Below are 43,314 nucleotides of genomic sequence, written 5' to 3' on the forward strand. Positions count from 1 at the left end.
CCGGACGGTGGTGAGGGTGGTGAGGTAGGGAGTAGGGAGTAGGGAGTAGGGAGTAGGGAGTAGGGAGTAGGGAGTAGGGAGTAGGGAGTAGGGAGTAGGATGGTGTCGGCGTCGTTTCAATCCTTCACTACTCACTACTCACTACTCACTACTCTCCATTGCCTAACGCCTTCTCGGCTTCTGCCACCCAGTGTCCAGCAATCCAAGCCTGCCGAGTTCCCGGTCCACGGCCCGCGTCACGTCCTTGCGCTGCGCCCCGACGTCGCGCAACTGGCGATCCGACAGATCCTCCACGTCCTGGCGCGGCAGGTTGATGGCGACTTTCGCCTGGCGGAGCCAGTCCGTTACGGCATGCAACCAGTTCGAGCGAGCTGCTGGCGAGTTCAAAACGAAGATGGACATGATGCGCTCCGTGTTCCGCCGGATATCAAATCCGGCTTGATGGTGTTTCGATGGATGCATCATGCCGCATTGAAATCCATGCGAGAAACGAGTAGTTCTTTTCGGATCGTCAAGTTTTATTTGAGGATACGGTGATGTCCCGTCTGTTGCCCGGAACGCGCGCGCTGAGGACTCTGGAAGCCGCCGCCCGCCACCTCAATTTCACCCGCGCTGCCGACGAGCTCGGGCTGACGCCGGCGGCGGTCAGCCACCAGATCAAGGAAATCGAGGATCAGCTCGGGCTGGTGCTGTTCACGCGAACCAGTCGTACCATCCGGTTGACCGAGGCAGGTACGGTGCTGTTCGAGGCCTCGATCGATGCGCTCGACCTGCTCAACCGGGCGGTGTCGCGGGCGCGCAAGCTGACGCGCGGCACGGCATTGCTGAAGGTAACGCTCGACGCGCAGTTCGCGTCAAAATGGCTGATGCGGCGCGTCGACGATTTTCGCAAACTTCAGCCCAGTATCGAACTGAGGTTCGACATCGGCTACGAAGTGCGCGATTTCGAACTCGACGACGTCGATGTCGGCATCCGGTTCGGGGTCGGCAAGTATCCGGGGCTTCGCGCCCATCGCCTGTTCGACAACATCCTCATTCCGGTGTGCAGCCCGAGCCTGCTGACCTCCGGCCCGCCGCTGCGCGAACCGCGCGACCTCTTCAACCACACGCTTGCCCATATCGAATGGTCGCGCCAAGGCGTGACATGGCCGAACTGGCGCATGTGGATGGCCGCGGCCGGCATCAACGATTTCGACGACAGCCGGACTATCGTGTTTGGAACCTCTACCGATGCCGTGCAGGCGGCGCTCGACGGCAATGCCGTGGCGCTCGCCGAGTTCGCCATGGTGGCAAACGACCTTTCCCAGGGAAGGCTGGTGCAGCCCTTTGAACTCGGTCTGCGCGTGGGGCCGGAGTTCGGCTACTTCCTGGTCTATCCCGAGAGCACTGCCAACGATCCGCGCATCATCGCTTTCCGTGAATGGATCCTCGACGAAGTCGCCAGGACGCAGACCTGACGACTTCTGCAGGCCTCAGCCGGCGACCGGCGTCCCGAACCAGCCGATCACCGCGCCGATGATCAACAGCACGCCGAGCCAGTGGCCGCCGTCGATGAGGGTCAGGTCCCAGCCGAAATTATCATAGCGATGGTTGGCCGTCAGCGTCGTGGCGACGAAACCCAGCCAGAGGACGAAGCCGAAGACCAGCCCTGCGACAAGGACCGGCTCGCCGCCGGTCATCGCGCCGACGACCAAGGCTAAGACCAGCGCCATGATCAGCTCGGCGATGAAGGAGATGATGAAGGGCAATATCGATTTCTTTGACGTTGACGGATCGATCCTGGCCGCCCTCATCCAAGGCTTGCTGAGGGCCGTGTACCAGACGGCGCCAAACAGCCACGCCGCGACGGCCGCGACAACCACCGCCAGCCAGTTCACCACTGAAAAATCCATAAAGTCCTCCCCTCAAGCATGCAGCCCAAAGCCTGGCGGTTCTGGGACAACGACATGCGTATTCTTCAAATCAATGCGCGATGGAACGCCTGTTCGGCAATGCCGTCAAGCGAAGCGCCACACAGTGGTGCGCTTGACCAAGGCGTCCTCCAGCGCCCGCGTCACCGCCACTTCGTAGACTGCGAGCGGCTCCAGTCCCGCCTTCGGCATGTAGGAGCGGCCCGGATCGCCGACGAGGATGTCAGCGCCGCGCGCCTTCAGTGTCGAAAACCACGGCATCAGCGTGTCGGCGAAGGATTTGTCGTAGAAGACGTCGCCGGCCAGCACCACGTCCCAGCCGGCGTCGGTGCCGATGCAGTCCGTGCCGCAAAAGTCGATGGCAACGCCATTGGCCTCTGCGTTGAGGCGGATCGCCGTTTCGCAGAACGGGTCGATGTCGGCGGCGATCACGTGCGCCGCACCCGCCTTGGCGGCGGCGATGGCGACAAGGCCGGAGCCGGAGGCGAAGTCGAGCACGCGTTTGCCCCGCACATCCGACGGATTGTCCAGCACGTAACGGGCAAGGCCCTGACCGCCGGCCCAGGCAAAGGCCCAGAACGGCGGCGGCAGGCCGATTTCAATCAGCTCGTTCTCCGTGCGCTGCCAGAGGTCATGCGCTTCGTCGGCAAGATTGAGGACAATCTCCGGCACATGCGGCGGCGACATAAGCGCCGTGTTGTCGAGAATGAACTTTTTCGCGCTGTTCGGCGTGAGGACCGTCACGGAGCCGGCGTCAGGCCGCCCATGCGGCAGACTTCCTTCCATTCGGCCGGCGTCACCGGCTGTACGGAAAGCCGTCCAAGCCGCACCAGCGCCATCTCGGCAAGCTTCGGATTGGCCTTGACCTGCTCCAGCGTCGGCGGGTTCGGCACGTCCTTGAAGGCGCGGATGTCGACGCATTCCCAGCGCGGATCGTCGGTGGTGGTATCCTGATGGGCAAGCGCGCAGACCTCGGCAATGCCGACGACGTTCAGCCCCTCATTGGAGTGATAGAAGAAGCCGAGATCGCCGATCTGCATCGCCTTCATGTTGTTGCGCGCTGCATAGTTGCGCACGCCGTCCCACTGCGTGCCGGCCTTGCCCTTGGCCTTCAGCGCCTCGAAGGAGAAGACCGAAGGTTCGGATTTGAACAGCCAGTAGTTCATGTCTTTGCTCCAACTACTATTTTTTGCGCAATTCCGGACGGAAAACCGTTACACACTTTTCCTGGGATCGCTCTAGGCGCCGCCGGAACTAACTAGCCGCCGGCTTGTTGAAGGTCCAGTTCCACTGGCGGATTTCGACACTTTCGAACAGCCCGGCCTTGGCATAGGGGTCGGCAGCCGACAGCGCCTGCGCACCGGCGAGATCCGGCGCCTCGACCACGGCGAGGGTGCCGTTCGGCTTGCCGTCGGCATCGAGGAACGGACCGGCAAAGGCCAGTGTCCTGTCGGCGTTCAGGCCCTCGAGAAAGGCGACGTGGGCGGGTCGCGTGTCGACGCGCACCTGCAGGCTGCCGGGCTTGTCCTTGCAAATCAACGCAAACAGCATGCTTTCGAAACTCCGGGTTGGGATTGCGACTAAAGTTCGCCTTGAACTGCCGAAACCGCGTTTTTGCTTTTATGGTGCCTTCGGGTCAATGCCAAATGATCTGTCGCGATGGATCTCCGCCCCGCTCAAGGCCAAGGCATTGAAATGATGGATCCACATGAGTTTGATGAAAGTCACAGACGATATCGCTTCGCCCGAAAGAGCAGACACAGGCAACAGCGCTGCATTGCGAAAAAAGAGCGCCTGGCCTTTGCGATTGCTGCTTATAAAGACGCCACTGGATATTTCGTAAGTCAAAGATAATCAATTTTCGATATGATACGCTCCCAGCGGGTCAGTTGTGGGGATGGGCTGGTTCTTCCAGAACGCCTGAATAGAGGACGCAATGGAGAGCATCGCGGGGGACACGACAGTCAGGATCGACGACGCCACGCCTGCTTTCACGGTCAGCATGGAGACCGAGCGCGTTCTCGTCTCTGCAATTATTCCTTGCCTGAACGAAGAATTGACGATTGGCATTTGCATTCGCAAAGCCTTCGATGCCTTCTTGAGGCGCGGCGTCAAGGGGGAAGTCGTCGTCGGCGATAATGGCTCCACGGACAGGTCGGTGGAGATTGCGCAACAGTTGGGAGCGCGGGTCGTCCATCAGCCGGTAAAGGGCTATGGCGCGGCAATCAGCGCTGCAGTTGAAGCGGCCGAGGGCAAATATCTCATCATGGCCGATGCCGATGATTCCTACGACTGGAGCCAATTGGGCGATTTCATCGATGCGTTGGAATTGGGTGCGGACTTTGTCATGGGCAATCGGTTCGCCGGCGGTATCGAGCCGGGCGCCATGCCGCTACTGCATCGCTACCTGGGCAATCCCGTCCTGTCCACCATCGCTCGCTGGCTGCACAAATCTCCGATCCGCGACTTCCATTGCGGCATGCGCGGCTTCACTCGAGAGGCATTTCAGAAAATCGGCGCACGCTCGCCGGGAATGGAATTCGCCTCGGAAATGATCATCAATGCGCATCGCGCTGGGCTCACCATTCGTGAAGTGCCGATCAAGCTCTACCCCGACAAGCGAAACCGCGCCCCGCATCTGCGTTCCTTCCGCGACGGTTGGCGCCATTTGCGGCTCATTATTGCTCACGCGCCGGACACCATGTATCTCGTGCCTGGGCTGACCTTGCTGATCACTGGCATTGCCGGCCTTGCAGTTCTCGCTGCCGGACCTGTTCGCATCGGTGGATGGTACTTCGGAATTCACTTCGTCGCGCTCTCGGCTATGGCGACGTTGATTGGCCTTTCAGCGATCCTGTTCGGTATGCTGGCAAAGGTGGCAATCGCCATCTACCATCCGGTCTACAGCGGTCGAATTGTGTCATGGCTGACGCGCGGTCGCCCTTTGGAATGGCTGGTTTTTTCCGGTGGCGTACTCGCGGCAGCTGGCTTCGCGGCGGACGTGGCACTGGCGCTACATTGGATTTTTGTCGGTGGCCCCATGGAGCAATCAGTGCATCTGACCTTTGTGGTCACCACTATCTGCGTGGCCGGCATGTCCATGGTGCTATCTGGCTTCGTGCTCAAGTTGCTGCTTGATACATTGAGCGCCAGACATGAGTTCTAACCCTTCAGCAGCCTCGCGAGCGGAAATTCAAGCCGTAAGCCGCGCAGCCGAAAAGCCTTTTCTGTCGGTCGTCATGCCTGTCCATGACGGGGCGGCATGGATTGGAGCGACACTTGATTCACTTGCTGCGGAGCTGACTGGCGACCTGCAGATAATCATTATCGACAGCAGCCCGACGAACGCCACAGCTGCCATTGTCGAGCGATTCCTCTACCGGCCGGCGTTCCGGCTGCTTCGGCGAAAAGATCTCGGGCCTTGGCAGTCGAAGACCAACCTGGGCGTTGAGCTAGCCGCCGCCGATTATGTCTGCATACTCCACCAAGACGACCTGTGGTTGCCCGGGCGCATTGAGGCCGCTCGACGCTGGCTCGCGGACGCACCCGAAGCAGCGCTTCATTTAGCCCCGACTGCGATCGTTGACCGCCACGGCCGGCGAATGGGATGCTGGAACTGTCCCTTGCCAACCGAAAAGGTGCTCGAATCTGAATTCTTGCTGGAACGGCTTCTCGTACAGAATTTCGTGTCTGTGCCTGCTCCGATTTTTCGTCGGAGTGCTTGGCTGGCATGCGGGGGCATGGATGAGATGCTTTGGTATACGGCGGATTGGGATATGTGGGCGAAGCTCGCTGTTGCCGGATCTGTCGTTTATCACAAAGAGATAACCACAGCCTTCCGGGTTCATGGCGATTCGCTGACCGTAACCGGATCGCGCGATGCGAACGAATTCCGTTCGCAAATGCAGACTGTCCTAGAGCGCCATCTGTACCGGCTTTCGGCGCGCAGCCGACGCCAGATTGAATCTGCTGCTCGGGCATCGATCAGCGTCAATGTGTCGCTGGCGGCTGCGTCGGGCGGCGACTTGAAGGCCTTGGTTCGAGCGGCTCGCACCATGCTGTCGCTCGGGCCGACGGGATTAAGGCGCTACTTGCGCGATTCGCGATTGCTGGAGCGCGTCATGTGCCGGCTTCGCGCGAAACTGACAGGAGCGTTCTGAGGCAATGTTCAGCTCTGCCAGGATCGCCGACGACCAAGTGGACAAGAGCAACCATGCCGGAGCTCACGAAAGACCGCTTTTGGAACGTGGATGGCGGTACACTGTGGTGGGAGCGATATGCGCAATTGCGCACAATGCCATCATGATTGCGGTTGATCAGCTGAGTGGGCATTACCTGCTGGGCATCATGATTTCATTCCTGGCTGTGATGCCTACGGGATACGCTCTGCACAGCTGGTTCACCTTCGGCAAGCCACTTCGCTTGAAAGCGTTTGCGCGTTTTGCGGCAGGTGTGGCTGCGGCCTATCCGATCTCGGTAGCCATGATGGTGCTTCTCTGTTCATGCCTCGGCCTTGGCGTTGCGATTGCGTCTCCGATCGCCACAGTTGCGTTGCTCATCTGGAACGTTGTCGTTGCGCATTTTGCTATCTTGTCACGGTTCAATCTAAAGCCCATCACCTTGCCGGCGACATCCTCTCGCTCAACCACGGGAAACGAGGAATGAGAATGTTGCCGCCAGGACAGATCATGCGCAGGGCTCTTGGCCGTCATTTCAAGCCGGTCGGAGACATCTACCGGCGTGTTTTCGTCAATCTCAATGTAATTGCGGATTTTCTCGATCGCGAATTGCCGAACGGCGCGAGGGTTTTGGATATCGGCGGCGGGGATGGAGCGCTCGTCGACCGGTTGCTTGATCGGCGCCCCGACCTAACGGTTACGATGTGCGATCTCGCACCTTCAATCGGTGCCTTTCTAAGCAACGCAAATCGGGCGAAGGTCGAACTTCTGCCCGCCACGGACCTTTCCAGCGTGCAGGGATCTTTTGATGTTGTGACGATTTCCGACGTCATTCATCATGTGCCGGTCGATGGGCGCGACGCATTCTTCAAATCGCTGGCCGACAGTTGCGAACGCTGGGCCTGCCGGAAGATCATCTTGAAGGACATCGAGCCTGGTGGAATACGCGCCACCTTGTCGCTTCTTGCGGACCGGCACATTACCGGAGACAAGCATGTCGTGCTATTTTCACGCTCGGACTTCACGGCCATGGCAAGACGGCATTTCCCCACAGCAAAAAGAGCATCGGCGTTACCGGACCGGCCGAATTATTGTGAACTGCTCAGCTGGTAGCAGATGGGTAGATCCTGGCGGGTCGCTAGAACGTTTCACCGTTTCACGGAAACGGCGAACCGCTCTATCTCTTTGTTTTTGCGCAATTCCCAAGGGAAAGCGCTACGCGCTTTTCCTGGGAAAACCGATCACACTTTCCTGGAATTGCTCTTGGCAATAAGCGCTGGTCAGCGACACGCTATTTGGTCGCGATGGTGCCGAGCATGCTGGCGATCCGGTGACTCTCCGGGCGATCGACCAGAAATTTGTCGATAAACTTCAACGGGAATGTCAGCGTCAGGATCGCGGCTTTCGCTACCATGTAGCGGGTTCGGTTCTCTCGACCGACAACGACGCCGATGTATTCGGACAGGATGTTGACGATCGCGCTTGTCGGCCCTTGATGCGTCTGGACCTCTACCCTTGCGAACCGCTGGAGAAGCTGCTCGATCCCGTCCTTTGTGAAGTTGCAGTAGTGGGCGGGATAGCCGTGATAGGGGAACAGGAAAGGGTTGATGCAGAGCAGCTTCCCACCCGGCTTCAGGACACGGAACACTTCATCGACGACCGCTACCGGATTGGGAACATGCTCGATCACGCTGTCCAGAATGACGACGTCGACGGAATCGCTCGCAAGCGGCGTGTGCTCGATATTCGCGACCAGATCGACGTTCGGGGTGGGGAACAGGTCAATGTTGAGAACATCGGGGCGGACGCGCCGTGCGCCGGAGCCGAACTCAACGATCATTGAGTCCTGAGGTATCGAGGCAAGAAACGAATTCAGCGTGTCGTGCGGTGAATATTCGCTGGTGATGACCTGCTTGAGCGAATTGTAGAGACGGGCGCGCGTACTGGTACCGGCATACGCCTCTTCATGGAAGCTCGCGTCGAAGCCCTCCCTCACCGGCGACTCGACAAAGAACGGAATGCCTTTGTGCACGGGATAGGGGGCAGGGCAAGATTCGCAGGTCAGGGCAACCGGGCTTGTGCCAAGCCTGGAATAGCAGACTGGGCAGACGAGGCCCGATGCCATCTTGGGTTGTAGCACGCGATGTCCTTTCAAGCCTCCGCATTGTCGCAGAAGGCTGGCTGCCGTGTTTGAACATAACCCTTCTTAACAAGCAAAAGGCTAACAGCGGCTAAAGTCCGCTGCGTATAGACAGGCTGGAGCGGAGCGCTGCAAGAATCCGAAGCGCGACGGCTTCAGTTCCGCACAGTCTCGGAAAATTAACCGCGGTGGAACCATGCTTCGCCAAGCGGAGCTGCCGGCCTCGAAGTTGTTGTCTGAGGATGAAGGGCGTTGCGCCCAGCGAGGCAGCACGCCTGGCGTTGGTCTGCCTGGGCACGATCGAGGGGGTTGTCTTGAATACGCAGGAGCCGGGACCAAACAAGCTGTTCGCTCTCGGGCAGCGCCCAACAACAACTTTTCTGCATATCCTGATCGCACTCAAGATCATCTTGCTGTTCGTTCTGGCTTGGAACATCCGCTTCGTCATGGATGAATTCGTCCAACTCGGATGGGCGAAATATTTCTCCAACGGCCTGTTCGATACGATCTGGCATCCCAAGGCGGTCGGCTATGCGGCTTTTTATGAGATTGCTCATCTGATCGGCTGGAATGCCACGTCGATTCTGCTTGCTGGCCGCATGCAGACTGCGTTGCTGGCCTGCGGGACGATCTCTTTGATCTACCCATGCGCTCGCGCTCTGGGCGAGGATCGCGTGCGCGCTTTGACGATCGTCCTCGTTCTCCTGTGCTTTTCGAATTTCATGGAGCGCATCTTTCGTACCATCGCCGAACCGCCGGCAGTGTTCTTCGCCGTGGCGGCGTTGCTGGTTGTCCTGCGCGCACCTGGGTTGAGGGCAAGGCAGCTTGTTGCCGCCGGCATGCTAAGTGGCCTTGCCTTCGTCATCACTCAGAAATCGGTCTACTTCAACGTTGCGCTCGGCATCGGCCTTGTTGCTGACGCAGCCTTGATGAGACGCTACGCAACAGGGGCGGTTCGCGGAGGGTGGCTCGTGCTTGGATGGGCCGTTCCGATAATGGTCTATTGCTTGATCTTCGGTGGAGGCGCCCCTGTTCTCGCGGCCAAAAACCTTTTACTTGGCCCGGTCGAGATTGCGACGCGTGGAGGCGGTGACTACGGGGGACTGAGGCAGTTCGTGTTACAGACACTGGCGCGGAACGCCCTTCTTTACGGGATCTGTTTCTCCGGTATGGCCCTGTCACTGATGCGGATCATGAAACTCGATGGTCGAAGGCGAATTGCGCTGATCTTTTCACTCGTCATCACGGTGCTGGTATTCACGCACGACCAGCCCTGGCCTTATGTCTTCATCATGGCGTTGCCGTTCGTTGCGCTCTGGTCGTTGGAGCTTCTCGACAGCACCGCAACCCACGCGCGCTACCGGGTTCCTGTCCTCGCGGTGCTGATCACAGCCATCGCAATGAGCTACGCGAGCAATGTCGTTTACCTACGCCTCAACAATCAGGCCCAGCTTGAACTGGTCTCGCGCGCGGAATCTTTGCTCGCACCGGATGAGAAGTTTTTCGACGGCATCGCCATGCTGCCCAATCGACAGGAGCCCTCCACACTCTGGCTCGACCAGCATTATGTCTTGAAAACATTGCAGGAAGGCAGGCAATCGGAAGCCTACAAAGTTCTCTCGGATTCCCCGCCCAAGATGGTCCTCTGGTCATATCGCATGGATTTGATCGATACCGTGATCGCGCCTCTCATCCGCGACAGCTACGTCCAGATCGCTCCCAACATCAGAATGGCTGGTCGTCGCCTCTATTCCGGTCGTCCGGTCGTTTTCAAGGTGCCTGTCGCCGGACGATACAGCCTGTACACGACCAGCGGGGAGCTTGCAGACGGCGAGGTCGAGATAAACGGCACCTCGCATTCTTCGCCCCTATCCTTGGAGGCAGGTACCAGCGACGTTGTCCTGCGCAACGGTCCAGCCGAGGCACTGCTGCTGCCGGAAGGTCACTATGAAAACCGCATCGTGCCTGGCGGGGACAATACCGAGCTGTTCACGGGAGTTTACAATTAAATACCGGTTTCGGTCTTCAGCGGCCGGGTCATCAATGCCGTGACAGCCTGCCGAATGGTGATCGTGCCGTCCAGTATCGCCGACACCGCAGCGATGATCGGCGCGTCGATGTCGCGCTCGGTGGCGATGCGGGCGGCGATCGCCGCCGTCGGCACGCCTTCGGCGAGTGGCAGTCCCGACAAGGGCTTACCTTGCCCCAGCGCCAGCCCATAGGCGAAATTGCGCGACTGGGCCGAAGAGCAGGTGAGCAAAAGGTCGCCGAGGCCGGAAAGCCCCATCAGCGTCTCCGGCTTGGCGCCGAAGGACGCGCCGATGCGGCGCAGTTCGACGAAGCCGCGCGTCACCATGGCGGCCTGCGCGCTGGCGCCGAGCCCGGCGCCGGTGACGGCGCCAGCGGCAATGGCGAAGACATTCTTCAAAGCGCCGCCGATCTCGACGCCGATCAAATCGTCGCTGGAATAGCAGCGCAGATTCTGCGCCGAAAAGCGCGCGGCAAGCTCGGCCGCCAAGGCGTCGTCGCGTGCAGCAACCACGACAGCGGGCGGCAGACCCCTGGCGACGTCGGCGGCAAAGCTGGGACCGGACAAGGCCGAAACCGGAGTTTCGGGCAGAATGTCACCAACGATCGCCGACAGCAGCGCGCCGGTGTCGCGCTCGATGCCCTTGGCGCAGAGAACGAGCGGGATGCCTTTCGGCATATGGGGCTTCGCCGTCGTCAGCATGGCGCGCAGCGCCTGCGCCGGCGCCACGGCCAGCGCGCAATCGGCATCGGTCAGGGCCGTGCCGATATCGCTCGTCGCCGCAATGCCTGTTTCAATGGCGATGCCGGGGAGATAACGCGGGTTCTCGCCGCGGCGGATCGCGGAAACCGTCTCTTCGTCGCGGGCGTAGAGCCGGACATCGTGACCGGCGCGCAGCATCGCCAGCGCCAGCGCCGTGCCCCAGGCGCCGCCGCCAAGCACGGCGACGCGCCAGCCGGTTCTGTCCCTGCCGCTTGTCTTGCTGGCGCTCATGCTTTCGCTCCGCGCCGGCCAGAGCCGACCATCGGGGCCGAAATGCTGTCCAGCGGCCAGCGCGAACGCGGCACGAAATCGAAGCCGTTCTCTTGCGACAGGCCTGCCCGCAACCGCTCGATGCCGGCCCAGGCGATCATCGCCGCATTGTCGGTGCACAGTTTGAGCGGCGGCGCGACAAAGGCGAAGCCGGCCTCGGCGCACTGCTTCTGCAGCGTCGCCTTGATCGCTCTGTTGGCGGCGACTCCACCGGCAACGACCAGCGCCGGCTCGGCCTTGTCCGGAAATTCGTCGCGGAAGCGGGCCAGCGCGCGGGCCACGCGGTCGCCAAGTGAGTCGGCTACCGCCGCCTGGAACGAGGCGCAGATGTCGGCGACATCCTGCTCGCTTAGCGGCTGGATGGCGGTCGCCGCCTGGCGCACCGCGGTCTTGAGGCCGGAGAAGGAGAAATCGGGCTGCGCAGATCCTTTCATCGGCCGTGGAAAGGCAAATCGCGTCGCATCGCCCGAGATTGCCGCCTTTTCGACATTCGGGCCGCCGGGATAGGGCAGGCCGAGCATTTTGGCCGTCTTGTCGAAAGCTTCGCCGAGCGCGTCGTCGATGGTCGTCGCCCAGCGTTGGTAGTCGCCGACGTCGCGCACGGCGACGATCTGGGTGTGGCCGCCGGAGACCAGCAGCAGCAGATAGGGAAAATCGAGCCCGTCGGTCAGCCTTGCGGTCAGTGCGTGGCCTTCGAGATGGTTGATGGCGATCAGCGGCTTGCCGGCGGCCGCTGCAATCGCCTTGGCTGTCATCAGGCCGACGATCAGCCCGCCGACTAGGCCGGGGCCGGCAGTGGCGGCAATGGCGTCGATGTCGGCCAGGGCTACGCCCGAATCCGCAAGAGCGGCCTCGACAATGCCGTCCAGCGCCTCGACATGGGCACGCGCGGCGATCTCCGGCACGACGCCGCCGAAGGCGGCGTGCTCCTCGATCTGGCTGAGCACGATGTTGGACGCAATCACCGGCACGGAATCGCCGTCCAGCGTCACCACGCTGGCGGCGGTCTCGTCGCAACTCGTCTCAATGCCCAGAACGCGGATCAATTCGTCGCTGTCTCCAGAGATTGTGTCGCCGGACTTTCCTAGTTAGTAGAGGCGGGCCTCGCTAGGGAGAGCGCCGGAAACGCAAAGCCAGCCGGGGGTTATCACGGACCGCGCGCCATGCAAACTTTGAAAATAGGAACACGCGGCAGCCCGCTGGCGCTCGCCCAGGCGCATGAGACGCAGGCGCGGCTGATGGAAGCGCATGGCATGCCGGCAGAAGCCTTCGAGGTCGTCGTCATTTCGACCAGCGGCGACCGCATCCAGGACCGGCCGCTGTCGGAAGCCGGCGGCAAGGGGCTGTTCACCAAGGAAATCGAAGACGCGCTGCTGGCCGGCACGATCGATATCGCCGTGCATTCCTCCAAGGACATGCCGACAGTGCTGCCGGTCGGGCTGGAGCTGTCCGCCTTCCTGCCGCGCGAGGATGCGCGGGACGCCTTCATCGGCAAGGCGGTGAAGCGCATTGTTGATTTGCCGCAAGGCGCCAAGGTCGGGTCGTCTTCGCTCAGGCGCCAGGCGCTGATCCGGCGCATGCGGCCGGACCTAGACGTGGTCATGTTCCGCGGCAATGTGCAGACCAGGCTGCGCAAGCTGGAGGAAGGCGTCGCCGAAGGCACGATCCTCGCCTATGCCGGGCTGAAGCGGCTCGGGCTCGGCCATGTCGTCACCGATCTGATGCCGCTCGATGCCTTTCCGCCGGCGCCGGGACAAGGCGCAATCGGCATCGAAACCCGCATCGGCGACAGCGAGGTCGAAAAGATGCTGGTGGCCATCCATGATGTGCCGACAGGCCAGGCGCTGGCCTGTGAGCGCGCCTTCCTGGCGGCGCTCGACGGCTCCTGCCGCACGCCGATCGCCGGTTATGCGACGATCTCGGGCGGCAGGCTGGTTTTCGCCGGGCTGATCATTTCGCCCGATGGCACGCAATCGCATGAGGTCAAAGCCGAAGGCTTGGCGCTGGATGCCGCTGACATCGGCACGGACGCAGCTAGGATGGTGCGGGTCAAAGCGGGCGAAACCTTCTTCGACGGCTGGGTCTGATATGCGTGTCCTGGTGACGCGGCCGCAACCCGGGGCGTCGCGAACCATGCGGCGGCTGCAGGAATTGGGATTTGAGCCGCTCCTTCTGCCGCTGACCGAAACGGTGACACTGCCGGTTGGCGCCGATGCTGCGAGCGACGATGCCGTGGCCGTCGCTGTGACTAGCGCCAATGCCGTGCGGCATGCGCCGAAAGAACTCATTCGTGCGCTCGCCGCCTTGCCTTGCCATGCCGTCGGACGCAGGACGGCTGAAGCGGCACGTTCGGCAGGGTTCTTGTCGGTCAGCGAAGGGGCGGGCGACGCCGAGCGGCTGGCCGAGGCGATTGCTGCCGGCCTTTCCGGCAAGGCGGTCGTCTATCTCACAGGGCGCGTGCGGTTTCCGGCATTCGAGGCGCGGCTGCGAAATGCCGGCGTCGAGGTCCGCACCGTCGAAACCTACGACACGATTTCGCTCGATTATTCCGATGCTGAAATCCGTACACGCCTGTCCGATCAGGCGGTCGACGCGGTGCTGCTCTATTCAGCCAAGGCGGCGGCAGCGTTGCAGGCCTTGGCCAGCCGGGCGGAACTGCGCGATCTCTTTGAAAACATGCAGGCTTTTGCGCTCTCCGAGCGCGTGGCAGCGGCATTTGACAATGCCGCCGGCAAAAAAATACGCATGGCGCGGGAACCGCAGGAGGAGGCGCTGCTTGAGCTGTTGCACCGCGGCGACTGAGCCCCGTGTCATCACGCCGCCCCTTTTCACCTGATGATGATGTGCTAGACCATTTTTCAAACCATCACGCGCCGTCGGGCGCCCAGACGAAGCAGGATTGCGGAGCCCAGGCATGGTCAAGACGCCGAAGATGCGACATTCGAAAAGCCGCCGCGAGCCGGTGACCATCGAACTCGAACCCGGCGCTGTCTCGCGCATTGCCGATGCGGATGCCGCCAAGACGGATGTCGCCAACTCGGATGACGTCGGGGCCCCGGCAGAATCGGTTGCGGCCGAGGATGCGGCTGCCATGGCCAATGCGCAGCCGGAGACGCCTGACGAGCCCGTTCATGCCGATCAAGCCGATCTCGAGCCGTGGGAGCACTCCGACGCCGCGGCGCAGGCCGCTCCCGAAAGCGCCGATGCCAAGGCGTCCACCCAGGCGGAGCAGCCTTACCCCACCGCTTCGGATGCGCCACCGCGCGCCAGAACCTCCGACTACAGTTTCGAGGATGCCTCGCCCAAGCCGGGTGCACCCAAGGAAACCCCAAGGACAGCCGGGAACCAGCCCATGGCCGCGCAACCGAAGCGCACGAGCGGCATTGCCGCCGGCATCATCGGCGGTGTCATCGCGCTGGCTGCCGCCGGCGGGCTGCAGTTTGCCGGCGTGCTTGGCGCTCCGGGCTCAGGGGCGGGCACGGTCTCGCTCGACGGCGTCAATGGCGAGATCGCTTCGCTGAAGCGCGAAATCGCCGACCTCAGGGAAGCCAGCGGCAATGGCGCCGCAACGGCCAAGGTCGACGGGCTGTCTTCGGCGCTGGATCAGGTCAAGGCCGATGTCGCATCGCTGAAATCGGCGGTCGAAAAGGGCGGCGCCGGCGACAATGCCGGGCTTGCCGCGCTTGGCGACAAGGTCAAGCAGATCGAGACCGCGGTCGCCGCCCTTGGCCAGGCCGGTGGTGCAGCGCCCGTCGATCTCGCGCCGCTCAATGAAAGACTGGCGGGCCTCGACGCACTGGTGAAATCGGCCGGCGAGGCAGCCAAGGCGCAGGAAGGCAAGATCGCCGCGCTGGAGCAGTCGGTGATGCAGCTCGCCGGCAAGGTCGATGCGCAGGCCTCGCAGCCAAAGATCGCGATGGCCATCGCCGCTTCGGCCTTGAAGGCGGCGCTTGACCGCGGCGCGCCGTTCGCCGCCGAGTTGGAGACCTTCGCGGCGATCTCGCCCGATGCACCGCAGATTGCAGCGCTGCGCCCCTACGCTGAAAAGGGCGTCCCGACCCGCACCGAGATCGCCGGCGAGGCCGACGCCGCGGCCAATGCGATGGTCGCGGCGGCGACGCCGGTCGATGAAAATGCCGGCTTCTTCCAGAACCTTTTGTCGAGCGCCGAATCGCTGGTCAAGGTCCGGCCGATCGGCGCCGTCGAAGGCGCCGGCGCGCCGGAAACCGTGGCGCGCATCGAAGTGGCGGTCAACCAGGGCGACTACGCCAAGGCGCTCAGCGAATACGCAACGCTGCCGGATGCGGTCAAGGCTGCCGGCGCCGACTTTGCCGGCAAACTGAAGGCGCGCATCGACGTCGAGACGCAGGTCGACGCGCTGATTGCAGGTGCGATGAAGGCATGAGGACGACACGATGATCCGCATTCTCATCTTTCTCGCCGCCGTCTTCGCGCTCGGCCTCGGCTTTGCCTGGCTGGCCGATCGTCCCGGCGAGATGGTCGTCACCTTCAACGGTTACCAATACCAGGTCAGCCTGATGGTGGCGGCGGTGGCGATCGTTGCCGTCGTCGCAGCGGTGATGATCGTCTGGTGGCTGATCAAGTCGCTGTGGAACAGCCCGTACACGATCTCGCGCTATTTCCGCGTGCGCCGCCGCGACCGTGGCTATCAGGCGCTGTCGACCGGCATGATCGCAGCCGGCGCCGGCGATGGCGCGCTGGCCCGCAAGAAGTCCAAGGAAGCCGCCAAACTGATCCGCTCCGACCAGGAGCCGCTGATCCAGCTGCTCGAAGCGCAAGCCTCGCTGCTCGAAGGCGACCATGAGGGCGCGCGCGAAAAATTCGAGGCGATGCTCGACGATCCCGAAATGCGGCTGCTTGGCCTGCGCGGGCTCTATCTCGAAGCCGAGCGGCTCGGCGACCGCAACGCGGCGCGTCACTATGCCGGGCGCGCCGCTTCCGTCGCGCCGCAACTGGCTTGGGCCGCCGAATCGACGCTGGAGGATCTGACCGGGCACGGCGACTGGGACGGCGCGCTGAAGCTGGTGGAGGCGCAGAAGTCGACCAGGCAGATCGAACGCGACGCCGCCAATCGCCGCCGCGCTGTGCTGTTGACCGCCAAGGCGCAGGCGCTGACCGATAGCGACCCCAATGCAGCCAAGACAGCGGCACTCGAGGCCAACAAGCTCGCGCCCGATTTCGCACCGGCCGCGGTTGCAGCCGCCAATCTTCTGTTCAAACAGAACGATGTGCGCAAAGGCTCGAAGATCCTTGAGGCAGCCTGGAAGGCTGAGCCGCATCCCGAGATCGCCGAGCTCTACACCCATGCAAGGCCGGGAGATGCCGTGGTCGATCGTCTCAACCGGGCGAAGAAGCTGCAGGAGCTGAAGCGCAACAATGCCGAATCGTCGATGACGGTGGCGCGCGCCGCGCTCGATGCGCAGGATTTTTCCACCGCCCGCCGCGAGGCGGAAGCCGCGATCCGCATGGATCGCCCGGAAGGCGCTTACCTGCTGCTGGCCGATATCGAGGAGGCAGAGACCGGCGACCAGGGCAAGATCAGGCAATTGCTGTCCAAGGCGGTCAGGGCGCCGCGCGATCCGGCCTGGGTCGCCGACGGCGTCGTCTCCGAACGCTGGGCGCCGGTATCGCCGGTCAGCGGCAAGCTCGACGCTTTCGCCTGGCGCGCACCGATGGAGCGGCTGGGCCAGCTCATCGACAGCCATGAAGACGAAGCCGATGTGCCGGTGCTTGCGGCACCCGCCAAGCCGACAAAGGAAGCCGAAGTGATCGATCATCCCGCCGTTGCCAAGACGATCAGCGAGGCGCCGACCGAGCCGAAGCCCGCTGTGGGCGATGACCAGGTCACGCCGGTCACCGCCGCCGCTTTCGCCGCAATACCAAACGACGCCGAACCCGTCGAACCTGCCGAGGAACTGGCGCGGCTGCCCGACGACCCCGGCGTCGACCCCGATGACGAAGCGGAGAAGTCACCGCGCCGCTTCCGCCTGTTTTGATCCCTGAAGCATGGTCCCAAAAAGTAGATACCGGTTTTTGGAAAAGATCATGCTCCAATAATGTGAAGTGAGCACCATGTTCGAACGCGTCCTGGCCTTTCTGAAAGACCTGCCCTCCGGGGCTGGGGCTCGCGCCAATGCGGACGATCCGCGCGTTGCGGCGTCGGCTTTGCTCTATCATGTGATGAATGCCGACGGCGTGCGCCAGGATGTCGAGTGGGAGCGGTTCAAGCAGGTGCTGGCGCAGAGCTATTCGATCAGCGGCGACGAACTCGATGCGTTGGCTGCCGCCGGCGAGCGCGCCGACAATGAGGCGATCGACCTCTATGCCTTCACCAGCGTCTTGAAGCGCCATCTCGACGCCGAGGCGCGCAAGGCTTTCATCGGCCTGATGTGGGAAATCGTCTATGCCGATGGCGAACTGCACGAGTTGGAGGACAACACCGTCTGGCGCGTCGCCGAACTGATCGGCGTCGAGCGCCACGACCGCGTCGAGGCGCGCCGCAAGGCGGCGGCCGCCGCGCCCGGCGCCAGCGGAACGTCGAGCGACGAATAGGATTCCGCCTTTCCATGCCGCCCAGACCGAGCTCGAAACCAAAAATCCTGATCGTGCTGCATCAGGAGACTTCGAGCCCCGGCCGGGTTGGCCACATGCTGCTCGAGGAAGGTTTCGACCTCGACATCCGCCGGCCGCCTCTCGGCGACAGCCTGCCGGAGACGCTGGAGGGACACGCCGGCGCCGTGGTGTTCGGCGGGCCGATGAGCGCCAATGACGAAGATGAGTTCGTCCGCCGCGAGACTAACTGGCTCAATGTTCCGCTAAAGGAGAACCGGCCCTTCCTCGGCATCTGCCTTGGCGCGCAGATGCTGGCCAATCATCTCGGCGGCAAGGTCGAGGGGCATGGCGAGGGGCTGGTCGAGATCGGCTGGTATCCGCTGAAGCCGACCGAAGCCGGCAAAAAGCTGCTGCCCTGGCCCGACATGGTTTACCAGTTTCACCGCGAAGGCTTTTCGCTGCCCAGGGATGCGACGCTGCTGGCCACGGCGGAAACCTACCCCAACCAGGCTTTTCGCTATGGCGACAATGCTTGGGGCATCCAGTTCCATGGCGAACTGACCCGGTTGATGATGCAGCGCTGGGTGGTGCGCGGCGCACACCGTTTCGAATTGCCCGGCGCGCAGCCCGGCCGCGACCATCTCGGCGGCCGGCTGATCTGGGATATGCACCTCAAGCGCTGGCTGAGCGAGTTTTTGAGCCTGATCTTCGGCAAGCCTACTGAGGGATAGAGCAAATCCAACTACTCTGAACGGCCGAGCTTGCCCAAAGACGACTTACCTCTGGGAGGCGTGTACGATGGATTCGGGACCTTAGCCCGTTCCCGCAGATTTGGATTGCGCCCCAAACACTCCGATGGATCGAAAAACTCCGTGGCGCATTTAAGCTTCGGCTAATAACGGCCCCAGGAGAGAATCAATGAAGAAGACGCTGCTCATTTTGAGCCTACTCATTCCGCTCGCGGCATGCTCCCGCACCGAACAAGGCGCTGCCGTCGGTGGTTTGGGTGGCGCAGCTGTAGGCGCAGCAGTGGCCGGCGACCCGGTAAAAGGGGCGGTTGTTGGCGGTGCGGTCGGAGCGCTGGCCGGGGCGGTCATCGGGCACGCCAGCGAAGCCGGCCAGTGCAGATATCGCGGTCGGAACGGTCGAGTTTACGTTGCTCAGTGCCCGGACGGCTACTGATCTCAAAGGCGCGTGATCTCTTTCGATCACGCGCCTGCTCGGGGTAGGATAACTGAATGGCATATAACAGCAAAAGACTGCTGGCTTTCTGGTTCGTTGTCAGCGCTGTCGCGATAAACGCCGAACTTTCGACCGCGGCCTTGGCCGCACCTGTAGAAGCGAAGACGATTGCCGATCACTTCTCATCGGTAAAGTCCATGTCCGGGGACTTTGTCCAGTCGGGCCCAATAGCGGAAAGGACCAAAGGGAAGTTTTTCCTCCAGCGGCCGGGCAAGATCCGGTTCAACTATGCAGGCCAATCAGGGGTCAGCGTAATTGCAGATGGAAAATCCTTGGTGGTCTATAACAAGAAGCTCAAGACATCGCGGCTTTATGCTCTCTCGAAGACGCCGCTCAAGCTGCTCCTCGACAATCAGGTCAACTTTTCCGGCAATCGCCTCAAAAGTATCAAGGACGATGGCGCCCAGGTGATCATCAGGCTGGCCGACAAGTCGGCTTTCGGCAATTCGAATATCACTATGGTGTTTGACAGAGAATCGCTCGATCTACGCAGATGGACCCTGACTGACGAGAGGGGCCTTACCTCGACAGTTACCATATCCAACGTGAAGCAGGGCGTTCGCGCTCCTGCGGGCACCTTCACTATCGACTATGCTGCAAACCGTGAATTCAACACCAAAACGAAATAGTCGGCAGCGCCACGAACTGCCCGTGTAACACTACTCGGCGGCCGTCTCGGACGGCACCTCTGCCGGTGCCGAAGACTCGGCCTCGGCATGCGGCTTGCGCCGTGAGAACAGCGACCTTAGCGTGACGTAGAACACCGGCGTCAGGAACAGGCCGACGAAAGTGACGCCCAGCATGCCGGAGAACACCGCGGTGCCGAGCGACTGGCGCATTTCCGCGCCCGGGCCCGTCGCGATCATCAGCGGCACGACGCCGAGGATGAACGAGAAGGCGGTCATCAGGATCGGCCGCAGCCTGAGCCGGCAGGCTTCGACGGCAGCCTCGGCCGCCGACAGGCCGCGTTCCTGGGCCTGCCGCGCGAACTCGACGATCAGGATCGCGTTCTTGGCGGCAAGCCCGATCAGCACGATGAGGCCGATCTGCACGAGGATGTTGTTGTCCAGCCCTCGGAACGACACGCCGAGCAACGCCGCCAGCACGCCGAGCGGCACCACCAGCACGATGGCGAACGGCAGCACCCAGCTTTCATATTGCGCCGCCAGCGCCAGGAACACGAACAGCACCGACAGTCCGAAGATATAGACTGCGGCATTGCCGGTGTTACGCTCCTGATAGGCGAGTTCGGTCCATTCATAGGAGGTACCGGCCGGCAACGTCTGTGCCGTGATCGCTTCCATCTTGGCAAGCGCATCGCCGGTGGAAACGCCGGGCGCGGCGTTGCCCTGCAGCGGCACCGAGACGTACATGTTGTAGCGCTGGACCAGCGCCGGGCCGGTGACGTCGCGGATCTCGATCAACGTGCCCAGCGGAACCAGCGCGCCGGTCGCCGAGCGCACCTTCAGTTTCAAGATGTCGGCGCGATCGAGGCGGAACGCCTGGTCGGCCTGCGCGCGCACCTGGTAGACGCGCCCGAAAGCGTTGAAGTCGTTGACGTAGGCGGTGCCCAGATTGATCGACAGCGTCTCGAAGATGTTGGGGATCGGCACGTTCAGGATGCGCGCCTTGTCGCGATCGATCGCCAGGAAGAATTGCGGGCTGGACGCGGAGAAAGTGGTGAACACGCCGGTCAGCCCCGCCGTCTTGTTGGCCTTGCCGGCAATTTCATAGGCAAGCGCCAGAATCTGCCGCATGTCGGCGCTGTTGCGCTCTTGGATCTGCAGCTTGAAGCCGCCGGCATTGCCGACGCCGCGGATCGGCGGCGGCGGCAGTGCGATAATGAAGGCTTCCTTGATGCTTTGCAGGCTGCCGAACAGATTGCCGATGACCTGGGTCGCCGACTGGCCGGCTTCCAGTCGCTCGTCAAACGGCTTGAACCTGGCGAAGATCACGCCCGCGTTGCTGGCATTGGTAAAGGTGGCGCCGGAGAAGCCGGCGAAGGCGACCGCGTAGTCGACGCCCGGCGTTTTCTGGATGATCTGCGACGCCTGCTGGATGACCGCATCGGTCCGCGATAGCGAGGCGCCGTCCGGCAACTGGACGACGACGATCGCATAGCCCTGGTCGAGCGACGGAATGAAACCGCGCGGCACCGTCTGCACCATATAGACCGTGGCGTAGATGAGGGCCGCGAAAACGGCCAGCGTGGCGGCGATCGCTACCCGCGAGCCGACCAGCACGCGCACGATGCTCGAATACCAATGGGCGACCTTGTCGAAGCCGCGATTGAAGCCGTCGGCGAGCGCCCGTCCGAACCGCGCCAGGAAAAAGCGCGGCGGCGCCGCAGCAGTGTGGTGCGGCTTGAACAGCAGCGCGGCCAGCGCCGGCGAGAGCGTCAGCGAATTGAATGCCGAGATCGCCGTCGACACCGCGATGGTGATCGCAAACTGCAGGTAGAACTGTCCGGAAATGCCGGGGATGAAGGCTGTCGGTACGAACACGGCTATCAGCACCAGCGAGATCGCGATGACCGCCGTGCCGACTTCGTCCATGGTCAGATGCGACGCCGGATTGGGCGCCAGCCCCCTGGCGATATTGCGCTCTACGTTCTCGACAACGACGATCGCATCGTCGACGACGATGCCGATGGCCAGAACGAGGCCGAACAGCGTCAGCATGTTGAGCGAGAAGCCGGCGGCGTAAAGCACCGCCAGCGTGCCGATCAGCGACACTGGGATCGCCACGATCGGCACGATCGCCATGCGCCACGATTGCAGGAAGACGATGATGACGATGATAACCAGCACCATCGCCTCGAGGATCGTCTTGTAGACCTCCTGGATCGACTCGGCGACGAACTCGGTCGGATTGTAGACGATGTCGTAGCTCAATCCCTTCGGGAAGTCCTGGGAAAGCTCCTTCATCTTGTCCTGGATCTCCGCGGCTGCGGCGAGCGCATTGGTGCCTGGCCGCTGGAAGATGGCGAGCGCCACCGCCGGTTTGCCGTTGAGATAGGAGTTGGTGACGTAATCCTTGGCGCCGAGCTCGATGCGCGCCACGTCCTGTAGCTGGATCAGGCGGCCGTCTTCGGCCGATTTGACGATCACGTATCGGAAGTCGCGTGCGTCGTTGAAGCGGCCTTGCGTGGTGACCGTGTACTGGAACGCCGTGCCGGTATTGGTCGGCGGCGCGCCGATGGAGCCGCCCGACACCTGGACGTTCTGGTCGCGCAGCGCCTGCACCACATCGCCCGAGGTCATCCCCAGGGCGGACAGTTTTTCCGGATCGAGCCAGATGCGCAGCGAATATTCGCGTTCGCCAAAGATGATGAGGTCGCCAACGCCGTCCAACCTGAGCAATATGTCGCGCACCCGCGAGCGGGCGTAGTTCGAGACGTAGAGCTGGTCGTAGGTATTGTCGGGCGACAGCATGTGCACGACCATCATCAGGTCGGGCGAGCTCTTGATGGTGGTGATGCCGAGGCGGCGGACTTCTTCGGGCAGGCGCGGCTCGGCGACCGAGACGCGGTTCTGTACCAGCACCTGCGCCTGGTCGAGATCGGTGCCCAGCTTGAAGGTGATGGTCAGCGCCATCGCTCCGTCGCCGGACGAATAGGACGACATGTAAAGCATGCCCTCGACGCCGTTGATCTCCTGCTCGATCGGCGTTGCCACCGTCGCTGCGACCGTCTCGGCGTCGGCGCCCGGGTACTGGGCGCGAACGACGATGGTCGGCGGCGCGATCTCGGGATATTGCGCGATCGGCAGCTGGGTATAGGCAATCCCGCCGAGGATCAGCAGGACGATCGAAACCACCGATGCGAAGATCGGACGGTCGACGAAGAAATGGGCGAACCTCATTGCTGCAACCCGGCGGTCTCGACCTTGGGCGGCAACGTCACCATCTCGACCTTCACCTTGGTGCCGGGCCTGGCGTGCATCAGCCCGTTGACGATGATCGTCTCGTCGCCGGTCAGGCCCGCGCGGATCACCCGGTAGCCGTCGAGAAGCGGGCCGGTGCGCACGGGCTTCGCCGACACCATCCCAGCCTCATCCACCAGGTACACGATGCGGCGATCCTGATCGGCGCCGACCGCCTCGTCGGGCACCAGAACGCCGCTATGCGGCAGCGACCCCGGCACGTTGATGCGCCCGAACATGCCTGGCTGGAGAACGCCGTCGGCGTTGGCAAACCTTGCACGCACCCGCATGGTGCCGGTCGCGTTGTCGATCCGGTTCTCGGCAAAATCGAGCTTGCCCTTGAATACCGCCTCCGCGCGGTCGGCGACGCGAACCACCACCTCGAGCCCGCCGGCGCCTTCCTGCATGCTGCCGCCGCGCTCCTTCGCGTCGCGGGCGTAGCTGAAATACAGGCGCTCATCGACGTCGAAATAGAAGTCGATCGGATCGCGCGTGACGATGGTCGTCAGCAAGGTGGAATCCGGCTGCACGAGGTTGCCGACCGACACCAGCCGGCGGTCGATGCGGCCGGACAAGGGCGCCTTGATCTCGGTGAACTCCAGGTTCAGGTTGGCCGTCGTCAGCGCCGCCGTCGCGCCCTGCATCTGCGCCTGCGCCGAAAGGTATTCCCGCCGGCGGTCGTCGACCGTCGCGGCCGAGATATTGCCGGTCTTGGCGAGCTCATCGGCGCGATCCAGCTGCATCTTGGAGAATTCGAGCAGAGACTTGGCGACGTCTACTTGCGACTTGGCGGCATCGTAGGCCGCCTGGTACGGACGCTGGTCGATGGTGAAGAGCAGGTCGCCCTTGTTGACCAGTGCGCCGTCCTGGAAGCTGATCTTGTCCAGATAGCCGCTGACGCGCGAACGGATGGCGACCTCGTCGACGGATTCGAAGCGCCCGACGAACTCGTCGTCTTCGACGATTTCACGCACCACCGGCTTGGCCGCCGTCACCACGGGCAGTTGCTGGTCCTGCGCAAACGCGTTGCTGCTGAAAGCCATACCGAGCAGGAATGCCACTGTGACGGCGGCGCGGGCCAGCCAGCCGGCCGATCGGCTGGGTCGCCCGCTTGCGTCGCGATGCGATTGCCGATTCCCTGAAGTGTCCATTTGCGTCCCCGCTCGCTGGACCCGGAGGTCGGGTGGTTCTCTTCTATATTTAAGGTTTCTCGTCGAGACCAGAGCACTGCAGTATTGTGCATGGCAACATGATCATTTTCCATATGGGTTGAAATGTCCACCCTGTGGCTGCCCCGCCATCTGGCTAGTTCGCCCAGAACCGGCCCATCCGCTTCCGGCCCATCTCAGCCGTCATCGGCGCAAGCTGATTTGGACCGAGCGCCGGATCCTGCGGCTTACTCGATCAGTTGCGGCTGTTGAGATGCCGCACCCTTCGCAGTTGCGGAAACAGCACCGCCCACAGTCCGGCGACGGCAATCGCACCGACGCCGCCGATCACCACCGCCGGCACGGTGCCGATCAGCGCCGCCATGGTGCCGGCGCGGAACTCGCCGACTTCGTTGGAGGCGCCGACGAAGACCTGGTTGACGGCGTTGACGCGGCCGCGAACCTCGTCGGGTGTCCACAGCTGGATCAGCGTCTCCCGGATATAGACGCTGAACATATCGGTGGCGCCGAGGCCGGCAAGGGCCAGGATCGACAGCCAGGTGATGGTCGAGACGCCGAACAGCACGGTGAAGGCGCCGAACCCGGCGACGAAGCCGAGCATGATCTTGCCGGCACTGTCGCGCAGCGGATGCCCGGCAAGCCAGACCGCGACACAGATGGCGCCGATGCCGGGCGCCGAGCGCAGCAGGCCGAGGCCCCACGGGCCGAGTTCCAGAATATCGCGGGCATAGACCGGCAGCAGCGCCGAGGCACCGGACAGAAGCACGGCGAAGAGGTCGAGCGAGATGGCGCCCAGGACGATCTTCTCGCTCCAGATATAGCGGAAGCCGGCAAACAGCGTTTCCATGGTCGGCTTGTCGGTGGCGCTCTGCTGGGCCGGTTTCGGAATGGTGAAGATCAGCAGACCGGCCACCAGCATCAGCACGGAGGCAACGGCGTAAGCGGCTTCGGCCGAGACGCCATAGAGCAGGCCGCCGGCGACCGGGCCGACAATGGTCGCAGTTTGCCAGGCGGACGAGTTCCAGGCGATCGCATTGCCGAAATCTTCCGGCGGAACAAGGTTGGCGAACAGCGACGACGAGGCCGGCCCATAAAAAGCGCGCGCCAGGCCGAACATAGCCAGCACGATGAAGATCGGCAGCGGGCTGACGAGACCGCGCAGCGTGAAGTACAACAGGACAAGCGCACAACCTGCCTCGACTACCGTCGCCAGCGCCATGATCAGGCGGCGGCCGAAACGGTCGGCGACAACGCCGGTGACCAGCACCAGCAGCAGCGACGGCAGGAACTGGACGATGCCGACAATGCCGAGATCGAAGGGATCGCGCGTCAGATCATAGATCTGCCAGCCGACGGCGACGGACACGATCATGGTGGCGAAGGTGGTCAGGAAACGCGCCGCCCAATAGCTCAGGAAGGAGCGATGGCGGAAGGCGGCGTAACGCCGGTCAGGCGGTGTATGGGAATGGGATGTCATGGATACAGGCCCCGTTGCTTGCATTGGCCGGCGGGGCACTTCCCGGAAATGGGCGCTGTTCCGGCCAATGAAACTTATCAAAGTTCGGAGCGCGTATGCGTGAAAATCGGGCCTGGATCAAGCGGTTTTCCAGCCGCTCGCCCGATTGCACGCGGACGTTACTGCCTCAGCGCGGCGGTGATGGCGTCGAGGCCGCCCTGTAATTCCGCCTCTTTCGGCCAGCCGAAACCGACGCGGAAGAAGCGCTTGGGCATATCGAACCAGTGGCCGGGACCGACATAGGTGCCGTGGTTTTCCAAGAGATTGACGTAGAAACGGTCGAGGTCGAAGTCTGGACTGACATTGAGCCTTGGAAATCCGACGACGCCGCCTTGTGGCCGCACCCAGTCGACCAGCGGCTCGCGGTCGATCCAGTCTTGCACGATGTCGCGGCGTTTCGCCATCTCGGGCAGCAGCGCGGCCAAGAAAGTGTCGCGGCGCCCCAGCATGCCGCGCGCAATGCCTTCGTCGATGACGCTGCCGCAAATGCCGATCTGCTCCTTGGCGGCGAGGAAGCGCTCCTGCAGTTCGGCATCGCTGGTGATCAGCCAGCCAATGCGGATGCCGGGAATGCCGAAGGCTTTCGACAGCGACGAGACGCTGATCGCCTTGGGGCTGAGAGAAGCCGCCGCCGGCAGGCGCTGTCCATAGGAGAGGTCGCGATAGGTCTCGTCGACCAGCAGATGGCAGCCGCTCGCTTCGGCCAGCGCAATCAGCGCGTCGAGATCGGCCCGGCCCATCATGGTGCCGGTCGGGTTGTGCGGGCAGGTGACGCTGATCAGCTTGGTGTTCGGTTGCATGCTGGCGGCGACGCGGCCGAAATCGATGGCAAAGCCTGCGTCGAAATCGAGATCGACATAGGAGATGGCGCAGCCGATCGCCTTGGGGGTCTCGATGTTGGTGGCGTAGTTCGGCCGGACGACGACAAGGTGGTCGCGCTCCGACAGAAGCGAGGTCGAGATGATGAAGAGCGCGCCCGCCGCACCGGCGGTCACCAGAACATCGTCAGCGGAGATGCCTTTGTCTTGCGCTGCGATCAGCGCCCGCAACTCCTTGTCGCCGCGATGCTCGCCGTAGAACAGCGTGAGATCCGGCAGCGACAGGCCGACGTCGGAGAGTTTCTGATCGGCGATCGAGCTTTCGGAGAGATTGAAGCGGATGCGATCGTAGCCGTATTCCTCCGGCGCCTCTTTCTCGATCACCATTCTGGCGTAGTTCATCGCTGCTCCCCCAAAGCAATCTCTGTGGTGTACAAAAGCACGAAGCCTGCCAAGGCTCATTCGCTGGCAGGCTTCAGTTCCAGTCGTCCAAACGATTGGCTCAGCGCCGAGGCGCTGAGCCCACTCAGGCCGGGACTTTGGCCTTCCGACCCTTGGCTTTGGCTGGCGGCGCCACTGCGGCCTTGCGGCCGAGGCCGATCGCCTTGGCCAGCTCGGAGCGCGACGCCGCGTAGTTGGGGGCAACCATCGGATAGTCGGCCGGCAGGCCCCATTTGGTACGATAGGCTTCCGGCGTCAGGTTGAAATGGACGCCGAGATGGCGCTTCAGCGATTTGAATTTTTTGCCGTCCTCGAGGCAGATGATGTAGTCCGGCGTCACCGACCGCTTGGGATTGACGGCCGGGATCTGCGGCGCCGCCACTGGGGCCGGCGGCTGGCTGAGCCCGCCGATCGACGCCGCAACGCTGGCGATGAGATCGCTCAGGCCGGCAACGGGCAAGCGGTTCTTCTCGACGTAAGCGGACACGATATGGGCGGTAAGCTCGAGCAGGTCGATGTCCTTGTCAGAGTCGTTGCTGTCGTCGGCCAATTTATCTCTCCGTCGCTAGGGGGGTGGCGGAAACTCCCAGAGTGGTCCCAGCGGAGCCGGAAATCCGCTCTAGTCATTTGTCTTGCCGCATATGTGCGGTTGCGCCAGATGATTCCATCCGGTGCCACCGATCTAATCGCCAAATCTGCGTAACGCAATGACTTCGTATCGCGCCACACGTCATTTTGAACAACTATACTGAATTTTAATACTATCAGACGATGAGCGCCTTGTCGCGCCATAGTCGAAAACCGCCCTCGAAAGCGCGCGTATTGTCGCCGCGCCTGGATGTGGCGGGCAATTCATCCAGTCTGTCGACATTGCCGCCGCCGATGACGACATAATCCGGCTGCAGCGCCGCACGCAGCCGCCCGACGACGTCGAAAACGTATTTGCGCCATTTCTTCTTGCCGTATTTCTCCAGGCCGCGCTCGCCGACATAATCTTCGAAACTGCCGCCCTTGCGGTACGGCAGATGCGCCAGTTCCATCGGCTGGCCGACATTGTTGAGGATCATCGCCGCGCCCAGGCCGGTGCCGAGGCCGAGGAACAGCATGCGCCCGCCATCGTAGCTGCCGATCGCCTGCAGCAGCGCGTCGTTGACGACCTTGACCGGCTTTCCGAAGGCGGCAGCAAAATCGTAGCCGTCCCAGCCCTTGCCGAGATTGGCGGGATCGAGCGAAGGCCTGTTGTGCCTGACCGGGCCGGGATAGCCCATCGAGATCAGGTCATAGGCCAGCCCTTCGGCCAGCGTCTTCACCGTGGCGACCATCTGCTGCGGCGTCAGGTCCGGTCCGGAATCGGCGCGGCGCATCTCGCCGCCTGCGCTGGTGAGGATTTTCACATGCGAGCCGCCGACATCGATCGTCAGCACGATCGGTTCGGCCTTGGCCTTCGCGGGCCTGGCTGCCTTGGCCATGTCGTTTCCTCCGCTCACTTGGCGCATTCCCGCGTTTCAGGGAAACGGGGGAATGCTCCAACTCTTTGTTTTTACCCAATTTCGGACGGAAAGACCGCTCGCACTTTTCCTGGAATTGCTCAACTCGGATTGATCCAGCCGTTGGGCGGCCCGAAGCTGGCCATGGCGTCGGCAGGCCCCCAGGTCTTCGGCTCATACATATGCGGCGGCGTGGTGTCGCCGAGCACCGGGCCGACAATGCGCCAGGCAAGCTCGCTGGCATCCTGGCGGGTGAACAATTGGCCATTGCCGTTCATGGCATCGCCGATCAGCCGCTCATAGGGCGGCATGTCGCCCTTCGAATCGTCCAGCGCGGTGAGCTCGACCTGCTCGCCGACCATGTCGTCGCCGGGTGCCTTGCGTTGCGCGCCGATCGAGATCGCCACCTGCGGGTCGATGCGGAAGCGCACGTAATTGGCGTCGCTGGGCTTGATCGGATCGAAGACGTCCAGCGGCGGCCGCTTCAGCCGCACGATCACTTCGGTCACATGCACCGGCATGTTCTTGCCGGTGCGGATGAAGAAGGGCACGTCCTGCCAGCGCCAGGTGTCGACCATGAAGCGCACCGCGGCAAAGGTTTCGACCGGCGAGTTCGGCTTCACGCCGGGTTCAGCGAGGTAGCCTGTGAACTGGCCGCGCACGACGTCGTCCTTGGTCAGCGTGCGGATGGCGCGCAGCACCTGCACCTTCTCGTCGATCAGATCGTCGGCCGAGCGGCCGACCGGCGGTTCCATGGCGAGCAGCAAAAGGATGTTGAGCAGATGGTTCTCGATCACATCGCGGATAGCGCCGACATCGTCATAGAATTTGCCACGGCCTTCGACGCCGAAGTCCTCGGCCATGGTGATCTGTACGCTTTCGACGAAGTTGCGGTTCCAGATTGGCTCGAGAAAGGAATTGGCAAAGCGGAAATAGAGCAGGTTCTGGATCGCCTCCTTGCCGAGATAGTGGTCGATGCGGAAGATCGACTGCTCTTCGAACACCAGATGCAGCACGCGGTTCAGCCAGCGCGCCGATTGCAGATCGTGGCCGAACGGCTTTTCCACCATCAGCCGCGCGCCATGCGCGGTACCAGATTGCTCCAGCCCCTGGACAACGGTCTCGAACATGGTCGGCGGCACCGCCATATAGTGCAGCGGCCGCTGCGCCGAGCCGAGCGCCGTCTTCAGCTTCTCGAAGGTCGCGCCGTCGCGGTAGTCGCCGCTGACATAGCGCAGCAGACTGGCGAATTTGGCGAAGATCTTTTCGTCGATCTTGCCGACAGCGTTGACGATGCCGTCGCGGGCCCGCGCCTTCAATTGGTTGATGTCCCAGGCATCGAAGGCGACCCCGATCACCGGCTCGGTCAGCGTCCCCTTGGCTACCATCTGGTAGAGGGCCGGAAATATCTTCTTGTGGGCAAGGTCGCCGGTTGCTCCGAAGAGCACCAGCGTGTCGGACCGTTCCGGGCTCATCTTGCGCGTCTCCCCTGCGGCCTTCACTTGCCGGCCTTCGGCTTTTCGACATGGCCGCCAAAGGCATAGCGCATGGCCGACAGCAGCTTGTCGGCGAATTCGGATTCGCCCTGCGAGGAGAAGCGGTCGAACAAAGCCGAGGACAGAACCGGCGCCGGCACGCCGGTGTCGATCGCCGCCTTCAGCGTCCAGCGGCCTTCACCGGAATCGGAGACGCGGCCGCCGAACTGGGCCAATGCCGGGTCGCTCTTCAGAGCGCCGGCGGTGAGGTCGAGCAGCCAGGAGCCGATCACACTGCCATGGCGCCAGACCTCGGCCACCTGCGGCAGGTCGATGTCGAACTGATAGTATTGCGGGTTTTCCAAAGGGCTGGTCTCGGCGTCGGCAGTGCGCTGTCTTTTGCCGGCATTGGCCGATTTCAGGATGTTCATGCCTTCGGCGTAGGCGGCCATGACGCCATATTCGATGCCGTTGTGGATCATCTTGACGAAATGGCCGGCGCCGCTCGGTCCGCAATGCAGGTAGCCAAAGGGTGCGGTCCCGCCCGCCTTGTCGGGCGTGGCGCCAGCATCGGCGCCGGGCGCCAGCGTGGCGAAGATCGGATCGAGGTGTTTGACCGCCGTATCGGGGCCGCCGATCATCAGGCAGTAGCCGCGCTCCAAGCCCCAGACGCCGCCGCTGGTGCCGACATCGACATAGTGCAGGCCCTTGGCCGCGAGTTCGGCCGCCTGGTCGACCGCGTCGTGATAATAGGAATTGCCGCCGTCGATGATGATGTCGCCGGGTTCCATCAGCGCCGCCACCTGGTCGGCGATCTTGCCGGTGATCGCCGCTGGCAGCATCAGCCAGGCGCTGCGCGGCTTGGAAAGCTTGCCGACGAACTCCTCCATCGATGCGGCGCCGATGGCGCCATCGGCAACCAGGCCGGCAACGCTTGCCGGGTTGATGTCGTAGACGACGCATTCATGGCCGTCGCGCATCAGGCGGCGCACCATGTTGGCGCCCATCCTGCCTAGTCCCATCATTCCGATCTGCATGGTCTTGTCCTAGTCGCTTGAGGAAAGAAAATTGCTGGCGAGTTAGTTCTCAATGCCGACGGTGAAGTCGACATTCTCCCAACGGTCGCCGTCGGGCCAGAAAAAAGTGAAGACGATCGTATTACCTCGCGGAATATCGGCCACCGGCAGATCCGCCAGATGGACGCCAAAGACATTCACGGACGTGTTGATTTCATGGCTGGTCTGCCACTGGTCGCCGCTCCAGCGGATCAGTGCCGGCTGCAGCAGTTCAACCCGCAGCGTCTTGCCGGCTTCCATGGTGCGCAGCCTGTTGTTGAAGCGCCATATCCTCAGCGGCGAGCCGGTCTTGTCCCTGACATAGCGCTTGACGCCTTGCGGCGGCATGTCGAAGACGGCGCCGTCGCGGAGCGAGCGCAACAGCTTGATGTGTTCCGAATGCGCCCAGACCAGCGGCATGGCGCTGCCCGACGGCCTGCCCAGCCACAATTCGCGCTCCGGTATGTCGGCGCCGTCCCAGACCTGTTCCGGCAGCAGACCGCCCACCCCAGCCGAAGCCTCGAATGTGTCGAGCAGGCTTGCCGCCTTGTCCTTGCGGCCGGCGGCCAGCTCGTAGTGGGCGCGTTCGCCGGCCAGCAACGGCCAGGGTCGGCCCTGGCCGTTGCCGTCGAAGGGGGCGCCGTCGGCGTGTTCGCCATAACCGTCGCTGGTGTAGCGGTACCATAGAGGCCCTTGCGGCAGGTCGCAGCGCAGTTGCGCGTCGATGATCTTGACCGTGCCGACGATGCGCGGATCGTCCGCGGCCCTGAGGCCGAAGCGGACCAGCGCCAGCGCGTCCGGGCTGACAATCGCTTCGGCCGGCTTGTCGGTATCGCCCGGCGGACGGTTCTTGATCGGTACGAAGCCGTCCTTCGGCGATGCGGCGCCTGAAGCGTCGGCCGGCGCGATGCGGATGTAGTAGCCGTCGACGCCAGCCTCGTGGCACTCCGGTGTGCCGCTGACATAGGTCCAGCGCTCGATCTGGTCGTTCCAGCAATCTGCGACCTCGCGCAAATAGTTAGCCGGCTCGGGTTTGCCGTTGACGTCGAACAGATCGGCGGCGCCAAGCAGTGCCGATATTTCGACGGCGAGCGTGAATGGGCTGTAGCCCGCGTCCTCTTCCCAGCGGTCCTGCCCGGTGACGGGGCCATTGCGCACGATATAGGACGCTGCCTTCTCGACCATCGGCATGAAGGCGGCGAGCTTGGCGCGCGGCAGGTGGCCGGCGCGGTGCAGCGCATCGGCAAGCAGCAGCGGGAAGGCGCATTCGTCCATCTGGATGCCCGGCCAATAGAGCGAGCCGTCGAGCCACACATTTTGTGGCCAGTGGCCGTCCGGCTGCTGGATGGAACGGAGATAGGCGAGGATCTCAAGCGCCTGCGCCGGATCGCCGGCGGCGAGGAAGCCGCCCGCAGTTTCGACGAGGTCGCGCGGCCAGACCAGATGATATCCGCCAAGGTCGTCGTCGCCCTTGCTGAACCCCCAGGGGATCGACAGGCTGGCGACGGCCGCACCGGGCCTCGCCAGCGACAGGTGTGTCGCCAGCACCGCTGTGCTGACGCGGTAGGTGTTGAGGCCGGATGCATCATGGTGGTCGAGCGCCGTCAGGCCTGCCTGCCATTTCCGCCATTTCGCGACATAGACCTTTGCCGCCGGCTCAAACCCGCGTTTCAGGCTGGCGGCGGCGTTTTCGGCCGCTTCATCCGGCGTTGCCCCAAACCCAAGCGCAAGCAAGGCTTTGCTGTTGCGTAAGGAAAAGCCGATCTCGCCGGTCAGCGCGACATTGCCGTCCTCCGCCCTTTGGCAGGCCGGATCGAGCCGGCCGGCGCGGCTGAGTTGCTGCCAGCCGTCGGAAAAGCCTGCATAGCCGGCCGAGCAATCACCCCAGGGCAGCGAGGATGCAAGCGCCAGGCAGGTGCCGCGCCCGGACGCGAACAGCATCGGCCTCCCCTTGTGCTCGTCGGTCCAGGCGGTGTTGCCCATGCCGGCATTGACCAGATGCGGCGCCAGCAGGGCGTAGACGCGGTAGTCCGTGGCCACGCCCTCGAGTGCCGTGAAGCTGGTTTCCTGCAGCAAGGCCGGGCGCGCCGGATCCGCCAGGATGCGCTTTTCGATCTGGTAACGCGCCGTCGCGTTGATCAGCCGGTAGGCGGGCACGCCGTCCTCGAACGGCTCGATGGCATGCGTGGCGTCACGCTTCTCCTCGGAGAACCAGCCGCCGGGACCGGTGACCAGCAGTCCCATGTCGCGCGTGCAGGCGCTGTCGAGGCCGGGATAATAGACCTCGTTGACGATGCCATGGCTGAGCGTGAACCAGACGCGGCTCGCCGGCGAAAGCGCGGCACCTACGCCGCTCTTGGCGCTTGACGTCCAGCGCGCCGGAATTCCGGGGGCGCCCATTCTTTTGGGTGCACTGGGGGGAAGGGTCGGCGGCATCGCTGCCATGCATGGTCTCCTGGACCCTTCCCTAGACCAGCACGCGAAGGCTTTTCAACCGCCGCACCTGAAGTTGATCGTCCAAGCGTGATCGATCGCAGTTGACAAGCGAGCTCATCTGCATTTGTCTGACAATAGATAAAAAACAGGCAGCCAACGCCAAAACCATCAGCAACAGTCGGCGGGGCCGACAATCCATGGGAGGATTATGACATGAAGAAACTGCTCGTACTGAGCGCTCTGGCGGCGATGCTCGCCTCGGGCACGGCGCTTGCCGACACCAGCGGCAAGAAGATCGCCTTCTCCAACAATTACGCCGGCAATTCGTGGCGTCAGGCGATGCTCGACAGCTACGGCATCGTCACGAAGAAGGCGGTGGAGGATAAGATCGTCGGCGCCGCCGACATCTTCACCACCGCCGACAAGGAAGTGCCGACGCAGGCTGCCCAGGTGCAGAACCTGATCCTGCAGGGCTATGACGCCATCGTCATCAACGCCGCCTCGCCGGATGCGCTGAACGGCGCCATCAAGCAGGCCTGCGATGCCGGCATCGTCGTCGTCTCCTTCGACGGGACGGTCACCGAACCTTGCGCCTACCGCGTCGTCGTCGACTTCAAGGACATGGGCAAGCAGGAAGTCGAGCAGATGGCCAAATTCCAGCCCAAGGGCGGCAATTTGCTGGAAATCCGCGGCCTTGCCGGCACCTCGATCGACGATGCCATCCATGCCGGCATCCTCGAAGGCGTCGCCGCCCATCCCGAGTTCAAGATCGTCGGTTCGGTGACCGGCGACTGGGACCAGACGACGGCGCAGAAGGCGGTCGCGACGATCCTGCCTTCGTTGCCCGACATCGTCGGCATCGTCGACCAGGGCGGTGACGGTTATGGCGCGGCACAAGCCTTTGCCGCCGCAGGCAAGCCGCGTCCGACGATCATCATGGGCAACCGCCAGGACGAGCTGAAATGGTGGAAGGAGCAGAAGGACAAGGATGGCTACCAGACCTGGTCAGCCTCGATCGCGCCCGGCGTGTCGTCGCTGGCCTTCTGGGTGGCGCAGCAGGTGCTCGACGGCCGCACGGACATTCCGCATGACCTTTTGGTGCCGTATCTCGCCTTTACCCAGGACAATTTCGAGACCGAGCTGCCGAAAATCAAGGAGGGCGGCGTCGCCACCCACGAATACAGCCAGCAAGACGCAATCGCGGCGATCAAAGCCAATATCAAGTGATGCATTGCATTCATTGCCAGCGGCATGACCGACCGGATATCGTTGAGCATGCCTGAGGCCAATACGGACATCATCAGACTGGGCGGCGCCGAAAAACATTTCGGCGCCGTTCGGGCGCTTAACGGCGTCGATTTTCATGTCGCATCAGGCGAATGCGTCGGGCTGGTCGGCCACAACGGCGCCGGCAAGTCGACGCTGATGCATATGGTGGCCGGTACACTGCAGCCCGATGGCGGTGAGATCGCGGTGCGTGGCAATGCCGAAACCGACTACTCGGTGGCGCGCGCGCTGAAACTCGGCATACGCTGCGTGTTCCAGGAACTGTCGCTCTGCCCTAACCTCAGTATCGCGGAGAATACGCGCATCAACCATCCGGCGCTCACCGGCTTCGGCTGGCGACGCAAGGCGGCTGCTCTCATTGCCGCCAAGCTGGACGAAATCTTTCCGGATCACGGCATCTCGGCGGACGACATTGCCGGCGATCTCTCCATCGGCCGGCGGCAGATGGTCGAGGTGGCGCGCGCCTTCACGGTGACGCGCGATCCGCTCGACCTGGTCATTCTCGACGAGCCGACCTCTTCGCTGGACGCGCATACTGCGGGCCAGCTGCTTGCCTTCGTGCGCCGTTTCGTAGCCACCGGGGGCAGCTGCATCCTGATCTCGCATGTGCTGGGCGAGGTGCTGCAAAATGCCGACCGCATCGTGGTGATGCGCGACGGCAAGGTGGTCGCCACGGACGTTGCAAAAGCGTTCGACCGCGACCGGCTGGTGGCCACCATGGGTGGCTCGGAAGCGCGCGAGAAGATCGCGGCGGAGATCGCCGCCAGGCCGGCGGGTGGCCCGGTCAGGGTGCGGGCGCGGCCCGAGCGGCAGCAGGACGGCAAGGAGCTTGTCGCCCGCGCCGGCGAGATCATCGGGCTTGCCGGGCTTGCCGGCCATGGCCAGACCGACCTGTTGCTGGCGATCTTTGCCGCCGCGACGCGTAGAAGGCTTGATATCGAGGTGACCGCCCCGGTGGCGCTGGTGGCCGGAGACCGCCAATCGGACGGCATTTTCCCGCAATGGTCTATTGCCGAAAACATCGGCATCCGCTCACTGGCGCGGCTGCGCAAAGGGCTGCTGATCTCGCCGCAGCGCGAGGCCGAGCTTGCTGAGTTTTGGAAGCAGAAGATCGGCATCCGCACGCCCGACATGACCAACAACATCTTCTCGTTGTCCGGCGGCAACCAGCAGAAAGCGCTGTTTGCCCGCGCTCTCGGCTCCGATGCGCAGATCGTGCTGATGGACGATCCGATGCGCGGCGTGGACATCGGCACCAAGCTTGAGGTCTACGATCTCGTGCGCGAAGAGGCGGCCAAGGGCCGGACCTTCCTCTGGTACACCACCGAGACCGAAGAGCTCGACAATTGCGACCACATCCATGTCTTCAAGAACGGCCGCATCGTCGCCAATCTCACGCGCGACGAGCTGACGGAGGAAAAGATCATCCAGTCCTCATTCGGCGACGCGGCCTGAGATGACGGCAGTCGCTCCCGGCTCTACGTCCTCGCCGCGCAGCAGCGCGGCCCGCGCGCGCCTGCTGCGCAGCCTGTTGCCGGCGCTGTCGCTGGCGCTGGTGGTTATCGCCATCGCCTGGCTCAACCCACGCGCCATCAGCTATTTCGGCTTCAGCCTGATGTTGAACCTCGCTATTCCGATCGCGCTGGCGACGATCGCCCAGATGTTCGTCATCGCCGGCAATGAGCTCGATCTGTCGATCGGCACTTTTGTCGGCTTTGTCGGCTGCGTCACCGCGACCTGGCTGAAGGACGCGCCGCTGCTCGGCGTGGTCATCCTGCTCGGCGCCATCGGGGTCTATGCACTGCTGGGCGCATTGATCCATCTGCGCAATCTGCCGTCGATCGTGGTGACGCTGGGCATGAGCTTCGTCTGGCAGGGGCTTGCCATTCTGGTGCTGCCCAAGCCCGGTGGCAAGGCGCCGGACTGGCTCTTGTCGCTGATGGCCTTCAAGCCGCCCTTCATTCCGTTCCCTATCATCGCCGCGCTGGCGATCGCAGCGGTGGTGCATTTTGGGCTGATGCGCACCTCCTATGGCGTCATCCTGCGGGGATCCGGCGGCAATCCGGCGGCGCTCAGGCGCGCTGGCTGGTCGCTGCTTCGAACCAAGATCGTGCTGTTTGCGCTGACCGGCCTGTTCGGCGTTCTGTCCGGCATGGCGCTGATCGGCATCACCACCTCGGCCGACGCCAATATCGGCAATGGCTACACGCTGCTGGCGATCGCCGGCGTCATCCTCGGCGGCGGCGAGTTCGTCGGCGGCCGGGTATCGCCCATAGGGGCCGTGCTCGGCGCGCTGACACTGGCGCTGGCGGCATCGCCTCTGCTCACCTTCATGCACATCCCGCCGGATTGGCAGGTCGCGGCCAACGGCGCCATCCTGATCATCGTGCTGGCGGCCCGCGTCCTGATCAGCCGCAGGGAGAGGTAGCGATGACATTTGTGAAATCGCTTGTCGCCAAACCCTGGATATGGTCGTTCATCGGCGCGATGTTCGTCTGGCTGGCGACCATCGCTTTCACCGGCGGTTATGGCGGCGGCGGCATGATCACGGCGGCACTTTCGCTTGCCGTGTTCACCGTCATCGTCGGCGTCGGCCAAATGTTCGTCATCACGCTCGGGCCAGGCAATGTCGACCTGTCGCTACCGGCCAATATCGGGCTCGCCAGTGCCGTCGCCATGAAGGTCATGGGCGGCAGCGATTCCATGATCGTGGTCGGGCTGCTCGCCGCGCTCGCCTGCGGCGCTGCCATCGGCGCCGTCAACTATCTCCTGATCTGGGCGCTGAGGATCCCGCCGATCATCGCCACTCTGTCGGCCAGCTTCATCATCCAGTCGATCGACATCAGCTATGGGCGTGGCCTGCAGATCAAGCCGCCGCCCGGCTTTGCCGATTTTGCCAACTGGCAAATCCTGGGCATTCCAGTACTGGCGATCCTTACCGTATTGTTCACCATCGGTGCGGCCATCGCCTTGCAGCGCATGATCTATGGCCGCTCGGTGCTGGCGATCGGCCAGAACATCCGCGCCGCGTGGCTTGCCGGCGTCAATGTCGGCCGCACCCGCTTCCTCACTTACACGCTGTCGGGCGCGCTCGGCGGCATGGACGGGGCGCTGCTCGCCGGCTATTTCCGCGGCGCCAATGTCGATATCGGCAACGAGTACCTGCTGGCCTCGATCGCCGTCGTCGTCATCGGCGGCACCTCGGTCGCCGGTGGCAAGGCCAATGTTCCCGGTGTCTGGGGCGCGGCGCTGTTCCTGGTGCTGCTTCTGACCATGCTCAACACGTTCGGCGTCAGCGCCGGCGTTCGGCTGTTGCTGACCGGGCTGATCATCGTCGGCGTCATCACCGTAGCCGGCGGCGAGAAAGCGCTGCGCTAAAAGGCGTGAGCCCGGCAGCAGTCCCGCCAAATTTGACCATGTGGACAAAAGTCCGCACCCGTTCCATAGTTCCGCGTCTGATTTCGGAACAGTCGGCTCGACACGGCTGTCAAACAGAGGGGCACTAGATGGAAAACCGGAAAAACAAATCGCAATCGACCGGCCTGTCGCGGCGCGACGTGCTGGAACTCGGCGCACTTGGCCTGGCCGCAGCCATGCTGCCGGGTGCAGCCTTCGCCAAGGACAAGAAGCTGAAGGTGGCGGCGATCTTCGCCACGCCGATCGAGGAGCCGTGGGACAACCAGATTCACGTCGCCCTGCAGAAGGCCGAGAAGGAACTCGGCATCGAATACAAATGGTCGGAAAAGGTGCAGACCGCCGATTTCAGCCGCGTCATGCGCGAATATGCGCAAGGCGGGTATCAGCTGGTGCTGGGCGACGCCTTCGCCGCCGAGCGTGAATCGCGCCGCACGGCAAAGCAGTTCCCGAAGACGGCATGGCTGTTCGGCTCGGGCGCCGGCCCGGCCGAGCCCAATTTCGGCGTCTTCGACAACTGGATCCACGAGCCGGCCTATCTCTCCGGCATGATCGCCGGCAAGATGTCGAAGTCGGGCACGATCGGCGCGGTGGCGGCCATGGGCATTCCGGAAGTGAACCGGCTGGTCAACGCCTTCTTTGCCGGCGCCAAGGAGGTCAATCCCAACATCAAGAAGAAGGTCGCCTTCATTGGCTCGTTCTTCGATCCGCCCAAGGCCAAGGAAGCGGCGGTCGCCCAGATCGATGCCGGCGTCGATGTCATCTATGCGGAGCGCTTCGGCGTCATCGAGGCGGCGGTGGACAAGAAGATCCTCGCCATCTCCAACATGTCCGACCAGTCGAGCCTCGGCCCCGACACGGTCATAACCGGGCCGGTCTGGGACATGTATCCGACGGTCGAGCAGGCGATCAAGCTGGTCAAGGCCGGTGTCTTCACCGCGCAGGACTATGGCGATTTCTCGCGCATGGCCAAGGGCGGGTCGTTCCTGGCGCCCTACCATAAGTTCGACAAGACGCTGCCGGCGGATGTGAAGGATCTGGTCGAGAAGAAGAAGGCCGAGATCCTGGAAGGCAATTTCCGGGTGGATGTCGACGAGAACACGCCGGTTTCGGATTAGCTCGGCGTACCCCTCCCCCTTGAGGGGAGGGTGGCCCGTAGGGCCGGGTGGGGTCCTCCGCGAAGTGCTCCATCCTGCTAAGTCATAGGTTGAGGCAGTTGAGGTGACCCCACCCGCCTCGCTTCGCTCGGCACCCTCCCCTCGAGGGGGAGGGGTATCTCCGCAGGAGCATCCTTGTCCGCCCCTCTCATCGAAATGCGCGGCATCACCAAGAGCTTCGGCGCCGTCAAGGCGAATGAGGCTGTCGATCTAAGCGTCGCCCCAGGTGAGATCCTCGGCCTGCTGGGCGAAAACGGCGCCGGCAAGACGACGCTGATGAATGTGCTGTTCGGCGCCTATGCGCCGGATGCCGGCGAAATTCTTATCCAGGGCAAGACCGTGCGGATCACCAGTTCGGCCGATGCGCTGGCCGCCGGCATCGGCATGGTGCACCAGCATTTTCATTTGGCGCCAAGGCTGACGGTCCTGGAAAACCTTCTGATTGGCATTCCCGGCAAATCCGGCCGCATCGACCGCGCCGGCGGACTTGCCCGGTTGTCCGACATCAGCCGTCAGTATGGGCTGACGCTGGACCCCAACCTGCCTGTCTCCGCGCTGTCGGTCGGCGAGCAGCAGCGGCTCGAAATCGTCAAGGCGCTGTTTCGCGGCGCCAGGCTGTTGATCCTCGACGAGCCGACGGCGGTGTTGGCGCCGAGCGAGGTCGACGGGCTGTTTTCGGCGCTGCGCTCGATGGCGGCGCAGGGGCTCGGCATCATCTTCATCTCGCATAAATTGAACGAGGTGCGGGCGCTCACCCATCGCTGCACCGTATTGCGGCACGGCCGCGTCGCCGGCCGTGTCGACGATCCGGCGAACACGACATCGGCAGAAATGGCGCAGCTGATGTGCGGCCATGAGATCGTGCCGCCGGCAAGAGGACCTTCGACCCCAGGCGCGGCGGTGCTGACGCTCGACGGTATTTCCACCTCACGGCATTCGGGGACGCCGCTGCGCGATGTATCGCTTGCCGTTCGCGCGGGCGAAATCCTCGGCATTGCCGGGGTCTCCGGCAATGGCCAGCGGGCGCTGGCCGAGGTGATTTCCGGCACGCGCGCGCCCGACGCCGGCGCGATGACGATAGCCGGCAAACCTGTTACGCGGTTCTCGCCGCGCGAGGTGCAGGCGCTCGGCCTTGGCCGCATCCCGGAAGACCGTATGACGACCGGGCTGGTCACCAATCTGCCGCTCGCCGATTCCATGGTGTTGCCGCGCATTGGTACTGCGGCTTTCAGCAGCCGGGGCCTGCTCAAGCCAGATGCGATCCGCGCCTTCGCCGAAGAACAGATCAAGGCCTATGACATTAGGTGCCCCGGGCCGATGACCCGCGCCGGCGCGCTGTCGGGCGGCAATCTGCAGAAGGCGCTGCTGGCGCGCGAACTGGCTTTCGACCCGAAGGTGCTGATCGTCTCGCAGCCGACGCGCGGCCTCGACATCGGTGCCGCCCGCTTCATCCACGAAAAATTCCTCGACATGCGTGCCAAGGGCTGCGGGATCATCGTCATCGGCGAGGATCTCGAAGAGCTGCTGGTGCTCTGCGACCGCATCGCGGTGATGTATGAGGGCCGCATCGCCGGCACGCTGGACAGCGCCGATGCGACCATCGCGCGGCTTGGGCTGCTGATGACCGGGGCGGAGGGCAGAGCCTAGATGGACTTTCTCACTCGGTTCCTCGCAGAAACCTCAAATAATACTGCCCGCTTTTGGCTGACTTTAAGCGTCAGCGCTGCCCCTCACCTGCCTGCCGGCATCCTCTCCCCGTATAGAGACGGGGAGAGGGGCTCTCACCCATGGTTTCGCCAATCACCACAGCTGCAAGAGGGGAGTTGCATAGGGCCCGGATCCCTTCTCCTCGTGTCTATACGGGGAGAAGGTGCCGGCAGGCGGATGAAGGGCGGCGCGACCGTCTGGGCGGCGGAGGGGCATAGCTGATGTTCCGCCTCGAAGCCCGCAGTTCCACCCCCGCCTGGTTCAATCTCGCTTTGCCGCTGCTGGCCATCGGCGCAGCGCTGGTCCTGTGCAGCGGCCTCATCGCGCTGGCCGGCGCCGGCGTGCTTGAGGCCTATGGCGTGATGCTGTCGGCCTCGTTCGGCGACAGCTATGCCATCACCGAAACGCTGGTGCGCGCCGCCCCGATGATCTTCACCGGGCTGGCTGTGGCCGTCGCCTTCCGGGCCAAATTCTGGAACATCGGCGCCGAGGGCCAATTGCTGGCCGGCGCCGTGGCCAGCTGCTTCGTCGGCGCCATCCCAATGCCGGGCGCGCTGGCGATCCTGTCGATGGCGCTGGCCGGCGCTGCTGCCGGTGCCGCTGTCGCGCTTGTGCCGGCGACCCTGCGAGTGAAATTCAAAGTCGATGACGTCGTCAGTTCGCTGCTGCTCAATTCGGTCATCTACTATGCGCTAATGGCGCTGATCGAGGGGCCGTGGAAGGACTCGTTCAGCGGCTATCCGATCTCGCCGCCGATCGAGGATTCGGCGAATTTCCCGGTGCTGCTCGAAGGCACAAGGCTGCATCTGGGTGTCATCGCCGCGTTGATCGCGGCACCGTTGATCTGGTTCCTGATCGTGCGCACCACGCTCGGCTTCCGGATCAGGGTCACCGGCGAAAGCCCGGAAGCCGCCCGCTATGGCGGCATCCACGTCGAGCGGGTGCTGATTTCGACGGCGCTGCTGTCGGGCGCGCTGGCCGGGCTTGCCGGCGTAGGCGAGGTCGGCGGCGTGCATTTCCAGGTGATGAGCGACATTTCGCCGGGCTATGGCTATTCCGGCATCGTCGTTGCCATGCTGGCCAGGCTCAATCCGCTCGGCGTCGTACCGGCGGCGATCTTCCTGGCCGCCGTGATGACCGGCGCCGAAGCGATGTCGCGCGCCACCGGCGTGCCGGCGTTCCTCAGCGATGTCATCCAGGGCACGGCGCTGCTCGCCATGCTGGTGGCGCTGCTGTTCACGGCCTATCGCATCCGCCGCGTCGGTGCCGCCTTATGAGCGCGGTGTTCGAACAGATCTTTCAGGTCGGCTTCCTCGCCGCCATTATCCGCATCGCCACGCCGCTGGCATTTGCCACGCTGGGCGAGATGTTCTCCGAGCGGGCCGGCGTGCTCAATCTCGGTATCGAAGGCATCATGCTGCTCTGCGCGATGACCGGCTTCACCGCCGCCAGCCTCAGCGGCAGCCTGTGGCTCGGCGTGCTGGCCGCGGTGTTGACCGGCATGGCGATGAGCGCGCTGCATGCGCTGTTCACCGTGGCGCTCGGCCTCAGCCAGCATGTCTGCGGCATCGGCGTTACTTTGTTCTCGTCCGGCCTTGCCTATTTCCTCTACCGTCTGACCTTCGGCCAGCAATCGGTGCCGCCCAGCATCAAGGGTTTTCAGACGGTGCCGATCCCGCTGCTGTCGGATATTCCGGTTCTGGGGTCAGCGGTTTTCAACCAGTTTGCGCTGGTCTACTTGGCAATCATTGCCATCCCGCTCGCTGCTTTCGTGCTCTACCGCACGCCTTGGGGGCTGTCGGTGCGGATGGTCGGCGAGAACCCGCGCGCCGCTGATTCCGCTGGGGTCAGCGTCATCGCCACGCGCTTCCAGGCGGTCATCCTCGGCGGTGCGCTGATGGGGCTTGCGGGCGCCTTCCTCACCATGGCACAGTTCAACGCCTTCACCTTTGGTGTCGTGTCGGGCCGTGGCTGGGTGGCGATCGCGCTGGTCGTGTTCGGCCGCTGGGACCCGTGGCGCTCTGCGGGCGCGGCGCTGCTGTTCGCCTTCGTCGATGCGCTACAATTGCGCATGCAGGCGAGCGGCCTCGGGCATATTCCCTATGAGACGTTCTTGATGCTGCCGTTCATTTTCACCATCGTCGCGATGGCCGTGATGTCACGCAACGCGGTTGCGCCGTCGGCGCTGCTGAAGCCGTTTCGACGAGAAGAGCGGTAAGCGAGTAGGACTTGGCGCCCTGTCCAGCCGATACATGGGTAACACTTTGAACCGGATACATAGGTGACACTTCTCTCCCCCTATGCGTCCGCCGCAGCGCCAAGCGG

General features: G+C 63.2%; 39 protein-coding genes. 22 read left to right on the top strand and 17 right to left on the bottom strand.

All coding sequences use genetic code 11. The annotated features are described in order from the left end of the window. Positions 1-162 precede the first annotated feature (162 nt). Positions 163-402, bottom strand: a complete 240-nt coding sequence (locus NKI61_RS21000) for a hypothetical protein (protein ID WP_023670491.1) — start codon at positions 400-402, stop codon at positions 163-165. Positions 403-536: 134 nt separating this feature from the next. Between NKI61_RS21000 and gcvA the strand changes: the two genes are divergently transcribed. Further along, positions 537-1,457, top strand: a complete 921-nt coding sequence (gene gcvA / locus NKI61_RS21005) for a transcriptional regulator GcvA (RefSeq protein WP_023683901.1) — start codon at positions 537-539, stop codon at positions 1,455-1,457. Positions 1,458-1,472: 15 nt separating this feature from the next. On the opposite strand, the gene NKI61_RS21010 is transcribed toward gcvA, so the two are convergent. From NKI61_RS21010 to NKI61_RS21025, 4 genes are all read right to left on the bottom strand, one after another. Further along, a complete protein-coding gene (locus tag NKI61_RS21010) occupies positions 1,473-1,892 on the bottom strand; it encodes a DUF1761 domain-containing protein (RefSeq protein ID WP_352840630.1) in 420 nt (139 codons plus the stop codon). A 105-nt stretch (positions 1,893-1,997) separates the two neighbouring features. After that, the gene (locus NKI61_RS21015) at positions 1,998-2,696 is read right to left on the bottom strand and encodes a class I SAM-dependent methyltransferase (RefSeq protein ID WP_023702382.1); all 699 of its coding nucleotides are present in this window, start codon (positions 2,694-2,696) and stop codon (positions 1,998-2,000) included. After that, entirely contained in the window at positions 2,651-3,076 is a 426-nt protein-coding gene (locus NKI61_RS21020; protein WP_023670487.1) for an EVE domain-containing protein, read from the bottom strand. Before NKI61_RS21020 ends, NKI61_RS21015 begins: the two co-directional genes overlap by 46 nt. An 88-nt stretch (positions 3,077-3,164) precedes the next feature. Beyond that, positions 3,165-3,461, bottom strand: a complete 297-nt coding sequence (locus NKI61_RS21025) for a YciI-like protein (RefSeq protein ID WP_023705014.1) — start codon at positions 3,459-3,461, stop codon at positions 3,165-3,167. Positions 3,462-3,846: 385 nt separating this feature from the next. Here NKI61_RS21025 and NKI61_RS21030 point away from each other — a divergent pair, with 385 nt between their 5' ends. From NKI61_RS21030 to NKI61_RS21045, 4 genes are read left to right on the top strand one after another with little or no spacing between them, the layout of a single operon-like run. Beyond that, positions 3,847-5,076: a glycosyltransferase family 2 protein gene (locus NKI61_RS21030; protein ID WP_023709450.1), complete on the top strand. Its 1,230-nt coding sequence runs from the start codon at positions 3,847-3,849 to the stop codon at positions 5,074-5,076. Further along, positions 5,066-6,070 carry a glycosyltransferase gene (locus NKI61_RS21035; RefSeq protein WP_245260377.1) on the top strand — a complete coding sequence of 335 codons (1,005 nt, stop codon included), beginning with the start codon at positions 5,066-5,068 and terminating at the stop codon, positions 6,068-6,070. Before NKI61_RS21030 ends, NKI61_RS21035 begins: the two co-directional genes overlap by 11 nt. Before the next feature lie 4 nt (positions 6,071-6,074). Further along, entirely contained in the window at positions 6,075-6,575 is a 501-nt protein-coding gene (locus NKI61_RS21040; protein WP_023705010.1) for a GtrA family protein, read from the top strand. A 23-nt stretch (positions 6,576-6,598) separates the two neighbouring features. After that, positions 6,599-7,201 (top strand): class I SAM-dependent methyltransferase, encoded by a 603-nt coding sequence (locus tag NKI61_RS21045; RefSeq protein ID WP_352840632.1) that lies wholly within the window; start codon positions 6,599-6,601, stop codon positions 7,199-7,201. 178 nt (positions 7,202-7,379) lie between these two features. Here NKI61_RS21045 and NKI61_RS21050 read toward each other — a convergent pair whose 3' ends face one another. Next, the gene (locus NKI61_RS21050) at positions 7,380-8,228 is read right to left on the bottom strand and encodes a class I SAM-dependent methyltransferase (protein WP_156931600.1); all 849 of its coding nucleotides are present in this window, start codon (positions 8,226-8,228) and stop codon (positions 7,380-7,382) included. Between the two features lie 242 nt (positions 8,229-8,470). Here NKI61_RS21050 and NKI61_RS21055 point away from each other — a divergent pair, with 242 nt between their 5' ends. Then, positions 8,471-10,237, top strand: coding sequence for a DUF7056 domain-containing protein (locus NKI61_RS21055; protein ID WP_352840634.1), 1,767 nt, complete (start codon positions 8,471-8,473; stop codon positions 10,235-10,237). Here NKI61_RS21055 and NKI61_RS21060 read toward each other — a convergent pair. Further along, positions 10,234-11,250: an NAD(P)H-dependent glycerol-3-phosphate dehydrogenase gene (locus tag NKI61_RS21060; protein WP_352840636.1), complete on the bottom strand. Its 1,017-nt coding sequence runs from the start codon at positions 11,248-11,250 to the stop codon at positions 10,234-10,236. The two genes, NKI61_RS21055 and NKI61_RS21060, sit on opposite strands and share 4 nt — an antisense overlap. Further along, a complete protein-coding gene (tsaD, locus tag NKI61_RS21065; protein WP_196814835.1) occupies positions 11,247-12,332 on the bottom strand; it encodes a tRNA (adenosine(37)-N6)-threonylcarbamoyltransferase complex transferase subunit TsaD in 1,086 nt (361 codons plus the stop codon). Before tsaD ends, NKI61_RS21060 begins: the two co-directional genes overlap by 4 nt. 120 nt (positions 12,333-12,452) lie before the next feature. Between tsaD and hemC the strand changes: the two genes are divergently transcribed. From hemC to NKI61_RS21105, 8 genes are all read left to right on the top strand, one after another. Continuing rightward, entirely contained in the window at positions 12,453-13,376 is a 924-nt protein-coding gene (gene hemC, locus NKI61_RS21070; protein ID WP_023747363.1) for a hydroxymethylbilane synthase, read from the top strand. 1 nt (position 13,377) lies between these two features. Next, entirely contained in the window at positions 13,378-14,091 is a 714-nt protein-coding gene (locus NKI61_RS21075) for a uroporphyrinogen-III synthase (protein ID WP_023747362.1), read from the top strand. A gap of 112 nt (positions 14,092-14,203) precedes the next feature. After that, positions 14,204-15,694 carry a COG4223 family protein gene (locus NKI61_RS21080; protein ID WP_023821973.1) on the top strand — a complete coding sequence of 497 codons (1,491 nt, stop codon included), beginning with the start codon at positions 14,204-14,206 and terminating at the stop codon, positions 15,692-15,694. Between the two features lie 10 nt (positions 15,695-15,704). Next, complete coding sequence (locus tag NKI61_RS21085; RefSeq protein WP_352840639.1) at positions 15,705-17,306, top strand: heme biosynthesis protein HemY; 1,602 nt, start codon at positions 15,705-15,707, stop codon at positions 17,304-17,306. 76 nt (positions 17,307-17,382) lie between these two features. Beyond that, positions 17,383-17,862: a tellurite resistance TerB family protein gene (locus NKI61_RS21090; protein WP_023698391.1), complete on the top strand. Its 480-nt coding sequence runs from the start codon at positions 17,383-17,385 to the stop codon at positions 17,860-17,862. Positions 17,863-17,876: 14 nt separating this feature from the next. Beyond that, a complete protein-coding gene (locus tag NKI61_RS21095) occupies positions 17,877-18,593 on the top strand; it encodes a glutamine amidotransferase (protein ID WP_023834670.1) in 717 nt (238 codons plus the stop codon). A gap of 187 nt (positions 18,594-18,780) precedes the next feature. Then, a complete protein-coding gene (locus NKI61_RS21100; protein WP_023670477.1) occupies positions 18,781-19,044 on the top strand; it encodes a YMGG-like glycine zipper-containing protein in 264 nt (87 codons plus the stop codon). A gap of 56 nt (positions 19,045-19,100) precedes the next feature. Then, positions 19,101-19,733 carry a LolA family protein gene (locus NKI61_RS21105; protein ID WP_023732913.1) on the top strand — a complete coding sequence of 211 codons (633 nt, stop codon included), beginning with the start codon at positions 19,101-19,103 and terminating at the stop codon, positions 19,731-19,733. Between the two features lie 30 nt (positions 19,734-19,763). Here NKI61_RS21105 and NKI61_RS21110 read toward each other — a convergent pair whose 3' ends face one another. From NKI61_RS21110 to NKI61_RS21150, 9 genes are all read right to left on the bottom strand, one after another. Continuing rightward, a complete protein-coding gene (locus NKI61_RS21110) occupies positions 19,764-22,967 on the bottom strand; it encodes an efflux RND transporter permease subunit (RefSeq protein ID WP_352840641.1) in 3,204 nt (1,067 codons plus the stop codon). Continuing rightward, the gene (locus NKI61_RS21115) at positions 22,964-24,070 is read right to left on the bottom strand and encodes an efflux RND transporter periplasmic adaptor subunit (protein ID WP_352840654.1); all 1,107 of its coding nucleotides are present in this window, start codon (positions 24,068-24,070) and stop codon (positions 22,964-22,966) included. Before NKI61_RS21115 ends, NKI61_RS21110 begins: the two co-directional genes overlap by 4 nt. 361 nt (positions 24,071-24,431) lie before the next feature. After that, a complete protein-coding gene (locus tag NKI61_RS21120; protein WP_023670472.1) occupies positions 24,432-25,673 on the bottom strand; it encodes an MFS transporter in 1,242 nt (413 codons plus the stop codon). Between the two features lie 158 nt (positions 25,674-25,831). Beyond that, positions 25,832-26,932: a pyridoxal phosphate-dependent aminotransferase gene (locus NKI61_RS21125; RefSeq protein ID WP_352840642.1), complete on the bottom strand. Its 1,101-nt coding sequence runs from the start codon at positions 26,930-26,932 to the stop codon at positions 25,832-25,834. Positions 26,933-27,056: 124 nt separating this feature from the next. Next, entirely contained in the window at positions 27,057-27,521 is a 465-nt protein-coding gene (locus NKI61_RS21130) for a Ros/MucR family transcriptional regulator (protein ID WP_352840644.1), read from the bottom strand. Between the two features lie 214 nt (positions 27,522-27,735). Next, on the bottom strand, positions 27,736-28,440 hold the full coding sequence (locus NKI61_RS21135; protein ID WP_023670469.1) for an ROK family protein: 705 nt from the start codon (positions 28,438-28,440) through the stop codon (positions 27,736-27,738). A gap of 119 nt (positions 28,441-28,559) precedes the next feature. After that, complete coding sequence (zwf, locus tag NKI61_RS21140) at positions 28,560-29,933, bottom strand: glucose-6-phosphate dehydrogenase (protein ID WP_352840646.1); 1,374 nt, start codon at positions 29,931-29,933, stop codon at positions 28,560-28,562. Positions 29,934-29,956: 23 nt separating this feature from the next. Next, a complete protein-coding gene (gene gnd, locus NKI61_RS21145; RefSeq protein ID WP_023694463.1) occupies positions 29,957-30,970 on the bottom strand; it encodes a phosphogluconate dehydrogenase (NAD(+)-dependent, decarboxylating) in 1,014 nt (337 codons plus the stop codon). Positions 30,971-31,012: 42 nt separating this feature from the next. Next, positions 31,013-33,433 carry a glucan 1,4-alpha-glucosidase gene (locus NKI61_RS21150; protein WP_502899910.1) on the bottom strand — a complete coding sequence of 807 codons (2,421 nt, stop codon included), beginning with the start codon at positions 33,431-33,433 and terminating at the stop codon, positions 31,013-31,015. Positions 33,434-33,637: 204 nt separating this feature from the next. On the opposite strand from NKI61_RS21150, the gene NKI61_RS21155 reads away from it, so the two are divergent. The 8 genes from NKI61_RS21155 (at position 33,638) to NKI61_RS21190 (ending at position 43,207) form a co-directional block, all read left to right on the top strand. Further along, a complete protein-coding gene (locus NKI61_RS21155) occupies positions 33,638-34,651 on the top strand; it encodes an ABC transporter substrate-binding protein (RefSeq protein WP_023736805.1) in 1,014 nt (337 codons plus the stop codon). A gap of 48 nt (positions 34,652-34,699) precedes the next feature. Continuing rightward, positions 34,700-36,166, top strand: coding sequence for a sugar ABC transporter ATP-binding protein (locus NKI61_RS21160; RefSeq protein ID WP_352840648.1), 1,467 nt, complete (start codon positions 34,700-34,702; stop codon positions 36,164-36,166). A gap of 1 nt (position 36,167) precedes the next feature. After that, positions 36,168-37,139 carry an ABC transporter permease gene (locus NKI61_RS21165; RefSeq protein WP_352840650.1) on the top strand — a complete coding sequence of 324 codons (972 nt, stop codon included), beginning with the start codon at positions 36,168-36,170 and terminating at the stop codon, positions 37,137-37,139. 2 nt (positions 37,140-37,141) lie between these two features. Continuing rightward, positions 37,142-38,089: an ABC transporter permease gene (locus tag NKI61_RS21170; protein ID WP_352840652.1), complete on the top strand. Its 948-nt coding sequence runs from the start codon at positions 37,142-37,144 to the stop codon at positions 38,087-38,089. 128 nt (positions 38,090-38,217) lie between these two features. Further along, complete coding sequence (locus NKI61_RS21175; protein WP_023670460.1) at positions 38,218-39,243, top strand: BMP family protein; 1,026 nt, start codon at positions 38,218-38,220, stop codon at positions 39,241-39,243. A 174-nt stretch (positions 39,244-39,417) separates the two neighbouring features. Beyond that, the gene (locus tag NKI61_RS21180) at positions 39,418-40,929 is read left to right on the top strand and encodes an ABC transporter ATP-binding protein (RefSeq protein ID WP_023807701.1); all 1,512 of its coding nucleotides are present in this window, start codon (positions 39,418-39,420) and stop codon (positions 40,927-40,929) included. Between the two features lie 281 nt (positions 40,930-41,210). Beyond that, the gene (locus NKI61_RS21185) at positions 41,211-42,266 is read left to right on the top strand and encodes an ABC transporter permease (RefSeq protein ID WP_023683937.1); all 1,056 of its coding nucleotides are present in this window, start codon (positions 41,211-41,213) and stop codon (positions 42,264-42,266) included. Further along, entirely contained in the window at positions 42,263-43,207 is a 945-nt protein-coding gene (locus NKI61_RS21190; RefSeq protein WP_023694455.1) for an ABC transporter permease, read from the top strand. Before NKI61_RS21185 ends, NKI61_RS21190 begins: the two co-directional genes overlap by 4 nt. Positions 43,208-43,314: the final 107 nt, after the last annotated feature.

It is taken from the genome of Mesorhizobium sp. M0514, from assembly GCF_040321145.1.
Taxonomy (GTDB): domain Bacteria; phylum Pseudomonadota; class Alphaproteobacteria; order Rhizobiales; family Rhizobiaceae; genus Mesorhizobium.

Excerpts from the sequence above, each read along its gene's own strand:
- NKI61_RS21020 (WP_023670487.1), bottom strand. The coding sequence starts at position 3,076 with ATGAACTACTGGCTGTTCAAATCCGAACCTTCGGTCTTCTCCTTCGAG.
- NKI61_RS21015 (WP_023702382.1), bottom strand. The coding sequence starts at position 2,696 with ATGGAAGGAAGTCTGCCGCATGGGCGGCCTGACGCCGGCTCCGTGACG.
- NKI61_RS21105 (WP_023732913.1), top strand. The coding sequence starts at position 19,101 with ATGGCATATAACAGCAAAAGACTGCTGGCTTTCTGGTTCGTTGTCAGC.
- zwf (WP_352840646.1), bottom strand. The coding sequence starts at position 29,933 with ATGAGCCCGGAACGGTCCGACACGCTGGTGCTCTTCGGAGCAACCGGC.
- gnd (WP_023694463.1), bottom strand. The coding sequence starts at position 30,970 with ATGCAGATCGGAATGATGGGACTAGGCAGGATGGGCGCCAACATGGTG.
- NKI61_RS21060 (WP_352840636.1), bottom strand. The coding sequence starts at position 11,250 with ATGAGCGCCAGCAAGACAAGCGGCAGGGACAGAACCGGCTGGCGCGTC.
- NKI61_RS21100 (WP_023670477.1), top strand. The coding sequence starts at position 18,781 with ATGAAGAAGACGCTGCTCATTTTGAGCCTACTCATTCCGCTCGCGGCA.
- NKI61_RS21055 (WP_352840634.1), top strand. The coding sequence starts at position 8,471 with ATGAAGGGCGTTGCGCCCAGCGAGGCAGCACGCCTGGCGTTGGTCTGC.
- NKI61_RS21040 (WP_023705010.1), top strand. The coding sequence starts at position 6,075 with ATGTTCAGCTCTGCCAGGATCGCCGACGACCAAGTGGACAAGAGCAAC.
- NKI61_RS21160 (WP_352840648.1), top strand. The coding sequence starts at position 34,700 with ATGCCTGAGGCCAATACGGACATCATCAGACTGGGCGGCGCCGAAAAA.
- NKI61_RS21035 (WP_245260377.1), top strand. The coding sequence starts at position 5,066 with ATGAGTTCTAACCCTTCAGCAGCCTCGCGAGCGGAAATTCAAGCCGTA.
- NKI61_RS21030 (WP_023709450.1), top strand. The coding sequence starts at position 3,847 with ATGGAGAGCATCGCGGGGGACACGACAGTCAGGATCGACGACGCCACG.
- NKI61_RS21135 (WP_023670469.1), bottom strand. The coding sequence starts at position 28,440 with ATGGCCAAGGCAGCCAGGCCCGCGAAGGCCAAGGCCGAACCGATCGTG.
- NKI61_RS21190 (WP_023694455.1), top strand. The coding sequence starts at position 42,263 with ATGAGCGCGGTGTTCGAACAGATCTTTCAGGTCGGCTTCCTCGCCGCC.
- gcvA (WP_023683901.1), top strand. The coding sequence starts at position 537 with ATGTCCCGTCTGTTGCCCGGAACGCGCGCGCTGAGGACTCTGGAAGCC.
- NKI61_RS21155 (WP_023736805.1), top strand. The coding sequence starts at position 33,638 with ATGAAGAAACTGCTCGTACTGAGCGCTCTGGCGGCGATGCTCGCCTCG.
- NKI61_RS21175 (WP_023670460.1), top strand. The coding sequence starts at position 38,218 with ATGGAAAACCGGAAAAACAAATCGCAATCGACCGGCCTGTCGCGGCGC.
- NKI61_RS21125 (WP_352840642.1), bottom strand. The coding sequence starts at position 26,932 with ATGAACTACGCCAGAATGGTGATCGAGAAAGAGGCGCCGGAGGAATAC.
- NKI61_RS21170 (WP_352840652.1), top strand. The coding sequence starts at position 37,142 with ATGACATTTGTGAAATCGCTTGTCGCCAAACCCTGGATATGGTCGTTC.
- NKI61_RS21150 (WP_502899910.1), bottom strand. The coding sequence starts at position 33,433 with ATGGCAGCGATGCCGCCGACCCTTCCCCCCAGTGCACCCAAAAGAATG.
- hemC (WP_023747363.1), top strand. The coding sequence starts at position 12,453 with ATGCAAACTTTGAAAATAGGAACACGCGGCAGCCCGCTGGCGCTCGCC.
- NKI61_RS21090 (WP_023698391.1), top strand. The coding sequence starts at position 17,383 with ATGTTCGAACGCGTCCTGGCCTTTCTGAAAGACCTGCCCTCCGGGGCT.
- NKI61_RS21185 (WP_023683937.1), top strand. The coding sequence starts at position 41,211 with ATGTTCCGCCTCGAAGCCCGCAGTTCCACCCCCGCCTGGTTCAATCTC.
- NKI61_RS21085 (WP_352840639.1), top strand. The coding sequence starts at position 15,705 with ATGATCCGCATTCTCATCTTTCTCGCCGCCGTCTTCGCGCTCGGCCTC.
- NKI61_RS21120 (WP_023670472.1), bottom strand. The coding sequence starts at position 25,673 with ATGACATCCCATTCCCATACACCGCCTGACCGGCGTTACGCCGCCTTC.
- NKI61_RS21075 (WP_023747362.1), top strand. The coding sequence starts at position 13,378 with ATGCGTGTCCTGGTGACGCGGCCGCAACCCGGGGCGTCGCGAACCATG.
- NKI61_RS21165 (WP_352840650.1), top strand. The coding sequence starts at position 36,168 with ATGACGGCAGTCGCTCCCGGCTCTACGTCCTCGCCGCGCAGCAGCGCG.
- NKI61_RS21010 (WP_352840630.1), bottom strand. The coding sequence starts at position 1,892 with ATGGATTTTTCAGTGGTGAACTGGCTGGCGGTGGTTGTCGCGGCCGTC.
- NKI61_RS21110 (WP_352840641.1), bottom strand. The coding sequence starts at position 22,967 with ATGAGGTTCGCCCATTTCTTCGTCGACCGTCCGATCTTCGCATCGGTG.
- NKI61_RS21025 (WP_023705014.1), bottom strand. The coding sequence starts at position 3,461 with ATGCTGTTTGCGTTGATTTGCAAGGACAAGCCCGGCAGCCTGCAGGTG.
- NKI61_RS21115 (WP_352840654.1), bottom strand. The coding sequence starts at position 24,070 with ATGGCTTTCAGCAGCAACGCGTTTGCGCAGGACCAGCAACTGCCCGTG.
- NKI61_RS21045 (WP_352840632.1), top strand. The coding sequence starts at position 6,599 with ATGCGCAGGGCTCTTGGCCGTCATTTCAAGCCGGTCGGAGACATCTAC.
- NKI61_RS21080 (WP_023821973.1), top strand. The coding sequence starts at position 14,204 with ATGGTCAAGACGCCGAAGATGCGACATTCGAAAAGCCGCCGCGAGCCG.
- NKI61_RS21095 (WP_023834670.1), top strand. The coding sequence starts at position 17,877 with ATGCCGCCCAGACCGAGCTCGAAACCAAAAATCCTGATCGTGCTGCAT.
- NKI61_RS21000 (WP_023670491.1), bottom strand. The coding sequence starts at position 402 with ATGTCCATCTTCGTTTTGAACTCGCCAGCAGCTCGCTCGAACTGGTTG.